Origin of the sequence: Rhodococcus sp. 14-2483-1-1 (assembly GCF_002259335.1) — a bacterium.
Classification (GTDB): Bacteria; Actinomycetota; Actinomycetes; order Mycobacteriales; family Mycobacteriaceae; genus Rhodococcoides.
On sequence record NZ_NPFX01000012.1, the window covers coordinates 1 to 57,671 of the forward strand.

A 57,671-nucleotide genomic window follows, 5' to 3' on the forward strand; every position below is an offset into this window, starting at 1 on the left:
GGATTGGGGCGCTGCTGGTCGGGCGGCTGCCGGCGGGGTGGCTGCTGCGGGGGTTGCCCCTCGGCGCGACGAGGCTGAGCTGCTGGACCGGGCTGCGGTGGGCTGGGCCTAGCTGCTGGACCGGGCTGGGGCGCTGGATCGGGTCGGCCGTGACGACTCGGCATCGATCGGTCGGGCGGCGTGCGCCTCGGCGGGGTCTGACCTGGAGGGGGTGCCTGACCTGGAGGCGGCGTGCGACCGGGAGGAGGCGTGCGACCGGGAGGCGGCGTGCGCCGGTCCGGCGCGCCGTGCCGTCCGTAGCGATCGTCGTCGTTCACGAATCGACTGTAGCTGTCGGCGCGGAAACAACATGGTTCCTCGCACACGCATTCAGGGGAGCCACGACAGATGTTCACGCAGGAGGGCATAGCCGACGAAGGCGACGATATCGATCAGAGCATGCGCGATCAGCAGCGGCCAGAGCCTGCCGGTGCGCTGCCAGTAGCGGCCGAAGACCAGCCCCATCAGGAAGTTTCCGACGCCTCCGCCCACCCCCTGATAGAGGTGGTAGCTCCCGCGCAGCAGCGCCGAACACAGCAGTGACTTGTTTTCACCGAGCCCGAGTCTGCGTAGCCGGGAGATCAGGTAGGCCACGACGATGATCTCCTCGGCACCGGAGTTGGCCAGCGCGTACAGGATCAGGGCCGGCACGCGCCACCAGTGGTCGTCGAGGGCGCTGGGAACGACGTTCAGATTGAAGCCGAGAGCGTTGCCGACGAGATACAGCGCCAGCCCGGGCAGCCCGATCAACGCCGCCAGTCCGACGCCGTGACCGAGGTCGATCTTCAGGCGCGGTCTGGCCAGTCCGATTGCCCGCGGTGCCAGGTCGGCTCGCCACAGCAGGTACAAACCCAGGCCGCCCCAGGCGCACAACCGCAGAATGCTGAGCAGTTGGAACAACAGATCGATCAGGCTGAAGCTCGACCGCGACGAGTTCAGTGCCACGGTCTGATCGGACAGTGCCGCGGTCTGTAGGGCGTCCTCGACGAGAGAGAGGATGCTGCTCATTCCGCTGAGGCCGAACGTCACCAGCAGCACGATCGCGATCTCGACCTTGATGGTCGTGCGCTCGCGAGCGTCGGGCAGGGGAGCCGTGCGCTCCGGCGGCGGTGGCGTCAACCAGCTCTTGAAGTCGATCACCGCACGAGTCTGCCTTGTTTGTCGAAACGTGCGTCAGCCGCGAGCGCGTAGGCCGTTCAGAAACGGGCAACCGGCGAGAACCCGCAGGGCCCGACTGAGCGAGAGGACGTCGTCGACGGGCTCGGCGAATCCCAGGCGGACGTCGTTGTCACCGCAGTCGCTCTCGATGCGCAGCCGAATTCCGTAGCGATCGATACCCAGCGGACGGATTCGACCCTGCCGCAGGGACGGCGGGAGGCGTCGGGACAGTTGGGCGAGCAGATCGGGATGGTCGGAATCGAGGTGCTCGAGCCAGCTCGTCTCCATCTCCCAGAACGGATCGGGTTCGGCCGCCAGCAGCGATTCGACGTCGACGGGTTCTGCGCCGGTGCTGTCCGCGACCACTGCGGAGCTCACGATCAGCCGCATCAGCGAGGTGGTGTGACCGACGTCGAGCAGGGCCGCGTGCGGGTGTTCTGCGGCCACGGCTCCGGCCATGGGACGCATCAGCGATTCCGGGACCGGACGCAGATCGCCGCGCAGCCACACCAGCGAACGCACCGGTTCGCGCAGTGCCAGTGGTGCGTGATCGGTGAGTTCGAGGACGGCTGGAATGCCCGCCCGCGAGGATTGCCAGGTGTTGGCGTCGTCGAGAGAGTCGGTGGGGACGGCCAGAATCATCTCGCCGTTCGGTCGCAGATGATGAAGGGACGTGACCACCGGGTCGCTGCCGTCGATGGCCAGGGCGGCACCCTCGGCGCGCATGCAGGCACTGCGCACGCGTTCGGCAGTGGACGGTCCGGTGGTGGTGGTTGCGCCGAGCATGGGCTCCTCCGATGCGATCGGGCCGGGCAAGAAGGTGAGGCATACCTAAGTAATGTGTCCCTAAGTTATACCGGTGTGGCGAGGATCGCAAGAGCATCCCGGGACTACGGTGAGGGCGTGCCGATTCCGTTGACCCTCGGTGTGCCACACCGACCCGACCCGAACGCACTCGTGCACGGGTTGCTGCTGCCGATCTGCTCCGATTCCGTCGAGCTCAACGCCGCACCGCGAGGGGCCGAGTACGGCCCGCCCGTGGTCCGAGCGTCGACTCTGCTCGCGATGACGGACACGGCCGATCTCGGGCGCATCGTGGTCCACCTCGACATCGACCCGGACGAACTCCGCGCGAGTTGGACCGGCGGCTACGAGGTGGTCCGATTCGACGTGGACGCCCCCGCGGAACATCTCGCCGATGCGCTCGCGCTGCGGTTGCCCTCGCCGCTGGTCGTCTTCCCGGTGTTCGACGCCATCGACGTGGCCGAGACCGCGGAGGCCGTCGTCTTCGCGCACCGGACTCCGGGCATCAGCGTCGCCGATACCCCGAGACGCATCGCCGACGTGCTCGCCGTGGTCTCCCATGCAGACGTGGGCCTGGTCGCCCGCGCCGACACCGGCGACGACGTCCTGGCGATCCTCGCTGCGACGGTGGCATCGCTGCGCGGAGACGACATCAGCGCTGCTCTGGCCGCCCCGAATGTCGCCGCGCTGCGGGCCTTGATTCCCGAGGCCGCCGAGGCGGTGCGTGAGGTGCTGCTCGGAATCGAGATCGCCGACGCCGTCGCTGCCCGCGAACGGCTCGTCGAGGTCGGTTTGATCGCTTCGTGGACGTCGACAACGTAACCTCGAGGCGTGCCTCGCATCGCTTATTTCGGCCCATCCGGAACGTTCACGGAGATGGCGCTGGCGCAGTTCGAAAAGCTCGGAACCATCGCCGCCGTCGGCCTGGACGGTGCCGTCGAGCGCGTGACGGCAGCGAGCCCGCCCGCGGCACTCGAGGCCGTGCGTTCGGGTAACGCCGACGCGGCAGTCGTTCCCATCGAGAGCTCGATCGAGGGCGCGGTACCGCCGACCCTCGACGCGTTGTCCGAGGGTCGCCGGTTGCAGATCGTCGCCGAGACCGAGATCGAGGTGGCCTTCACCATTCTCGGGGGCCCCGGCGTCACCCTGGATTCGGCCCGCACGATCAGCGCCTACCCCATCGCGCTCAATCAGGTGCGTCAGTGGTTGCAGGCCACCATGCCCGGCGCGGCAGTGCAGTCGGCCTCGTCGAATGCCGGTGCGGCAGAAGATGTTGCCGCCGGAATGGTCGACGCGGCGGTGTCGACACGGTTGGCCGGTGAGCGCCTGTCGCTGCCGACGTTGGCCGACGGCATCATCGACGTCGAGGGTGCGCGAACCCGCTTCGTACTGGTGACACCACCTCGGCCCGTTGCTCCCCGCACCGGTGCAGACCGCACCGCCGTGGTGTTGGAGCCGCCCAACGACCCGGGCACCCTGCCTGCGGCGTTGGCCGAGTTCGGGATTCGCAACATCGACCTGACGTTCATCGAATCACGCCCTACACGTTCGCAATTCGGCACGTACCGATTCTTCGTCGACTGCGCGGGCCATGTGGAGGATCCGCTCGTCGCCGAAGCACTGACGGCATTCCATCGCAAGATGCCGCTGCGGTTCCTCGGATCGTGGCCCATCGCAACGGGAACGGGTGGATCGGTGCCGCCGCCGATCGACGAGCACGTGCAGTGGCTCGACGATATTCGCGCCGGACGCGGTGATCTGTGATGGGCAAGCTGATTCTGGTGCGGCACGGTCAGACGAAAGCCAATGTTGCGAAGATGCTCGATACCGCGCCGCCCGGAGCCGAGTTGACCGAACTGGGTCACCAGCAAGCCGAAAGCTATGCCAGGACCTGGGTGGGGCACCCACCTGCCGTCCTCGTGTCTTCGATTGCGTTGCGCGCGAAGCAAACTGCCGGCTACATAGAGCGGGCAACCGGGGTTCCCCTCGTGGTGACCGAAGGAATTCAGGAGACCTACGCCGGAGATCTCGAAGACCGAGACGACCCCGCTGCGCACAAGGAGTTCACCGAGGTCTTCCATCGCTGGCACACCGGCGATCTGGCGGCGACAGTGCCGGGCGGAGACAGCGGGCATTCGGTGCTGGAGCGTTATGTGCCGGTGCTCGATGCGCTGCGCGCGCAGTACCTCGGCGACGACACTGCCGGCGATGTCGTCGTCGTAAGCCACGGTGCCGCCATCAGATTGGTCGCGGCCGTACTGGCCGGCGTCGACGGCACGTTCGCAGCCGACAACCATCTCGACAACACTCAGACGGTGGAACTGTTGCCGCTGCCCGGCGGGGGTTGGGCCTGCGGTAAGTGGGGCACATTCCTGCCGCCGTTCGAGGGCCAGGGCAGCGAGAAGGCCGACAACCCGATCAGCTGAGCCTGTCAGACCCTGTCTTCGTCACACCCTGTCTTCGTCAGACCCGGTGTTCCCGAGCCGACTCGATCAACTCGGTCAGCGCCGCCGTCACCTTGCGGTCCGTTGCCCCGGTCAATGAGCTCCAGGACGTGCCGTCGGCGGCCAGGGTGGAGGTGGCGACGATGCGTCCGGCTCGGGTATCGAACAGGGCGACGGGTCTACCGGCCACGTGCCGGGTGCCGTGTCTGGGCGCCACAGCCGTGATCTCGGTTCTGCCGGCGCACGTGGCCAAGACCGATGCCAGGGCCGACGCGCGGTCGTCGGCTATCCCGATGCGGCTGAGGCGGGAAGCGGTTGCTCCGACATCGCTCGGTGCGGCATCGAGGGCCTGCGCCAGCAATGCGGTGGGAGCGTTGACGATGCCGGGGTCGAACGGCGTAGCGGGACCGATCGTGACAGCGAGATCTCGGGCCGGGTCGCTGTGGATGACGCGGATGGTGACGACGTTCTCTCGCCGGACCGCAGAGACCGTGATCCGGTCGTCGGACGCAACGCAGATCCGGGTGGTGGGAGCCGGCTCGTCGCTCTCGACGTCGAACACTCGCGCCGAGACGTACCAGTGCGGTTGTTCGAGAACCCGCATCCACTGCTGCAGATCCTCGTGAACTCGGCCGCCGGTGATCAGGCCGACGTTGTCCAGTGCGTCTCGGCCACGACCGAGGGCGCGATCTCGGGCAGTGGCGTCGTCGAAGCGCGGAAATACGTCGAGGACGACGGGTAGTTCGGCGATGGACAGCTCGTCGACCAGGAAGTCCATCTCGTCCACACCGAGCGCGGCGTTCGGCAGTGTGTGGCCCACCGGCACGGTTCCCAAGTCGATCAACGGCCGTTTCCGCTGGTATCGGGTACAGGCAGGGCTGGATCCGCACCGATGACGGACGGTGCGACGGTACGGCCGTCGGCGAAGTGCTCGAACTGCTTGAGGTAGTCCGGGGTCTCGTGTTCGTCGTCCTCGGCCTGCCCGCGTGCGCCCGATGCGGGCGCACCCGCCGTGCCGGTTCCACGCTGTGCGAGGCCCCCGTCGGCGGCGGTGGGTGCGCCGAACGCGTTGGCAGGGCCGCTCTGGCCTGGACCGAAGAGCGTCGAACCGCCACCGGGAGGACTCGGCGCAGACCCGGGCATTCCGACACCGCCGAAGCCCCCGAGGCCGGCACCTCCTGCCCCGAACGAGACCGGACGCGTGGAGGCCGGGCCGACCGCGAGAGACGCCGAACCGTTGGACGCGAATCCGTGACCGCCGCCGACCCCGGATCCGCCGGACAGTGCCGTCGACCCGATGTTCGACGCGGCAGTGGCCACGGTGGACACGCCGGTACTGGCGATGGAGGTGGCAGCGCTACCGATCTGTCCGGCGGCTGCGGCCACTCCGGGATTCTGTGTTGCCGCCATCAGGCCGCCGATCGCAGCCTGAACGGGCGAGGTCATCACGGCGTTGGCGAACTTTCCGAGGCCGCTCCCGGAATCGGACACGATCGCAGGCGGATGATCGAAGGTGGTCTTGACGATGCGGTGCGAGTTGACCAGCTCGAATCCCTCCATCACCAGGGCTGCCCGTATGTCGAGCAACCGGTCTGCCACCTCGGCTGCCTCGTAGCTGCCGTTCAGCGCGCCGCCCGTGGAGGCAGCGGTGACCTTGGCGGCCTGCACGACGCCGATTTCCACCAGTGACGGCATGGTCGCGAGCGCCACGCCATAGGTGGTCCCGGCGGCCGGAGCCTCGACCGACAGCGCGGCCGCTTTCAATGCCGTTGCCCCGGTCCACGTTGCGAAACGTGCGAGCGCGGCCTGAGCGAGGAGGGCCGAATCGCCCTCCCACCCGGCGGTCAACGCCGCAGTGACCGCGGCGATACTCGCCGACGCCTCCGTGAACGCCGCAGCAACCGAACCCCACGCGCCGCCGGCGACGTGCAACGGCACCGGACCCGGCCCGAGCAGTCGGGTCGAATTTCCCGTTGCCGTGCGCGGCAGCCACACCACACCTGTCACTCCGAGCGTCATCCTCTAGCCCCCATGATGTTCGAGCCCTGCGTTTCTTGTGATGCTGTCGTTTCCTGTGGTGCGGTCGAGTTGTGGTGCAGTCGCGTTCGGTGCGAGCGTCAGATGCCGGGTAAACCGGGTAGGCCGCCCGCCGTGTCGTCGTCGGTGGCCACGTAGTCCGCGGCCTGCTTCCGTAGTTCCTCGGCGGCGCGGTGTAGCTCTGAAATGCCCTGTGCTGCAGCAGGTCCGAAGGTATCGGCCGCGGTGCCGAAGAATCGTTCGGTGAGTAGAGAGACCTCGTCGGTGCCGGGCGGTAGTGGCCGCACGGGAATCGCCGTCGCGGTGACGGCGGCCTGCAACCTGGCGGCGACCGCATCGAGCTCCGAAGCAGCGAGCTGCAGAGCCACCGGATCCACCTTGATGACGGTCATGAGCCATGCCCCCGATCGAAGAACTTCCACTGTCGGTAGGTAGGACGCCACCGTGCACGGTTTGGTTCCATCGATGCGAGAAATACTCAGATCGACTTCTCGGCCACCGAACCGATCGTCCACGCGCCGCCACGACGACTGACGGAAGTGCGGCTGAGCGGCGACACGTCGACCCGCCAGAACGACCGAACCGGAGCCGCCAACACCAGCACCACCACGGCCCGAATCACAGCGGGGGAGGTCACCGCCAGCGTGCGACCGGGAGTCGAACCGACATCTTCGAGCCACTTCTGCACGCGAGATAACAACGCGACCAGAGACTCGCCGCCCGGCGGCACGAACGCCGGATCGCTCAGCCACGCCATCGCGTCGGCGTCGGGCAGATCGGTCATCTCGAGACCGGACCACCGGCCGTAGGCGATGTCGGCCAACGCGGGCTCGACCGAGATGTCGGTGCCGAAGATCTGCGCCGTGGCCATCGATCGAGATTCCGGGCCGGACAGGACGCGGTCGGCTCGGGGAATGTCGGTCACCGCAGCAAGGTCTCGCATTCCCGAGTCGTCCAGCGGCTCGTCGCCCGGGAATCGGCCGGTGCGCATTGCGGCGGTTCTGGCGTGGCTCACCAATATCAGTCGGGTCACGGACGCAGGCACCGTGTCATTGTGGCGCAGCCAGGTGTCATTGTGGCGCAGGTGTTGTTCAAGCACCGAGCTGCGGTCGGTCAGGACAGCGATTGACACAACGTCGCGTTCGGTGCCACAGTTCGCAGGTTAGACGCGATGTACGCAGGTAATCCGGTGAAAATCCGGAACGGTTGCGCCACTGTGATCGACGTCGGGCATATGTCCGAATTCGAGAGCCAGAAAACTCGTACATCGCATGGCCGTCTCTTCTTTTCGGAAGGGACTACGGGACGCATATCCCAGGAGGACATCATGGCAATCACTCATTCCCCCAGTAATACGACGGAGTCGGCGGCCCTCGCCGTCATCGTCGCCGCGACGATCCTGCTCGCTTTCGTCGTGCTCTACCTGGTCGGCTTCGATCAGGGCGCAATCTCCCGCAGTGGCATGTACATGCACGAACTGATGCACGACGGCCGCCACCTGCTGGGTCTGCCATGCCACTGACCGACACCGCCCATCGCCCGACGCTGCAGGGAACGTTCGTTCAGTTGCTGCTACGAGGGCTGCTCGCCGGACTCGTCGCGGGTCTGCTCGCCGGAGCCGTCGCCTTCGTCGTGGGCGAACCGCACATCGACTCGGCCATCTCCATCGAGGAGGCAGCAGGCGAGGCACATCACGCCGACTCCGACACGACGGCGGCGCACTCGCACGGCGACGAGGATCCGCTCGTCAGTCGGGACGGACAACGCGTCGGACTGTTCCTCGCCACCGGACTCGCCGGCCTGGCACTCGGCGCGATCTTCGCGTCGGCACTGCACTATGCCCGACGCTTCAGCTCCCTCCCGGGCTCGATCCTCGCGCTCGTCGGAGCCGGTGCCGGGTGGTTGGCCATCGAAGCGGTGCCGTTCTTCAAGTACCCGGCCAATCCGCCGGCCGTCGGAGATCCGGAGACCATCACCCAGCGCACGTGGCTGTGGCTGGCATCGGTGATTCTCGGTCTGTTGGCCGTCGGAGTCGGAATCTATGTCGCGAAGGTCGTGGCATCGCAGCATTCGGTGGCAGTCCGCGTGGGCGCACCGATCGTGGCGTTCCTGGTGATCGTCGGCATCGGGTACGCACTGTTGCCCGAAATCAACGAGGTGGGCGCGGACTTCCCGGCAACCCTGCTGTGGGAATTCCGCCTGTCGTCACTGGCCACGCAGGCAACCCTGTGGCTGGCCCTGGGATTGGGCTTCGCGTTCCTCACCGATCGCGCAGTTCGACCTGTTCGCCGAGAGGCAGTTGCGGCGTAGCCCCAGCGCCGCGTCAATGGACCGTTGCATCGCCGAGACGTGTGCACAGTGCCATCGACGCTGTGCGGGTGGCCCGGTCGGTCCGGGTGAATGGACCATTGCACTGCTCAGACGCATGCAATGGTCCATTCACGCGTTGCGGGGGTGTGCGGGCGGGTGAGCGCGGGCGGGTGAGCGCGGGCGGGTGATCGAGTGCGCTCAGCCGAATCCCAGTTGATGCAGTCGCTCGTCGTCGATGCCGAAGTGATGTCCGATTTCGTGGGCCACGGTGATGGCGATTTCGCGTCGAGCCTCGGTTTCGTCGTCGACCATCTCGAGGATCGGCTTGCGGTAGATCGTGATGACGTCCGGTAGGTGTCCGCTGTACTCGTAACGCTCGGTGAGCGCGATGCCCTCGTACAACCCCAGGATGTCCTCGGTGGGGTGTTCCTCTTCGACGAGAACGACCACGTTGTTCATGAAGTCGGTGAGCTCGCGCGGCAGGGTGTCGAGGGCGTCGGACACGGCTTCCTCGAAGTCGACGCGGGTCATCTGGGTGGGGATGTCAGCCTCCGGTGGTGATCGGAGCAGCACCGGGCAGCGGAGTGGGCAGCGCGCGGCCGTCGGGAGCCGATGGCGGTGGGACAGGCGCAGCACCGTTGATGAGGATGTCGCCCTTCGCACTGCCGACGATGGTCGCGAATCCGCCGGAATCGAGTTCCTTGCCCACCGAACACGTCACCTGACGGCTACCGGCGAGCCAGCTCGCGACGTCGATGGTGTCCCAGAACAGGGTCAGCGTCTTGTCGCGCAGTGCCGTGTCCGAGCCGAGATAGCCGTTGACGGCGTCGGTGCAGGTGCCTTCCAGGTACGCGTCCTGATCGCCCTCCGACGGGTGGCCGCCGGGGAATTGCTGCGTCAGGTTGATCACCGAGGCGACCTCGAAGGCGTGCGGTGCCGAGCAGTCCACCGGATCCGCGGGCACGTTCTGATTGATACCGATGCACGTGCCCGTCGGCCAGACCTTGGACTGATCCTGCTCGAGGATCGAACCGGTCATCTCCAGCAGAGCTCCGGTGTTCGACGGCATCTGCACCCCGCAGCGCAGGGTCCGCTCGCCCTTGGCCCACCCGGCTTGGCTGGGGAACATCAGCCCGACGCCGAAGAGTCCGTTGGGATCGAACTTGGCACCGACGTAGTCGTCGACGGCGGCGGTGCAGTGTTCGTCACGCAGCTGACCGAACCGAATGGACCCGGGATACTGCGAACCGGGACCGAACTCGACGCCGGGGTAGACGCTCATGTCGACGTCGCGAGCGACCTCGAAGCGATGAGGATCGGCGCACGACACTTCGGCGAGATCCTGTCGGTCGGTCTCCGGATCGTCGGTGGGCGTCCACTGCAGGCACGTACCGGGATCGGCTGCGCCGAACGAGGATGCCGATACGGGTCCGTCGGTCACCGGACCACTGGTCGCCGAATGGGTGGTGATCTTCTCGGGTGCCGAGAACCCGTCGGAGAGGAACGCCGTCGCACCCGCGGCCAGCACTGCACCGACCGCAACCATGGCGAGCCCTCGTCGGGCGGTGGTTGCGGAGAGAGTTCGCCGATTCCGGCTCTCTGGGGGGTCTGTTTCGTTCGCGGACATCGCCTCCATCATGCCCGAGTATGTTCGGTCCTCATGAGCGACCCGACAGGTGACGACGACCTCAGCGAGCTGGCCGGCCGACTGTTCAGGATGGCGCGCACCGGCGATGCGGCCGGTTTGGCGAGCTACGTGGACGCGGGCGTTCCGGTGAATCTGCACAACGAGTCCGGGGACACGTTGGTCATGCTGGCCGCGTATCACGGGCATGCCGATGCGGTGCGCGTGCTGTTCGAGCGCGGTGCCGACGTGAACAAGCCCAACGACAAGGGGCAGACCCCACTCGCGGGTGCGGTCTTCAAAGGGGAGGACGACGTGGTGCGAGTTCTCGTCGACGGAGGAGCCGATCCGCACGGGGGTCACCCGTCGGCGATCGATGCCGCCACGATGTTCGGACGCGAGGACTACCTGGGGTTGCTCGGCAAGTAAGGTTCCCTCTCGTGATCGACCTGAAATTCCTTCGCGAAAATCCTGACGCCGTACGCGCCTCGCAGCGCACCAGAGGCGAGGACCCCGCCCTCGTCGACGCGCTTCTCGATGCCGACGCGTCCCGCCGGGCCGCCGTGCTCGCCGGAGATCAGCTGCGCGCCGAGCAGAAGGCATTGGGCAAGAAGGTCGGAAAGGCCTCCGCCGAGGATCGTCCCGCGCTGCTCGCCGGGGCGTCGGAACTGGCCGCCAAGGTCAAGGCCGCGCAGGCCGCCGAGGCCGAGGCCGACGCAGCTCTCGACACGGCACACCGCGCGATCTCCAACATCGTTCAGGACGGCACACCCGCAGGCGGTGAAGACGACTTCGTACTGCTCGAGACGGTCGGCGAGATCCCCGAGTTCGATTTCGAGCCGAAGGACCACCTCGAGCTCGGTGAGTCGCTCAACTTGATCGACATGGAACGCGGAGCAAAGGTCTCGGGCTCACGCTTCTACTTCATGACCGGCTACGGCGCGTTGCTGCAGCAGGGTCTGCTGCAGCTCGCCGCGCAGAAGGCCGTCAAGAACGGGTTCACCATGATGATCCCGCCGGTGCTCGTGCGGCCTGAGATCATGTCGGGAACCGGTTTCCTCGGTGCACACGCAGACGAGATCTACCGCCTCGAAGCCGACGATCTCTACCTCGTCGGAACCTCGGAAGTTGCTCTCGCGGGCTACCACTCGGGCGAGATCATCGACCTCGCCGACGGCCCCAAGCGCTACGCCGGTTGGTCGTCGTGCTTCCGCCGTGAAGCGGGCAGCTACGGCAAGGACACCCGCGGCATCATCCGCGTCCACCAGTTCGACAAGATCGAGATGTTCTCGTACATCAAGCCCGAGGACGCGGCCGCCGAACACCAGAAGCTCCTGGAGTACGAGAAGGAAATGCTCGCCGCGGTCGAGTTGCCGTACCGCGTCATCGACACCGCAGGCGGAGACCTCGGCTCATCGGCCGCGCGCAAATTCGACTGCGAAGCATGGGTTCCCACCCAGAAGGCATACCGCGAGCTGACCTCGACCTCGAACTGCACCACCTTCCAGGCCCGACGCCTCGGCGTTCGATACCGCGACGAGAACGGCAAGCCTCAGATCGCCGCGACCCTCAACGGCACCCTCGCCACCACGCGGTGGATCGTGGCAATCCTGGAGAACCACCAGCAGGCCGACGGCACCGTCCGGGTCCCGGAAGCCCTCGTGCCCTTCGTCGGGACCGACGTACTGCGCTAGTTGGGTCGTTCCGCAGGCTCCACTCCGGCGGTAGTAGTGCAGGCTCAGGCGATGTCGCCGATGCAGTAGCCCTCGCCGCCGACGGTCAGTACGAACGTCCGGTTCTGGTACGCCCCCGAGGCATCGATGATGTCGGCATTGACCTGCGTGTAGATGCCGTTCTGAGCCGTGACGAACACGCTGTCGGGATCGAACGAGGTAATGCTCGGCAGAATCGCCGGGTCCTGTGCCAGAGGTGGGGCAGTAGGTGACCCGGTGCCGTTCGGATCCCATGTGCCGCGACTCTCGCACACGAGTGGGTAGCGCTCCTCCACGTCGTCCCGGTTGACCGGAATGCCGGCGATGCGTCCCAGGTAGCGATCGACGGAATGGGCCGCGTCTGCCGCGTCGAACACGGGGGCGGTGCCGGTGGGGTAGACGGTAGGGCAGGCGTAGCCGGACGTGATCTCGCTGCGCTTGATGGCGACCGTCGCAGTGGGCCCGGTCCACGTCACCGCATACTGACCGTCGACGGCGGGAGCAGCCACAGCAGCGAGGATGGCACCGGTGTCGACATACATAGTCGGGATGTCGGTGGGCGGGACGGTCCAGCACTTTGCCGTCACGACACCTATGCCGCCGCCCGTGAGATCGTTGACGAACGGCCGCAGGGCCGCCGCGGCCGCGGGATTGCCGGGCGCTTCGCCGACGGGTGGACCCGGTGGGATGGGCGGGGGCATCGGGGTGGTGGCTGTGGTCGACGGCGATTCCTGGGTGGTCGACTCGTCGGCTGTGGACTCGACTGTGTTGCTCGGCGAGGCGGCCTGATCGGACGGGATCCCGACCGCGGAATCGCAGGCACCGACCAGTGCGATCGTCGCGATCAGCGGCAGCGCGGTTCGGCCGACTCGGCTGCGCCGCGGTCGTGCCGCTCTGTTCTTCACGTGTTTCTCTCCCCCATAGCTCTTCTACCGAACTGCGCACGACCCGACCGCACTCTGCCGCACCTTTCTCCGGCCCCGTCCACCGACTACGCTAACCGACTGTGGAACCCGTCTACCGATCAGTCATCGGCATCGCTCGCACCGTGTTCGCGTTCGAGGGCCTGAAGTTCGAGGTCGAGGGCGAGGAACACATCCCTGCTACCGGTGGCGCGGTCATCGCCGTCAACCACACCGGATACATGGACTTCACCTACGCCGGACTGCCACCGCGGCGAGTGAAGCGCTACATCCGCTTCATGGCCAAGAAGGAAGTCTTCGACAACAAGATCTCCGGCCCCATCATGCGTGCGCTGCGGCACATCCCCGTCGATCGTGGGGCAGGTGCCGAGTCCTACAAGTCGGCGGTGGAAAGTCTGCGCAACGGCGAACTCGTGGGCGTGTATCCCGAAGCCACCATCAGCCGAAGCTTCGAGATCAAGGAATTCAAGTCCGGTGCAGCGCGCATGGCCATCGAAGCCGGAGTCCCCATCATCCCGACGGTCATCTGGGGCGCGCAGCGCGTGTGGACCAAGGGCTACCCGAAGCGATTGGGCCGCACCAACACTCCGATCTCCATTGCCGTCGGTGAGCCGATTGCGCCGGTCGGACCGCCGAACGAGCTGACCGACAAGCTGCGCGCGTTGATGCAGAAGATGCTCCTCGAACTGCAGGAGAACTATCACCACGAGCCCGGTGCCTACTGGGTGCCGGCCCGACTCGGCGGTAGTGCGCCAACCCTGGAGGAAGCCGACAAGCTCGACGCCCAGGACCTGGCGGCACGTGCGGCCAAGCGCGCCGAGTAGCACTGTGCGATGAACCTCCGCGGTGAACGGGTCGTGCTACGGCCCGTCGCCGCCGAGGATGTGCCGGAGCTGCGCCGAATTCTGCACACCCCCGAGGTGTACATGCGGTGGGGCGACGAGGATGCCGACGAGAACTGGCCGTTCGACAACCCTGAAGAGAACCGCATGGTTGTCGAATTGGATGGTGCGCCAGTCGGATTGATTCAGTACGGCGAGGAGACCGACCTGATGTACCGGCATGCGTCGATCGACATCTTCTTGGATCCGGCGGTGCACGGCCGCGGGGCCGGAAAGGATGCTGTGGGGACGCTCGTGCGTTACCTGACGGTCGATCTGGGACACCACCGCCTGGTGATCGATCCGGCTGCCGACAACGAGGTGGCGATTGCGTGTTACAGGGCAGTCGGTTTCGAGCCGGTCGGGATCATGCGCAAATACGAGAAGGGTCCCGACGGCTGGCACGACAGTCTGCTGATGGACCTGATCGTCGAGTAGCTATCGGCCGTTTGCCGGAGTGGAGCCCGCGGAACGACCCGTGAGGCCAGGAAGTGACAGGCGAAATCTCGCGCCCGTAGGCCCTGCGGCACAGACCAGTTCACCGTTGTGTGCGCGAGCGAGCGTCCGTGCGATCGAGAGCCCGAGCCCGACGCCGCCGGAGGAGCGATCGCGTGCGGAGTTCAGCCTGACGAGCCGCTCGAAGATGCGCTCACGGTCTGCTTCTGGGACACCGGGCCCTTCGTCGTCGACGGTGACGACAGCCTCGTTGCCCACTGAATTCACGGCGACAGTGATACTGCCGCCTCTGGGCGTGAAACGACTGGCGTTGTCGAGCACGTTGGACAGAATCTGCTCGATGCGGCCTACGTCCACCCGAACCGGAACCGGTTGTGCCGCATCGATATCGAACTGAATGTGCGGAGTGAGCAGAGCTGCTCTCTCCACCGTGCGGCGGGTGAGGTCTGCGAGGTCGGAATCTGTCAGCTCGAGGTCCGAAGTATTCTCTGCGCGAACGGAATCGAGCATGTCGGATACAAGACGCGATGCTCTGGCGGATTCGCCGACCAGCAACTCGCTCCAGCGTGCGACTCGATCGGGGCGTTGCTCGGCATCGCGCTGCAGCGACTGCGCCAACGCCGAGATACCGGCGACCGGTGTGCGCAGCTCGTGTGCGGCATCGGCCAAGAACCGGCGCATGTCCTCCTCGGCGAGCTTGGCTGTGCGTGCGGCCGAGGCCTCGCGTCGTTCAGCGTCCTCGAGGGCGTCGAGCATCTCGTCCACGGCCGATGCCGTACGGCCGAGGTCGGTGTTCGGTTTGGTGGGGAGCAGGCGTCTACCCCTGTCGCCGTTGGTGATTCGGCGTGCCACCGAGGTCATGGAGTCCAGTGGAGACAGTGCGCGCCGCACGGCAACCGTCAAAGCAGCGGCGGCCAGTAGCAGTGTGACGGCTCCCGCCCCCAGCATCAGGATCCGGAGTTGACGCCGAACGTCGGCGATCGCGGTGGTATCACCGAGGAGCGACAGTGTCGAACCGTCGGGCAGGGGTTTCGTGATCTCCAGCGAATCCGAAGGTGGGGCAGGCGGATCGGGCGGTCCCGGGGGAGTGGGAGCATTCGACGGGCCGGACGGAGGGTTGGGTCCCGCGGGCCGATCGTCCTGCGCGGGCGGCTCGCTACCGGGTGCCCCGTACACCGTGCCGTCCGCAGCGGTGACGCGAACTCTGATGGCGTCACCCTGAAGGGCCTGCACCAGATCCTCGGATCCGACGCCGCTCTCCACGAGCTCGACGGCACGGGTTGACCGGTCCGACAACCGTGCTTCCAAGTCTCGCCGAAGCTGTTGACCGAGAACCACATCCACCGAAGAGCCGACGATCACCAGCAACACCGCGAACAACACGATGACGGTGGCGACCACCCGCATTCGCAGCGAGGGGGTCGGCGTGCGTTTCACTGCGGAGCCCGCAATGCATAACCGAGGCCCCGGACGGTATGGATCAACCGCGGCCCATGGGCTTCCATCTTGCGACGCAACGCGCTGATGTGAACTTCCACCAGGTTGCCGTCGTACGCGCCGTAGCCCCAAACCGATTCGAGGATGGACGTTTTGGAGACCGTGCGTCCGCGCTGCGCGACCAAGAACGTGGCCAAGCGAAGTTCCGTCGCCGTCAGATCGAGAACCTGACCCGCCCGAGTCACAACTCCGGCAGGCTCGTCGACCAGTAGATCGCCGACCTGGACTGCGTCGGACGACCGACCGCGGCGGCGCAACACGGATTTTGCGCGGGCTACCACCTCGTCGAGCTGAAATGGCTTGACCACATAGTCGTCGGCACCGTCACTCAGTCCGCGCAGTCGGTCGGCCAGCTGATCCTTTGCGGTGACCATGATGATGCCCGCGTCGGTGCTCTGCCGGACCACGTCGATGAGAGCGAAACCGTCTCGCGCACCGGGCAGCATGACGTCGAGAATTACCACATCGGGCCGGAAGCCTGCCATCGTGGTCTCGAAATCGTCCCCGTCGGGCAGAGACGCAGCGGTGAAGCCCGCGTCCTCGAACGCGGCCACCAGCGCTTCCCGGATGGGCAACGAGTCCTCCACCACCATCACCCGGGGAGCGGAACTGTATGTCATGCCTCGATTGTCACCCACGAGCTGAAGTGATCCTGAAGATGCGCCCGGCTTCAGGGTGACTTCAGCTAGCGACGGCAATGTCGGTGACAGAACGAAACGAACGAGACAGTCCGAAACAAGGAGTGAACGTGAACGATCAGACTCAGCCGATTCCCGCCGCATCGAACCCCGAGCCCGCACCGAGTGCCGAGACCGACCCGACTCGGGCGAACAAGCCGAAGCGTTGGAAGGGACGGGTACCGCTGGCAGCGACCGCAGCAGCGGGTCTGGCCGTCGGAGCCCTGGTGACGGCGGCAGTGTTCGCAGCCACCGGCCCCGACGTTTCGCCTGGCGTGTCCACGGTGGCGTCGTCGTCCGCCCTCGGACAGCGAACCGATGGTGGTGGCGGATCGGACGCATCCACCACACCGGCAGCCCCGGAGTCCACCGACGGTTCGACGGCCCCCGCACCGGCCGACGGTGCAACACCGCCGGCCCCGGGTGACGGCGCAACTCCTCCTGCTCCGCCCGCTGGCGGTCCGGGCAAGGGTGGCCCAGCTGAGGGCGGTCCGGGTAAGGGTGGACCGGGCGCAGGTGGCCCGGGTGGTGCTGTGTGTGCACCGGAAGACGGCGCCACGCCACCTGCTCCGCCCGCCGAAGGTGATGGTGCGACTCCGCCCGCACCGCCGGCAGCTCCCGCTGATGGCGCGACACCTCCGGCTCCCGCTGATGGTGCGACCCCTCCGGCTCCCGCTGATGGTGCGACCCCTCCGGCTCCCGCTGATGGTGCGACTCCGCCTGCACCGCCGGCAGCTCCCTCGGGTTCCTGAGCTCAACCTCCTCCAGCCCCGCACCGTGTTCTCGGTGCGGGGCTGGTTCCGTGTGTGGGTGGTTATGTGATGTGGGGGCCGGCTCGGGCGTGGGATTGTCTGGGTTGTCGGTACGGGTCGACGGTGGCTGGTGGGATGAACCACGGGTGGTTGTCGGTGCCGATGAACACTTCCCAGTCACTGCGGTGGATCAGTCGGTGGTGGAATCCGCACAGTAGGACGAGGTTGTTCATGTCGGTGGGTCCGCCGTCGGTCCAGTGCCAGATGTGGTGGCCTTCGGTCCAGGCTGCGGGTTTTCCGCAGCCAGGGAAGGCGCACCCGTGGTCGCGGGCGGTGAGGGCGCGTTTCTGTTTGGCGGTGACGGTGCGGGCGGTGCGGGCGAGGTTGATCGGGGAGCCGTTCTCGTCCATGACGATGGCGGTGAGAAGACAGTCGCAGGCCAGTTGGCGGGACGTCTCGCGGGAGAGTGGTCCCATCCACGGCAGCCACCCGACGGTGGTGCCGTCGCCGAACAGGTCCCGATACGCGCCACGATCGGCGGTAGCTGGCCGGCTGTTGTTGTCGGATTCGGTTGCGGTGCTGCCATTCTCAGAGTCAGAGTCGCTGTCGGCGTTCATGGTGCTGCGGAGGTCGGTGAGATCGCGGAGGCTGATGTGCAGGTTGACGTGCGGCTTCTCCCCGCCTTCGGTGGGTCGGTTGCTGGAGGCGAGGTAGCGGTCGAGGATGTGTCCGAACGCCTCGGCGCGGCGTAGGGCGGGGCTGCGGTCGTCTTGGGTGCCGTCGGCGGCGGGGCGGGGTTCGGTCAACGGCGAGAGCGCGGCGAGGAGTTTTTCTCCGGTGACAGCATCGAAGTCGGCTTTGAGCACCAATCGCCCGTTCAAGGTTTTCGAGGCGAAGAGTTCGTTGCGGTCGGTGTCCTCGGGGGGTGGTTTCTTGCTGCCGAAGGTGTCCTCGAGTTTGGTGATCGCTTCGCGGATGCGGCCGGCGCGCGCTTGTGGTCCGGTCGCAGCCTTGATCATGGCGGCGCGGGCGATGTCCTGGCCTTCTTGGGGGAGGTGCTTCGGTGGTGTTTCGGCGAAGGCGAGGATCAGAGCGGCATGGTCGACGGACATGACGCCTGTGTTCACGGCGTCGGCGATGTCGGGGAAGTTCTTCAGTCCGCGTGCGAGGGCGACGATTTTGGTGGCTTTGCTGGGGCTGAGCAGGGTGGTGGAGGTGAGCCAGCCGGCAGGGCCGGGGAAGCCGAGCTTTTCGCGGGAGACGCGGGTGTCGATCTCGCCTACGAGGGCGATACGTCGGGCTTCCATCAACTGGATTCGGTGGGAGACATCAGCAGCGTCGGCGAGGAGTTCTGCCTCGCTCAGTTGCCAGATCTCCGTGGTCATGGGTTAAGTGTATCGAACGTGCGTTCGGCTGGCAATGATAGTCGAATCGAAAACTATTGCCCTGCACAAGGATTCGTGAGATCAAACTTGTCGGTGGCCCGTGGTATCGACCCGCCACGCAGTCGTACACGTGCGATCTATCGCCCTTGCGGCTTACCCACACGCTTTCGGCGGTCGATCGCTGAAGCTTGCGTCATCGAACGGTCTGCTCCAGATCTCGGACTCTGCTGCATCACAAACCGCCAATCCGTAGCCGGGGAGTCGTCGGCAAAAGATGTCCGGATAGATTCTTCGGTACGACTGGAATCCATGGGAGTCTCCGTCTCGAACGAACTCGTAGGTCAATCCGTCATATCGTCGGAAGAGCTTGGATCAGCTGCTCGCGCAACTGTTTCCAGCTCGGATCGGTATTGCGCCCACCACGCTGCATCGCCGTCGGTCATGTTCTCGTTGCCGAGGCGCAGTCCAACGGAGTTGTCGATCAATTCGCGCAGTATGTCTGCGTGTCCGGCATGTCGATTCGTTTCGATACACATATGCACCAGCACGCGATGCAACGTGACTTCTTGCTTCTCCAACGGCCAGTGCAGGACGCGTCCGACTGTGTCCAGGTCGTGTGAATCGATGGTCTTGTCGGCATACGTCCAGGCCTCGCGGTACAAGGCGATTATGGATTCGGATGACTCATCGGCCGTGGCCCACATGTCTGCATTGAGGCGGGCCGTGGCCGATGCCTCCAGCTCCGCGAAACGAGGTGGGAACTCGCGGCCGAACGTGAGTCCGAAGTAGCCGTACTCGACGATCGCCAGGTGTTTGACGAGACCCAAGAGATTCGTTCCGGTCGCCGTCATCGGCCGACGCTTCTGGTATTCGGTCAGGCCGTCGAGTTTCCACACCATGTTCTGGCGTGCGATGCGAAGGTACTGGTGCAGATCGTCTTTCATCGGTATCAGTTCATCGATGCGTGCCACACGAGGGCGGCAGCCAATGCGCCGAGTCCGTTCAACGACCAGTGCAGGGCAATGGGTGCGATGAGACTTCCGCTGCGGCTGCGCAGCCACGTGAAGACCACGCCCGCCGCGGCCGTTGCAATGACAGCCAGTCCGATGCCGACGATCTGCCCGAACAGGCCACCGCCGAGGAACCCACTGAGGCCGACGTTGCCCGCCGTCAGGCCCAGCGAGGACGCGATATGCCACAGTCCGAACAGCAGCGATCCTGCCGCGAACACGCCCCGTGCGCCGTAGATCCGGCCCAGCGTTCCGTGCAGAACCCCGCGGAACGCGAGCTCTTCCGGGATTACGGTCTGCAGTGGAATGACGATCATCGACGCGACCACCGCGGCCGAGACGGTCGCATACCGATCGGCCATGAAGAACGGGCGGGTCAACGGCAGCAACGCGCCGATCGCGACGACCGTGAGGACGATTCCGACGGCTCCCAGCGCGTACAGCGAACCCGTCTTCCACTGTTTCGGTGACAGGCCCAATTCGGCCCAGCCCAGGCCACGTCGGTTCGAGAGAACGACCAACAGAACTGCGGCGATAGGAACCGTCGCGATACTGGCCCACGCCGTGGTGAAGTGCGCGATGAGGTTGGTGCCCACGAGTACGAGCACAACGATGGCGACGTCGAGGTAAGCGTGGAAGGCACGTCTTGGTGCCACGCTTCCGGCCGGGTCAACAGCAAGCATTGGATCGAGTGTACCGGCGTCAGCTGATAACGCCCGGAGAATCGAGGCTTCTGTCGAGGCCCTTGCGGTCGTAGAGAAGGGTGAACAGCAGGCCGAACACGAGCCCGATGAGCAGCCCGAGAGACGTCATACCCACCGAGTGCAGCAGGCCGGCGTCAGGCGAGGCGTTGAAGTACAGGATCGAGCGGGTGCCGAGGAAGATTTGATGCATCGGCTCGAACTGTGCCAGCCACGTGAAGATCGGCGGGCTCGCCTCGAGGGGAATCGTGCCGCCCGAGGACGGCAGTGCCAGGATGATGAAAACGACCAAGTTGATCAGCAACCCTGCTGTGCCGAATGCCGACATCACCGCTAGCGCCGTGAATCCGACGGCGGTGATCGCGAACGCGCCGTACATCCACAGGGTCCATGCATGGGTGATGGGCATGCCCAGCAGATGGCTGATCAGCAAGTACAGGCCCGATACGAGCATGGCGAGAACGAACATCACCAGCCACTTGACCAGCAGGGTCTGGAACCGGCTGATCTGGGTGGGTCCGCGGTGAATGTACTTCGGGCCGATCTCGGTGGGGGTGAACCCCAGCAGTCCGTCGACGAGGGTGCTGACAATGGTGGCACCGGTGAACCCCGCCAAGACGAGCAGCAGCGCGTAGTAGAACGCCGACAGGCCACCGCCGGTACCGTCGGGCAGTGGATCATGCTGGGCAACAATCACATTGATCGGCTGCGCCAACGTCAGTGCGCTCGCGCCCGCCAGCGGAGTGTCGCCGAGTTGCTGGCGAACCTGATCGGATATCTGTTGGCCCACGGTCTGATTCACCGACTCGAATGCAGGAGTGGCCACTCCGGTCACGAGCGACATCCCGAAGCTGCCCGCCCGCGGATTGGTGTACACCGTGATGACCGGCTTCTCGACATCGCCGGGAATCACACTCGCCTGCGCCAGGATTCCCATTCTCTTGGTGAAATCACTGGGGATGACGATGGAGCCGTAGACCTCCGCAGTGGACAGCAGCGATTCGGCCTGTGCCGGGCCGACCTCGCGGAAAGCGACCTTCTCGGAGTCGACGTTCTGGATCAAGCCGTCGACGATGTCGTTGCCGATACTGCGTTGCTCGCCCGCGAGGGTGTCGCCCTCGTCCTGGTTGACGATCGCGATGGGCAGGTCGTGCAAGTTGCCTCGGGGATCGAGAACGCCGCCCAGATACAGGGCCGCGAGGAACGACATCAGTGCCGATACCACCAGAATGGGCGCGAGCCAGAAACGCGGCGAACGCAGGACGTCGGCCATCGACCGAGGGGTTCTGTCGGAGGTCACCGGATCAGTGTCGCAAGTTCGGCTCCCCCGTGCGCGCTAGTTCGACCGATGCTTCACCCACCCGGGGATCGACAGAACGCCCGCCGGACGGTGGCGGCAAGGGCGGCCCGTCGTCGGTCGTGGTCGGCGACGGGCTCGTTGCTGTCGGCGGTGTGGATGATCGCCGCCTGGGCCCACGTGCCGGCCAAGGCGATCAGCATCGACCAGATGTCTGCGGCGTCCACGTCGTCCACCAGCAGTCCGTCTCGTTGGGCGTCGGCGATCATGGCGAATTTCTCGTCGTCGTGTCCGGGTCTGCGGTCGAACAGCGGCCCGGCCGGGGTTCGCTCCAGCCGGGCCCACGTCAGCAGGCGTACCAGCGTGGGGTCGCCGAGGTACATGTCGTAGAGCTTCACCGCGTACCCGGGCAGGTCTTCGGGAGTGAAGGCGATGTTCTCGATATCGGTGTCGACTCGCGTGTCGAAGACGACGTCGAACAGGGTGTCCTTGTTGCCGAAATAGCTGTAGATCAACGATTTGTTCGACGCGGCCGCCGCCGCGATTCGGTCCACCCGTGCTCCGGCGATGCCGTGCGTCGCAAATTCCTCGGTGGCGGCGGCCAGCAGCCGAGCGCGAGTAGCAGCCGAATTGCCCATGCGTAAAACCATACATTTCCAACTGGTTGGTTGAAAACTATCTCGCCGGACGCTACTGTTTCCAACCAGTTGGTTACTTTTGAAGGGATGCGAACATGCGAACAGCTACCGGATGCCGAGCTGTCGACGAGACTGCGCCACTCGAGCGGTGGACGTTCGACCGGCGGGATCTTCGCGACGACGACGTTGCCGTTCGGGTGACATACTGCGGGGTGTGCCACACCGATCTGCACTCGACGCGGAATCCCGGTGACTTTCCGGTGGTGCCCGGGCACGAGTTCGTCGGGGAGGTGACCGAGATCGGCTCCGGAGTCACGGACTTTGCCGTCGGCGATGCGGTGGCCGTCGGCAACATCGTCGACTCGTGCGGTCGGTGCGATATGTGCACGGTGGGTCAGGAAAATTTCTGTCGAGAGTTCCCGACACTGACCTACGGTGGGCGCGACCGACACGACGGAACTACCACTCGCGGTGCGTATTCCAACGAGTACGTGGTTCGCGATCGGTTCGTCTACCACCGCCCGGACAACCTCGACCCGGCGGCGGTGGCACCCCTGATGTGTGCCGGCATCACCGTGTGGGAGCCGTTGCGTCGCTGGAACGTCGGCCCTGGCGTCAGGTTGGGGATAGCTGGGATCGGGGGCCTCGGCCATCTCGCGGTCAAGCTGGGTCGCGCACTCGGGGCGGAGGTCACCGTATTGACCACCAGCGCAAACAAAGTCGCCGATGCGCAGAAGTTGGGGGCTCATCACACTGTCGTCTCGACCGACGATGCCGCGATGAACGCACTGGCAGGTGGTCTCGATCTGATCATCGACTGCGTGCCCGTCGAGCACGATCTCGCACCGTACCTGCGCTGCCTCGCACTCGACGGAACACTGTGCACCGTCGGCTATCTCGGCTCTACGACGGTCGATTTCCTGGATTTACTGATCGGCCGAAAGAGTCTGGCGTCGGCGGGCAGTGGTGGACGCCGATACACCCAAGATCTACTCGACTTTTGCGGCGAACACGGCATCGTCGCCGACGTGGAGACGATGCCGTCCGCTCAGGTGAACAACGCTTTCGACCGGTTGGCTGCCAACGACGTTCGGTACAGATTCGTACTCGATATGTCGGATCTACGCGGCCAACCTATGTGAGCGGAACTTCGTAGCAGGGGTCGAAGTTCCACTCACATGCGGCGCAGCCGCTCCTAGGCGGTTGCCCGACGCGGCAGCTTCCAGTCCGGACGTACCCAGTGGCAGGTGTATCCCTCGGGGTACTTCTGCAGGTAGTCCTGGTGCTCGGGCTCGGCCTCCCAGAAGTCTCCTGCCGGAGTCACCTCGGTGACGACCTTGCCCGGCCACAGTCCCGACGCGTCGACGTCGGCGATCGTGTCTTCGGCGACGCGCTTCTGCTCGTCGTTCAGGTAGAAGATCGCCGATCGGTAGCTGGCACCGATGTCGTTGCCCTGACGGTTCTTGGTGGACGGATCGTGGATCTGGAAGAAGAACTCCAGCAGATCGCGGTAGGACGTCTGGGTGGGGTCGTAGACGACCTCGAGGCCCTCGGCATGGTTGCCGTGGTTGCGGTAGGTGGCGTTGGGAACCTCGCCGCCGGTGTATCCGACGCGGGTGGAGACGACTCCCGGAAGCTTGCGGACGAGCTCCTCGGCTCCCCAGAAGCACCCTCCGGCGAGGATGGCGGTTTCGGTGGCTGCAGACATCGTTACTCCTTGTGCTCTATCGGTCGATACATGGTGTCCAACGAACGAGCGGCCGTCATAATTCCGAGTCGTGGGGGCGTTCGCCGACCTCGAGAACCAGTTTGCCGGTGTTTGCACCGTCGAACAACAGGTTCAGTGTCGATCCGAAGGCGGCGACGCCGCCGATCTCGATCTGCTCCCGTGCGGTCATCTTGCCGCTGGTGAGCAGTTCGGACAGGGCCTCGATGCCTTCCTGGTACCGATCGAGGTAGTCGAAGATGATGAAGCCGGTCATCGATGCGCGATTGATCAGCAGGGACAGGTAGTGCGCAGGCCCGGGCTGCGGATCGGTGGCGTTGTAACCGGAGATGGCTCCGCACAACACCACTCGCGCGCCCTTGCGTAGACGCGACAGAGCCGCGTCCAGGATCTCGCCGCCGACGTTGTCGAAGTACACGTCGATGCCCTTCGGTGCGGCGGCCTTCAGGCCCTTGTACACCGACTCGTTCTTGTAATCGATCGCCGCGTCGAAACCCAGTTCTTCGGTGAGCCATGCGCACTTCTCGGGACCGCCGGCGATGCCGATCACGGTGGCTCCCTTGGCTTTCGCGATCTGACCCGCGATGCTGCCGACGGCTCCCGCGGCTCCCGAGATGACGACGGTATCGCCCTCGGTCAGCTTGCCGACGTCCATCAGGCCGAAGTATGCCGTCAATCCCGGGAAGCCGAGGGCTCCGAGCCACGTGGGTGCCGGTGCGACGGATTCGTCGACCTTCTGCACTCCTGTGCCGTCCGACAGTGCATGCTCGGTGACGCCGAACGAGCCCGAAACGATCTCTCCCACAGCAAAATCGGGGTGATGCGATTCCAACACCCGTCCCACGGCATGCGCGCGCATCACCTCGCCGATACCGACGGGCGGCACGTACGAGCGTGCATCGTTGAGCCAGCCGCGCATGGCCGGGTCGAGAGAGACGTAGTCGACGGTGACGACGAACTCGCCGTCGCCCGGGGTAGGAATCGGCTCCTCGGTCAGATCCCACGTCGAGTCGTCGGGACGTCCCACCGGGCGCTGAGCCAATCGGATCTGACGGTTCACAGATGTCATCTACCGTTCCTTCCACATCGAAGACGTGCATGTCGAAAACAGGGCACTTCGACACTAGGGCAGAATGACGTCACGATGACCAACGCGCCGAACACCACCCGCCTCGCCCCCCGACTCGTTGCCAGCGATGTCGACGGCACCTTGCTCGACCAGCATGAACGCGTCACCGAACGCACCAAGCGTGCCGTCTCGGCCGTAGTGGCCGACGGAGTCCCGTTCGTGCTGTCCACCGGCAGGCCGCCGCGATGGATTCAACCCGTCGTCGACCAGTTGGGTTACGCACCGATGTCGGTGTGCGCCAACGGTGCGGTGATCTACGACGCGGCGACCGATCGGGTGCTCAGCGCCGAGACGTTGTCGGTCGAGACGCTGCAGTGGTTGGCCGACGTCGCCTACCGCGCGTTGCCCGGCTGCGGTCTGGCCGCCGAGCGAGTGGGGCAGACCGCACACGACTCGGCCACACCGCAGTTCGTCAGTTCGCCCGGCTACGAGCATGCGTGGCTCAACCCCGACAACGTCGAGATGACCGAGGACGACGTCGTCGACGTCCCCGCGGTGAAGCTACTGATCCGGCTCTCGGGATCCACCAGCGGCCACATGGCCGACATTCTCTCGCCGCTGATCTCCGGTCGCGCCGACCTGACGTTCTCCACCGACAACGGACTCATCGAGCTGTCGGCCCCGGGGATCACCAAGGCGTCGGGCCTGGCCAAGGTGGCCGAGACGCTGTCGGTCGACGTATCGGACATCGTCGCCTTCGGTGACATGCCGAACGATGTGCCGATGCTGTCGATGGTCGGACTCGGCGTTGCGATGGGTAACGCACACCCCGCTGCCGTCGCGGCGGCGAACGAACAGACCGTCACCAACGCAGAAGACGGAGTGGCGCAGGTTCTCGAACGCTGGTGGTGACGCGTCGCCGCCGGATCAGGGGCGGATGACGCGTCGACCCGGCCACATCCGTCCGCGGACGTCGTCGAACACGATGCGCACCGCCCGTCCGTCCCGTTGGGCGTGAATGTGCAGGTGCGGCTCGGTCGAGTTGCCCGAATTCCCGACGACTCCCAGCAGTTGGCCGGCCTGCACGCGCTGCCCCGCGGTGACAGCGACGCTTCCTTTCTTCAGGTGCGCGATCAGAATCTCCTCCGACCCGGCTCCCAGCACCACGTGATTTCCCGCCGGTTTCGCCGGGTTGAGCTCGCCGTCGTTCAGGCCGTCGCCGCACCTGAGCACCTCGGCGTCGACGGGGGAGTGCACGGGTGAACCGAAGGCGTAGTAGTCCTCGTCGCATCCGGCGAGAACCCCGCGATGCGAGGAACCACGACGATCGACCTCGACGAGATCCAGTGCCGCGCGCTGGAGTGGTGCCTCCCAGTGATGATTGAACAGTCTGCCCTCGCCTGCGGCCACCTCCCACCGCCCACCGGCGACCGGAAAGTGCAACCGGAGAGTCGTCGAATCACGCACGGCACGTTGGCGACTCGCAACCGTAGCCGCGACGGCACAGGCGGTGAGCACCGCTTCGAACGAGAAGGAGCCGGTGTCGAAACCGGCGGTCCAGTCGTCGATTCGCACGGCCGACACCGCGCACACCACCAACAGCATCGCGCTGATCGGAACGTACGGAATGCCGAACGTCGTCGACGACGGTACCGAGAAGAAGTACGCCAACAGGAACGTCGCGAACATCAGCAGTAGAGATCCGGCCCACCGGCCGCCGTTCTCGGCCGTCCAGCACCCGACGGCGGCTACGGTGACGAGCACGAGCCACACCAGCTGGGGGATCGAGGACAACAACACGAAGCGCGTCCGCGTAGACATCACGTCACGGTACCCATCCCAACGCGAAAGGGCCGAGTCACCACAGTGACTCGGCCCTTTCGCGGGAATGTCAGCCCGCGGGTGCAGGCTCCGGTGCGGGTGCCGGTTCCACCGGTGCCGCAGCGGGGTTCTGCATTTCCGCGTTGTAGGTGTCGTTGTACGTCTTGATCACCGTGGTGACGATTCCGGTGAGCTCGTTGAAGATCAACGAACCGTTCTCGAAGTCCGTCCGGAAGCCCTCCGGCACCTTGAACTCGTCGGTGATCGGCAGACCGAGGACGCCGTCGACGCCACCCTGCTGCAGGTACTGCTGGAAGATCTTGCCGATGACGGCCACAGCCTGACCGGCCATGTTGGTGATGATCTCGCCGTTCTGGAACTGCGCCTTCTCACGGCCGCCGCTCACCTGCACCAGGCCGCTCACCGGCACACCGAGTGAGCCGGTCTCGCCGCCCGAGGCCAACCACTTCTGCGCGACGGGGCTGGTCGCAGCCAGACGCTGCAGCTCGGCGACCAGCGCCGGGATGTTCTCGCCGAGAGTCGAACTGACGTCGGTGCCCGGGCGTGACGGAGCCGGGTCGGTCACCGCGGTGTCGGGAGCGGTGTCGGTCGTATCGGGTGACGCCGGTGTGGCATCCCCGCCGCCGAGGTTGGCAGCCGCGATGTCGCGGATCTCGCCGAGCCGGGCGTACCCGGCGTCACCGGGGCATTCGGTGTTGCCGACGTCGCGGTGCCCGAAGATCACCGGCAGGTCGACGGTCTTGCCCTTGCCGATGAACGTGAAATCCGTTCCCTCGGAGGTCATCGTCGTGGTTCCCTTCGGATCCAGACCGGCCTTGCCGAGTCTCCAGCCGAGGAACTTGCCGACCGAGTCGACGGTCTCCTGCGAGGGATCCTCGGTGGAGTAGTCGCCCATCATGGCGACACCAACGGTGTTCTCGTTGAACCCGCCCGCATGGGCACCCTGAACCGGCTTGTCCAGGCCACCGGCGCGGCCCTCGAAGATCTGACCGTACTTGTCGACGAGAGCGTTGTAGCCGATGTCGCACCAGCCGAGCGTCTGCGCGTGGTACGCGTAGATGGCTCGGACGATCTCGGCCGATTCGGACTTGGAGTAGTCGTTGCTGCCCGCGGTGTGGTGCACGGTGGCACCGCCGATGAAGTCGTCGATCGTCGGTGTGGCGCAACGGATCGACTCGTCGGCACCCCACTGGGCGCGGGTGATGACCTTGGGGCCCGCGTCGCCCGCCACCGGAGTGGCGAGGTCGCTGAGTGCGGAGTCGGCCGGGGACGTGCCGGGAGTGATGAGTACGGCACTGATGTCGTTCACTGCCGAGGCCAACTGCTCGGCCGAGCTCTCCGGTGCAGCCTCGGGCTGAGCAGGCTCGATCGGGGCCGCGGGGTCCACGGGAGCCGGATCCTGCTGGCGCAGTGGCTTGCTCGACGACGCCGGGGTGTAGCCGAGGGGCTGTTCCGCGGCGGCGGGAGCGGGAGCCTCGGCGGCAGGCGCATCTGCAGCAGGAGCTTCGGCAGGCGCGTCAGCAGCGGGCAGCTCGACGACCGGAACCTCGGGAACAGGTGCAGCCGCAAAGCTTTCGGGAGCGGCACTGCTCGTCAGAGGCGTCAGCAGCACCTGCACGGCCTTGGTCAGTCCGACGAAGATCGGTTCGGTACCTTGCTTTCCCGCAGCGGGAACGGAGTCGTCGGCAGTGCTGTCGACCGGTGCGGTCTGCAGCCACGGTCCCCAGGATCCGTCCTCGAGCTGCCGGCGAACCTGTGCAGACGCGCCGTTCAGCTCCTCGGAGGTCAACGCCACCATGCTGAACGGGGTGTCCTGCGAGATTTCCTTGACTGCCGCACCGAGCGGCGGCCCGGTGGGGTCGGCAGCTTCGGGGTTGACCGGTGCCGATGCGTCCACCCGGGGAATCGGTGCCTGCGCGGTCGCGTTCCCCGGCGCCGGCGTGGTCAGGCCCGGAATGTCGGGGATCTGGATCGGCGGGATCACGATGGAATCCGGCAGCGGCAGATACTTCAGATCGGAGAGCCGCAGATCGGGCAGCGGCAGGCCGGTGAGCTCCTGCAGCGGAATCACGATGTCCGGTGCTGCGCTGAGTGCGGTCTCGACGATCGTGGTCGGCACGGTGACCGGGGTTGTCTCGTTGGCCGGTCGAACTCCGGTTGTCGTGCTGTCGGTGAGGCCGGCGACCGCAAAGGGGGTCGCGACGGCGAGTAGTGCGACAGCACCGAGAACGATCGACGGCTTCGTTCGACGGTTCGGCAAGGCGGTACTCCCTGGTTGTTGGTAGGTACGCGTCGTAGGATCTCGATTGCTGAACATCACGAATCACATCAGCAACATGAGTCCCATCAGACACAAGGCTAAACCTTAGCTTGACAGTTAGCCACAGCCGGGAAGTTCCAGTGGCGCGGCGCGTCGGACATGTCACCTACGCTTTCCAGCTGTGACTGTGCACTTCATCGGAGCCGGACCAGGCGCTGCGGACCTACTCACGCTGCGGGCCGTCGAGTTTCTGCGCTCCAGCCCGGTCTGCGTCTACGCCGGTACCTACATCGACAACGCGATTCTCGAACACTGCCCGGCCGGTACGCGCCTGGTCGACACGGCGAAGCTGGACCTCGACGCCATCACCGCCGAACTCGTCGCTGCGCACGAGCGCGGGGAGGACGTCGCCCGCCTGTGTTCGGGGGACCCGTCCCTTTACTCCGCGCTGGCGGAGATGTCCGCCCGACTCGACTCCGCAGGCGTGCCCTGGGACGTCACCCCCGGCGTGCCTGCCTACGCCGCTGCTGCCGCGTCACTGGGCGTCGAGCTGACGGTCCCCGAGGTGACGCAATCGGTGGTGCTCACCCGCGCGCAGGCTCGCTCGACGGCGATGCCCGACACCGAGGCGCTGAAGAACTTCGCCGCCACCCGCGCGACGCTCGCATTGCACCTGGCGATCACCCGCACCCGACTCATCGCCGACGAGCTCACCGAGTTCTACGGGCCGGATTGCCCCGCCGTGGTCGTCTTCCGCGCCAGCAAGCCGGACGAGCTGATCCTGCGCGGCACCCTGGGTGATATCGCCGATCAGGTCGAGGCCGCGGGCCTGCGTCAGGCCGCAGTCATCCTGGTGGGGCCCGCCCTGGCTCGACGCGTCGTCGCCGAATCGCATCTGTACGACGCATGCCGGGACCGCTCGTGAAGATTCATCTGATCGGCATCGGCGGCGGACATCCGGACCAGGTGACGGTGCAGGCCGTCGAGAAGCTCCGGGCCGTGGACGTGTTCATCGTGGCCGACAAGGGTGCGTCCGTCGGCGATCTTGCAGCAGCCAGGCAGGAGATCCTCGAGCGCCACCACGGTGGCAGCTACCAGGTCATCGAGGTGCCCGATCCACCGCGCGATCGGTCTCCCCGGGAGTACGAGACCGCCGTCCTCGACTGGCACGACGCCCGCGCCCGCGCGTACGCCGACGTGCTCGACGGTCTCGCGGAGGGCACCGTCGTCGGGTTTCTCGTTTGGGGAGACCCCGCGCTCTACGACTCCACTATTCGGGTCGTCGAGCGGCTGGCTGCCATGCGCGGCGACATCGAGTTCGATGTCACACCGGGCATCTCCAGTGTGTCGATGCTGGCTGCGAGTCACCGGCTCGTACTCAATCGCATCGGCGGACCGATCGTCATCACCACCGGCAGGAACCTGGCGGGCGACGTCGCTACCGGGTTGGACAACCTGGTGGTCATGCTCGACGGCAACCTGGCCTGCAGCGCGCTGACCGGCGCGGGGTGGGGCATTCATTGGGGTGCCAACCTGGGCACGGTCGACGAGAAGCTGGTGGCGGGGCCACTCGACGACGTGTTGGCAGACATCCGCCGCGCCCGCGACGAGGTCAAAGCGGCACACGGCTGGGTGATGGACACGTACCTGCTCCGACGCCTGACCCCGTGACACCCGACCGGCCGACCGATGCCTGGTGGGGTAGAGCGGTCACGATCGTCGGATACCCTGGTTGCCCGTGACTGCTGTGAGCTCCGAGACCACCTCTTCCGACGCCTCCGCGACCGGCCGATACGACTTGATCGTCGTCGGATCCGGGTTCTTCGGACTGACCGTGGCCGAACGGGCGGCGTCCCAGCTGGGCAAGCGTGTTCTTGTGCTCGATCGTCGGCATCACCTGGGTGGCAACGCGTACTCCGAGGCCGAGCCCGAGACGGGCATCGAGATCCACAAGTACGGCGCGCATCTGTTCCACACCTCGAACAAGCGGGTCTGGGAGTACGTCAACCAGTTCACCGACTTCACGAGCTACCAGCACCGCGTCTTCGCTCTCCACAAGGGCCAGTCGTATCAGTTCCCGATGGGCCTCGGCCTCATCTCGCAGTTCTTCGGCAAGTACTTCTCGCCGGCCGAGGCGCGGGCTCTCATCGAAGAGCAGTCCAACGAATTCGACTCCAAGGACGCGCAGAACTTCGAGGAGAAGGCGATCTCGTTGATCGGGCGTCCGTTGTACGAGGCGTTCATCCGGGACTACACCGCCAAGCAGTGGCAGACCGATCCGAAGAATCTGCCCGCGGGCAACATCACCCGGTTGCCGGTGCGCTACACATTCGACAACCGCTACTTCAACGACACCTACGAGGGACTGCCCGTCGACGGCTACACCGCGTGGCTCGAGAAGATGGCCGCCGACGAGAAGATCGAGGTCCGGCTGAACACGGACTGGTTCGACGTGCGGGAGCAGATCGTGGCCGAGAGCCCGAACGCCCCGATCGTGTACACCGGCCCATTGGATCGCTACTTCGACTACTCCGAGGGTGAACTCGGTTGGCGCACAATCGACTTCGAGACCGAGGTGCTGCCGACGGGTGACTTCCAGGGCACGCCGGTGATGAACTACAACGACGGCGACGTGCCGTTCATTCGTATTCACGAGTTCCGTCACTTCCACCCCGAGCGCGAGTACCCGACCGACAAGACGGTCATCATGCGCGAGTTCTCCCGCTTCGCGAAGAGCGGCGACGAGCCGTACTACCCGATCAACACTCCCGACGACCGGAGCAAGCTCGAGGCATACCGCGATCGCGCCAAGGCCGAAGCAGCCTCCAGCGGCGTGCTCTTCGGTGGGCGTCTCGGGACGTACCAGTACCTGGACATGCACATGGCAATCGCCAGCGCACTGAACATGTACGACAACACTCTGGCCCCGCACTTCGAGACCGGCGCACCCCTGGCAGGCGACAAGTGACCGCCAAACATCTCCTCGCCGACGGTGTTGCCGACGTGGCCCCGGTGCTCGGCAAGTCACTGCTGCAACGAGTACTGCTGCCCCGCTCGGGCGAGCCGCTCGACGTGCGCACGCTGTACCTCGAAGAAGCGCTCACCAATGCCAAACGGGCACACTCGCTCTCGCGGACCTCGGTCACGATCGGCTCCGAGTCCGAGGTGTCGTTCTGTACCTATTTCAATGCTTTCCCGGCGAGCTACTGGCGGCGCTACAGCATCCTGAAGTCCGTGGTGCTGCGCGTCGAGGTCTCCGGACACTGCCGAATCGACGTCTACCGGTCCAAGGCCGACGCGTCGCGCATCCACGTCGAGGGCCGTGAAGCCGTGGACGGCGATGCGGCGCAGGAGTTTCTGATCGACCTCGGTCCGTTCGAGGACGGCGGCTGGATCTGGTTCGACATCACCTCCGATTCCGAGGTGGTGCTCGAGAGCGCGGGCTGGTACGCCCCGATCGAGGCACCGGGCGAGGCCACGGTTGCCGTCGGCATCCCCACGTTCAACCGTCCGACCGACGCCGTCAAAGCGCTTGTGGCCCTTGGCTCGGATCCGTTGGTTCTCGACGTGATCCAGGCCGTCATCATGCCGGATCAGGGCACCCGCAAGGCCAAGGACGAGCCCGGGTTCGACGAGGCCGCAGCAGCCCTCGGCGGGCGACTCGCCATCCACGACCAAGCCAACCTCGGCGGCTCCGGTGGCTACAGCCGCATCATGTACGAGGCACTGAACAACACTGCCTGCCAACACATTCTGTTCATGGACGACGACATCGAGATCGAGCCCGATTCGATTCTGCGGGCGTTGGCGATGTCACGGTTCGCCAAGGTGCCCACGCTCGTCGGCGGCCAGATGCTGAACCTGCAGGCGCGCAGTCACCTGCACGTCATGGGTGAAGTGATCGATCGCAGCAACTTCATGTGGACCGGCGCGCAGAACGTCGAATACGACCACGACTTCTCCGAGGATCCGCTGCGCACCAGCAAACTGCTGCACCGCCGCATCGACGTCGATTACAACGGCTGGTGGATGTGCATGATTCCGCGCGTCGTCGCCGAGGAACTCGGGCAGCCGTTGCCCCTGTTCATCAAGTGGGACGACGCCGAATACGGCTTGCGCGCACGCGATGCCGGCTACCCGACGGTGACCCTGCCGGGTGCGGCGATCTGGCACATGGCGTGGAGCGACAAGGACGACGCCATCGACTGGCAGGCGTACTTCCACCTGCGCAACCGCCTCGTGGTCGCGTCCCTGCACATGCCGGGCGACGGCAAAGGCCTGGTGCTCGACACCATCAAGGCCACCGTCAAGCACCTGCTGTGCCTCGAGTACTCGACGGTCGCCATTCAGAACCTCGCGATCCGTGACTTCCTGGCCGGTCCCGAGCACATCCTCGAGATCCTGCCCACGGCGCTGCCGACGGTGCACGCACTGCGCAAGGAATTCCCGGACGCCGTCGTCGTCGGCAGTTCCACGGAGTTGCCGCTCGCATCCGGTGAGGAAGTCGGAGCCGTCGGCCTGCCGAGCAACCCGATCTCCAAGGTCCGTCGTCTGGCAAAGGGCTTGCTCCACAACGTCAAGCCTGCGCACGAGCAGCATCACGAGCGTCCGCAGCTCAACGTTCCGACTCTCGACGCGCGCTGGTTCCTGCTCTCCCAGGTCGACGGCGTCACCGTCACCACCGCCGACGGCCGGGGCGTCGTCTACCGCAAGCGCGACCGCGCGCAGGCCGCCGCGTTGCTCAAGGAAGCACTGTCGTTGCGCAAGCAGTTGGCAGCCGAATTCCCCGCACTCAAAGCTCGATACCGTGATGCCGTGCCGCACCTGACCAGTAAGGAAACGTGGGAACGTGTCTTTCGTTACCAGGCGTAAAGGCCAGACCGAGGTGCCGACGGAAGTCCGAATCCTCGAGAAGGTGCAGAGCACCGTCGGCAGCGCACCCGGCGCGATCACCGTCGCGCGTGGCATGTCGCACTTCGGCGAACACGCACTCGGCTGGGTTGCGATCGCCGGAATCGGTGCTGCACTGGACGCGCCGCGTCGGCGTCAGTGGGCATCGGTGGCCGTCGGGGCCGTCGGCTCGCATGCCGCGTCGATCGTCATCAAGCGCATCGTGCGGCGGCCGCGTCCCCACGACCCGGCCGTACGCATCAACGTCTCGACGCCCAGCAAGCTGAGCTTCCCGTCGTCGCATGCGACATCCACCACAGCGGCCGCGGTTCTCCTCGGCCGGGTGACCGGGCTACCGTTACCGGCGGTCCTCGTCCCACCCATGCTGCTCTCGCGCTTGGTGCTCGGAGTCCATTACCCCACCGATGTGCTGGCCGGATCGGCACTCGGCGCGTTGACGGCTGCGGCCGTCGTGAAGTTCGAAGGAGACAAATGAGCGAGGATGCCGCACCCGTAGGCGCACCGCCGAAGAATCTGGCGGACGGCATCGTCAAGGCGCTTCGTCCGCGTCAGTGGGTCAAGAACGTCCTGGTACTGGCTGCGCCGCTGGCGGCAGGCTCGGTCACCGATCGCGACGTGCTGCTGTCCGTCGCGCTCGCGTTCATCGTGTTCTGCTTCGCCGCCTCGGGCATTTACCTCGTCAACGATGCGCTCGACGTCGAGGCCGACCGCGCACACCCCACCAAGCGGTTCCGTCCGATCGCTGCTGGTGTCCTTCCGGTCAACGTCGCCTACGGAATGGCCGTCGTGTCCCTCGGCCTGGCCATCGGACTGTCGTTCATCGCCAACTGGAAGCTCGCCCTGGTCATCGGCGTGTACATCGCGGTCCAGCTGGCGTACTGCTTCGGCCTCAAGCACCAGGCCGTGCTCGACATCTGCATCGTCTCGTCCGGCTTCCTGCTCCGCGCCATCGCCGGTGGCGTCGCTGCCTCGATCCCGCTCTCGCAGTGGTTCCTGCTGATCATGGCGTTCGGATCGCTGTTCATGGCGGCCGGTAAGCGGTACGCCGAGCTGCAGCTCGCCGAGCGAACCGGGGCGAAGATCCGCAAATCGCTCGAGAACTACACCACGACCTACCTGCGATTCGTCTGGACGCTGTCGGCGACGGCCGTCGTCATCTGTTACGGCCTCTGGGCCTTCCAGGAGGATGCGGGCACGGGAGCCAACTGGTTCGCCATCTCGATGATTCCGTTTACCATCGCAATCCTGCGATACGCAGTGGATGTCGATGGCGGCGAGGCAGGCGAACCCGAAGAGATCGCGTTGGGAGACAGGGTTCTGCAGCTACTCGCCATAGCGTGGATCGGAGTGGTTGGTGTCGCTGTCTACCTCGCCTGACCAGCGAGATACGCGGGAGGAGGACTCCGCTCGGGGATCGATCACCAGGCCCGTCTTCTGGGTCGGGGCCGTGGTCACCGGAGCGTTGTTCCTCTGGGGTGCGTGGGAGCGCCGCTGGATCGCCGACGACGGCTTGATCGTGCTGCGCACCGTCCGCAACCTGCTGGCCGGCAACGGCCCGGTGTTCAACGCGGGCGAGCGCGTCGAGACCAACACCAGCACCATCTGGACCTACCTCGTGTACGCGGGCAGTTGGCTGAGCGACGGACGCCTCGAGTACGTGGTTCTGACGATCGCACTCGTCCTGTCCACCGCTGCCGTCGTCATCGCGATGATCGGCACGTTCGCCCTTCGGGGTCGTACCGCGACGCGGACTCTGTTCCTCCCCGCAGGAGTCCTGGTCTACATCGCGGTTCCCCCCGCCCGCGACTTCGCAACGTCCGGGCTCGAGACCTGCTTGGTCATCTTCTGGCTGGCGACGCTGTGGTTGCTGATGGTCCGCTGGGGCCAGCGCCGCGGCGGTGGCGTCGAACTGCTCGGGCTGGCTTTCTTCGCCGGTCTCGGCCCGCTGGTGCGTCCGGAACTGTCCATCGTGGCCGTGTTCGCGCTGGCGATGATCTTCCTGGCTCCGCAGAGCTGGCTGTCCAGGATCCGGGTGTTCGCCGTCGCCGGAGCGGTTCCGGTGCTCTACCAGATCTGGCGTATGGGGTACTACGGCCTGCCGTACCCCAACACCGCGGTATCGAAGGATGCGGGCGGAGCCAAGTGGTCGCAGGGATTCGCGTACCTGTCCAACCTGGTGGGGCCGTACCTGCTGTGGTTGCCTCTCGCGCTTCTTGTGGTCGGAGCGGCGCTGTCGGTGTCGCGAATTCGGCTGTCTTTGCCACGGTCGCTCCACGATTGGCTTGCGGCGCTGAGGACGCCCACTGCCGTCGTCGTGTTCGCATTGATCAGTGGTTTCGTCCTCGCCGTGTACGCCATTCGTGTCGGCGGCGATTTCATGCACGGGCGCACGTTGTTACCGGCATTGTTCACGCTGTTGTTGCCGATTTCGGTGTTGCCCGTTGCCCTACCGAAACGCTGGTCTGCAGACCGGGCGACTGCGGTATTCGTCGCCGATGTTCTCGTGTGGGTCGGCATCGTCGTCTGGGCCGTCGCGGCCGCGAATACGACGGGGATGCCGCAGGGCTCGATCGTCGGCCGAAGCGGCATCGTCGACGAACGTGCCTTCTACTCGCTCAACACCGGGCACGCGCATCCGATTCTCGCCTCGGACTATCTCGACTACCCGCGGATGCGCGCGATGGTCGAGGCGATCGAGGACACCCCGGACGGTGGCCTGCTGCTGCCGTCGGCGCAGTTCACCTACTGGGACGTCGTCCCGCCGCCGCTGCCCATTCCCGACGGTGGGTTCGGTCACACCGTCTACTTCCTCAACCTGGGAATGACCAGCATGAACGTCGGCCTCGACGTGCGGGTCATCGATCAGATGGGACTGGCGTACCCGTTGGCGTCGCACACCGAGCGGCTCGAGAACGGCCGGATCGGGCACGACAAGAACCTGTACCCGGATTGGGTGGTGGCCGACCTCGGACTCGTCGGGATCCACCCGTACCTCCCCTGGTACATGGACGAGGACTGGGTCACCGAAGCTCAGGTGGCACTGACCTGCCCCGATACCGAGGAATTGATGGCGTCGTATCGAGCGCCGTTGACGAAGCAATTGTTCGTCCGGAATCTCAAACGCTCGTTCTTCTACGCGGGATATCGATTCGACCGAGTGCCCAAGTACGAAATACAGCGATGTGATCTTCCGGCTCCGATATTGAAAGCCGATAATTAGATGTCAGGACACGAAAGAGTCACCGGGTTGCGCCGAATAGATCTCGACGCCAAGATGAGCTATCTCAATCGTGTAACGGCGGTCGTACTTCGCGCGATATGTGCGAAGGATGTGTATGCGAACGACCTGTACGGCCGATCGACAGACATGATGAACTTGCGAGATCAAGCGTTGATTGCGTAACCGATGTGACGACGAAGCAGCTGAGAGGTCGAGTGCATGCTGGGTAGATGGAAGAGCCGGTCCGTGGATGAGCGTGGGGCGGACAAGCGAGCGGGGTCATGGGGACGCCGCGCCGCCACGTCCATGCTGATGGCGGTGGTCCTCCCACTGGGATTGGCTGTAGCGGGCGGTGGCGCAACTGCCAACGCGGCCTTCGACGGCAATGCCATCGACGTCTGGACCGACTCGAGCATGGGCCCGATCAAGAGCCGGGTGTGGCGGGCAGCGGACGGTAACACCAACCGCGTCGTCTACCTGCTCGACGGTCTGCGCGCCACGACGGACATCTCGGGCTGGGAGCACGAGACCGACGCCGGAGCAGTTCTCGCCTCGTGGAACATCAACGTCGTCGAGCCGGTCGGTGGACAGTCGAGCTTCTACTCCGACTGGTACGCACCGTCGAACTTCAACGGTCAGCAGACCACCTACAAGTGGGAAACCTTCCTGACGCAGAACCTGCGTGAGAACCTGCGCGCCAACTGGGGCTTCAACCCCAACCGCAACGGTGTCATCGGTATCTCGATGGGTGGCTCGGCCGCTCTGACGCTCGCCGCGTACCACCCCGACCAGTTCAGCTACGCGGGCTCGCTGTCCGGCTACCTGAACATCTCGGCACCGGGCATGCGCGAAGCGATGCGTCTGGCGCTGCTGGACTCCGGTCGCTACAACATCGACGCGATGTGGGGACCGCCGTGGGATCCGGCGTGGCTGCGCAACGATCCGTTCGTCTTCGCACCTCGTCTGCGCGACAACGGAACGCGTGTCTGGGTATTCGCAGGTAGCGGTCTGCCCGGCGGACTCGATCGCCCGCAGAGCTTCATCGACTACTACAACACCGCCAACGGCATGGGCCTCGAGGCCATCGCTCTGGCGAACAGCCGCGCCTTCCAGATCCGCATGGCGAGTATCGGTGCCAACAACGTCACCTACGCGTTCCCGGCCGTCGGTACCCACCAGTGGGGCTACTGGGGCGAGCAGATTCGTGTCATGGCTCCGGACCTCAGCGCCAACATCGGTAACTGACCGGCCGCACAACGTTTCGGTCGTTTCGCCCGCTTTTCGGCCCCTAGTGACAACTCACGACTTTTCAGGGCTGTTCAGCGGGGACGACGCAGGATAGTCTCCTGTTTCGGGGAAACGGCGAGATGAAACTGCGACGCTGATCACAGTTTTGCCTTGGAACCGCTCGATGGAATAACCTCCATCGAGCGGTTCTCCTGTTCTCAGCAGAACCTCAGCTTCTCGAGGCTTCGGTCTTGTCAGCATCCCCAGCTCCACCTCGGCCTCACGGGGCCACCAGTTCGCCCTGTTCGATTGCCGGGGGCCGCTACGACAGCGGAGACCGCGTAGATGAGAGAGAGCACCATTCCATGCGATTTGCCGGCCTCAGCAGTACACCGAAGGCCTCCTCACGCTGGCGTCAGCGCCTGCTCGGCGTCAGCGCAGCAGCGCTCGTTCTGCCCATCGCAGCCGGTGTGGTCGGCGGAGCCGTCGCTGTTGCAGCACCGGCGTCCGTCGTGCACCAGACTCCGGCCGGTGGCCGCGAGGATCTGATCGTTCCGTCCGAGATGGGCCCCATCAAGGTTCAGGTTCAGTGGGCCGCTCGTGGCGGAAATGCTGCTCTCTACTTGCTCGACGGCCTGCGCGCCCGCGACGACCGCAACGCGTGGACGTTCGAGACCAACGCGCAGGACCAGTTCGCCAACGACGACGTGACCCTGGTCATGCCCGTCGGTGGTCAGTCCAGCTTCTACAGCGACTGGTACACCTCGTCGAACTTCAACGGCCAGGAAGTCACCTACAAGTGGGAGACGTTCCTGACGCAGGAGCTCCCGGCGTTCCTCGAGAACTACGGTGTCTCGCGCAGCAACAACGGTGTCCTCGGACTGTCCATGGGTGGTTCCGCGGCTCTGACGCTCGCGGCGTACCACCGGGATCAGTTCAAGTTCGCCGGCTCGCTCTCGGGCTACCTGAACATCTCCGCGCCCGGTATGCGCGAGGCCATCCGCGTTGCGATGCTCGACGCAGGTCGCTTCAACGTCGACTCCATGTGGGGACCGCCGTGGAACCCGGCGTGGCTGCGTAACGACCCGTTCGTCTTCGCACCGCGTCTGCAGGGCCTGTCGCTGTACATCTCGGCAGCCAGCGGTCTGCCCGGCGAGTTCGACCATCCTGCCGCGCCGATCGATTTCTACAACACGGCGAACGGCATGGCTCTCGAGGCGCTCTCGCTCGCCAACACCCGTGCATTCCAGATCCGGATGAACACTCTCGGCATCCCGGCCACGTACAGCTTCCCGTCGAACGGAATCCATGCCTGGCCGTACTGGGGAGCCGAGCTGTGGAAGGCTCGCACCCAGATCCTGGACGCGCTCAACGCCTGATCTCGACAGGTAATCGATGCTCGGAGAATGCCGCCCTGCGCACCAACGCAGGGCGGCATTCTTCGGTTTCGGCGGGATCGAATCCATCACCTCTGTTCACAATCGCACCATCAGTCACAGCGCGTCTGCTGTCCGTCGCCATCCGGCACGTGTAGAAAGACATACGAAGCATGTCTCCTAACGAGACCTTCGAGAGTTCACGTCGAAAGAGAGTCACCATCATGCGCACTGGGCTTGTTCGGTTCGGTCGAATCCCATCGGCCGGCACACGGGCCGGGCGAGCGGCAGCAGCACTGGCCGTCGCCTCCGCGCTGATGATCCCCTTCGCGACGACAACGGTTGCGGCCGCAGCTCCGATTGCACACGCCGGACCCGCCTACACCCAGACCTCCGGTGCCACGGTGACGTCCGTGGACTGGCTGTCCGATCGCCGCGTCGCGCTGTGGATCCAGTCGCCCTCGATGGGTACGCCGATCCAGGTTCAGCTGCTGCTCGCCCGTGACTGGAACATCAACCCGCAGGCGACGTTCCCGCAGGTATACATGCTCGACGGCCTGCGCGCGACCGATCAGGAGAACGGCTGGACGGCCGAGACCGACGCCGAGTCGTACTTCGCCGACAAGAACGTCAACGTCGTCCTCCCCATCGGTGGCCAGTCCAGCTTCTACTCCGACTGGGTCGACCAGGACAACGGCAAGAACTACCAGTGGGAGACGTTCCTGACCAAGGAGCTCCCGCCGATCCTGGCCAAGGACTGGCGCAGCACCGACACCCGCGGCGTCGTGGGTCTGTCGATGGGTGGCACCTCGGCGATGTTCCTTGCAGCGCGTAACCCCGGTTTCTTCAAGTTCGCCGGCTCGCTCTCGGGCATCCTGACCACCACCTCGCTCGGCATGCCGCAGGCCATCCAGTACGCAATGACCGACGCCGGCGGCTACAGCTCCAGCGCCATGTGGGGATCGCCGTCCAATTCCCTGTGGGCACAACATGATCCGTACCTGCTCGCCGACAAGCTGAAGGGCGTCAGCCTCTACATCTCCAGTGGCAACGGCTCCACCGGACCGTACGATCAGCCGTCGCCCATCCCGGGTGTCAGCACCAACTACGCCGGCATGGGCCTCGAGATCCTGTCGCGGTTGACCTCGCAGACCTTCGCCACCAAGCTCAATCAGCTCGGTATCCCGGCTCAGGTGAACTACCGGCCGTCGGGCACGCACTCGTGGCCGTACTGGCAGTTCGAGCTGCACCAGCTGTGGCCGCAGCTCGCCACCGCGCTCGGTGTCGAGGTGGACAAGCCCGCGTGCAGTGCTGCCGGAATGATCGGCAACGCCAGCGGAGCCAACTCGTGGCTCGGACCGTGCCTGACCGAGGAATACAACGTCGCAGGTGGACGCGCTCAGGACTTCACGTTCGGCCGAGTTTTCTTCACCCCCGACACCGGCGCGCAGGTCGTCGCCGGAGCGATCGGTGGCATCTACCAGGGCAACAAGGGCCCCGAGGGAGCACTCGGGTTCCCGAAGACCGGCGAGATCGGTACCCCGGACGGTCGTGGACGGTTCAACGCCTTCCAGAACGGCATGGTCTACTTCACGCCGCAGACCGGAGCGCACGTGGTCAAGGGAGCCGTGCTCGACGAGTGGGCAGCCCAGGGCTACGAGGGTGGGCCCCTGGGCTACCCGGTGCTCGACGAGGTCGTGACTCCGAACAAGCCCGGGTCGGTTCAGGGATTCGAGATCGGTGCGATCTACACCTCGCCCGATGCGGGAGTCCATTCTGTGCAGGGCATGATTCTCGGTAAGTACGGTGAATTGGGTTGGGAGAGTGGACCTCTCGGGTTCCCCAAGTCCAACGAGCTCGGCCCGATCCGAGACGGCGGACGGTTCAACCAGTTCGAGACCGGCAACATCTACTGGAGCCCGCTCAGCGGTGCCTGGTCCACCCCGTACGGTCCGATCTTCGATGCCTGGGGATCGGTCGGCTACGAGGGCGGCCGCCTCGGCTACCCCACCAGCGATCAGTTCGATATCGACGGTGGCGGTAAGCAGCAGAACTTCCAGTTCGGCATCATCACTGTCAAGGACGGCGTGGCGACGATCGCGCCGTGACCTCTCGAGAGTGCTTCGGAGTCGGTCACGGCTTCAGAGTTCTCTCAGAGCGTGGCTGTACGCTCGCCTGCGACCCGACGACCGAAGGATTTTCGATCGATGACGCGTAACTCTCTGGCCAGAACTCTGTCTCTCGGCGTACTCGCCGTGGCAGCGAGCTCGATGCTGGTGGCCTGCGGAAGTGACGACTCGACGGCCACCGGGGCCCCGACGAGCACCACCACAGCAGCCGCGACGACAACCGAGACGAGTTCGACGACGTCGGCGGCGGAGAGCACCACTGCCGCCCCGACCACGAGCCCGGGCGAGGCGGCCACCGCGCCGCCGGAGCAGCCGCAGCCCGTTCCGGACGACTTCCCGGGCCCGACCGAGAGTCAGATCGACGATCGCGGTCAGAGCTTCCTCGACGAGCTGAAGAAGCAGGGCATCACGCCGGCAGGCAACGGCGACATCGCGGTCTCGACGGCCAACTACATCTGCGCCGCACAGGCCCAGGGTGTGGCGGCGGACGAGATCTCGACCTACGTCACCGCGAACGTCGGCGTCGAAGCCAGTGCGGCCGGAACGCAGATGAGCGAGACACAGGCCCAGCAGGCTGCCCAGACCTACATCGCCGCCGCGCAGGCGACGTACTGCAGGCCATAGATCCACGCTGATGGAGATGCACGCCGATGGCCAAGCGTAAGCGCAGAATCCTTCCGGTGATCGCCGTTGCGGTGATCATCGGATTGATCATCGTCGCCCTCTGGTACCTACTCGCCGGACGGTTGCCGAAGGGCCCGGATACTCCGGTGCCGCCGCCGGGGCCGGAAGAGCCGACGTCGCAGCCGGCGGATTGCCCCGACGTGCAGGTCATCGCCATTCCCGGCACCTGGGAGTCCTCGTCCACCGACGATCCGTACAACCCGACGGCCAACCCGGTGTCGCTGATGCTCAACGTCACGCGTCCGTTGCAGGAGCAGTTCCCCGGATCGCGCGCCGACGTCTACACCGTGCCGTACGTGGCTCAGTTCTCGAATCCCATCGCTCTACCGCCGGACGGTCAGCAGTCCTACAACAACAGCCGCACCGAGGGTAAAGCTGTTGCCGTACAGAAGATGACCGATGTGAGCGCACGGTGCCCGCTCACCAACTTCGTGCTCGCGGGCTTCTCCCAGGGCGCGGTCATCTCCGGCGACATCGCGTCCGACATCGGCGCGGGTAACGGCCCCATCTCCGCCGATCGAGTACTCGGGGTGACCCTCATCGCCGACGGTCGACGCGACGGAGTCTCGGGAACCGACGTCCCCGGCCCGCTCGACGGCGTCGGTGCCGAGGTGGCACTCGGGGGACTCGACCTGCCCGGCATCACCATGACGGGGCGTCGGGACGGTGGGTTCGGTGCGCTCGACGACCGGACCAACCAGATCTGCGCACCCGGGGACTTGATCTGTGCCTCGCCGTCGGATGGATTGTCGCTGCGCAACATTCCGCAGAGCATCCAGATTCTGATCGGTGCTGCAGGCAATCCCGTGCACGCGTCCTACAACAGTTTTGTTGTCGACGGCTCCGGCACGACGGCGACGCAGTGGACGGCGGCATGGGCTGCCGGGTTGATCGAGAATGCCCCGACACCCGCTCATTCGTGAGAACGTGCCGTTTATAACGGACACATCACAACGCGGCGTGTCGCTAGCTATTGCCGCCCACAAACCTGGGCCCGGCAACCCCCAGCCGGTGTGATCCAATCCGGCGAGCGGCTAGAGTGACGCCTTGGACCTGCGCAGATCGGCTCCGGCCGGCTGCTTCCAGCGCCCTACCGACCAGCTGCTTTCAGACCGCTACAACTTCGAAGACCCCCGAGGAGAGCATTAGATGAGTTCCGCCGAGGCCGCGACCGCCGGGCCGCGCAAATTCCGATTCGCTGCAGGCGGAGAGGGAAACGCCGAGGAGGGCGGGGCTCGGAAATTCATCAAGCTGGCGCAACAGGCCGAGGAACTGGGCTACGACAGCTTCATGATTCCCGATCATCTGGGTAATCAGGTCGGTCCCATCGCAGCGCTCGGCGCACTTGCCGTCGCCACCGACAAGATCCGGCTCGGCACGGCAGTGTTGGCGAACGGTTTTCGGCATCCCGCGGTGCTGGCCAAGGACGCGGCGACCATCGATGTGCTCTCGGGTGGTCGACTCGAACTCGGTCTCGGTGCGGGGTGGATGCGCGAGGAGTACGACAAGGCGGGCATCACCTACGACCGTCCGGGAGTGCGAATCGAGAAGCTCGAGGAGACCCTCGAAATTCTCGACGTGCTGTTGCGTGGTCAGGAATGCAATTTCGAGGGCAAGCACTACACGATCTCCGGACTGAAGGGCAGCCCTCGGCCTCGGCAGGGGCCGCGTCCGCCGATCTGCATCGGTGGCGGTGGTCCGAAGATGCTCGCGTTGGCGGCCAAGCATGCAGACATCATCTCCGTGGTGCCGAGCACCTCGAAGGAAGGCAAGCTGCTGCTGTCGGGCATGACCATCGAGAAGACCCTCGAGCGTGTCGAGCTGATTCGTGCGGCCGCCGGGGACCGGTTCGACGACATCGAACTGAACTGGGCGATCACGACCATCGTCGTGACCGACGATCGAGAGCAGATGGCCGAGATGGCGTTGGCCGCGCTCGACAACGGCTACCCGCCGAACGTGGACGTCGACGTCAAGCTGACCGTCGAGGACATCCTGTCGTCTCCGTACCTCGCATTCGGGACGTACGAGGAGATCGCCGATCAGATCCGTAACGTTCGCGCGCGAACGACGATGTCCTATGTCGGGGTTTTCCCTACTCAAATGGAAGCATTCGCACCGGTTGTCGACTTGCTGAAAGGCGAGTGACGAAGGCGCGTGTCGGTACCATGTACCTGGCCTCGAAGCCAGGTGCCAAACCGACACCGGTAGAGCTACTAGTCAGTAACATACAAAGCTGTTCGGTGTCTGCGCTCGTGCAGTCCGGCGTGCGGGTCCACTTCGCGCAGGCTGTACGGCAGCGGATTCGTGTCGGAGGAGATTGAAGTAATGAGCCACAATTTCGATGATTTCATCGATGAGAACGGCCACATCACCATCGGTGAAGGGCAAACGCTCGTCCGTCACGTCGAGGTGAACGTTCAAGAGAATTCCGACACGCTGGCGTACCGCTTCGTCGACTACTCCCGTGAGCGTGACGGCGAGGCGCACGAGCTGACCTGGGCCGAGTTCGGAACCCGACTCAAGGCGGTTGCGGCCCGTCTGCAGCAGGTCACCCAGCCCGGTGACCGTGTCGCGATTCTGGCTCCGCAGGGCCTCGAGTACGTGGTCGCCTTCTTCGGCGCGATCTACGCGGGAACCATTGCAGTGCCGCTGTTCGACCCGGACGAGCCCGGCCACACCGACCGTTTGCATGCCGTCCTCGGTGACTGCAAGCCCAGCGCCATCCTTACCGCAGGCAACTCGGCCGCGGGTGTGCGCGCGTTCTTCCGTGCGCTGCCCGCCGCAGAGCGTCCCCGCATCATCGCAGTGGATGCCGTCCCGGACAGCGTGGGCGAGACGTGGGTCGAGCCGACGGCAACGCTAGACGACATCGCCTACCTGCAGTACACGTCCGGCTCGACGCGAACCCCGGCCGGCGTGGAGATCACCCACCGTGCAGTCGGCGTCAACGCGCTGCAGATGGTCGACAGCATGGAGATCAACCACGATTCGCGTGGCGTCACCTGGCTGCCGATGTTCCACGACATGGGTCTGCTCACCGTCATCCTCCCGGCGCTCGGTGGCAAATACATCACCATCATGAGCCCGCGCGCGTTCGTCCAGCGCCCGTGGCGCTGGATCAAGGAACTCGCGGCGGTCTCCGACGGCGCAGGCACGTTCGCCGCGGCACCGAACTTCGCGTTCGAGCACGCCGCCCAGCGCGGACTGCCGAAGAACGGCGAGAGCCTGGATCTCTCGAACGTCATCGGTCTGATCAACGGCAGCGAGCCCGTCACGACGTCGTCGATGAAGAAGTTCAACGACGCGTTCGGCCCCTACGGCCTGCCGAAGTCCGCCATCAAGCCGTCCTACGGCATGGCCGAGGCCACGCTGTTCGTCTCGACCAGCAAGCACGCCGACGAGGCCAAGGTCGTCTACGTCGACCGCACCGAGCTCAATGCGGGCAACTTCGTGGTCGTCGCCCCCGATGCACCGGGTGCCATCCCGCAGGTGTCCACCGGAACGGTCGCCCGCAGCCAGTGGGCCGCCATCGTCGATTCCGAGACCGCCACCGAGGTTGCCGACGAGCACGTCGGCGAGATCTGGTTGCACGGCGAGAACATCGGTCAGGGCTACTGGGGTCGCGAGACCGAGACCACCGAGACCTTCCACAACAAGCTCGTCCACCGCAACGCCGAAGGCTCGCACGCAGACGGCGCTCCCGAGGGTGGCAACTGGATGCGTACCGGCGACTTCGGTGTCTATCACGACGGCGAGCTCTACATCACCGGTCGCGTCAAGGACCTCGTCATCGTCGACGGCCGCAATCACTACCCGCAGGACCTCGAATTCTCGGCCCAGGAAGCCAGCAAGGCTCTGCGGCCGGGCTTCGTCGCGGCGTTCGCCGTCCCGCTCAATCAGCTCCCCGACATCGTGTTCGAGTTCAGTGGCGCAGCCCTGACGAAGGACTCGGACGACAGCTCCGAACAGCTCGTCATCGTCGCCGAGCGCGCCCCGGGCTCCGGCAAGGCCGACCCGCAGCCGATTGCCGACGAGGTGCGTACCGCGGTGTCCGCGCGTCACGGCGTCACGGTGCGCGACGTCCTCCTCGTGCCTGCCGGTTCCATTCCGCGTACCTCCAGCGGCAAGATCGCCCGGCGGGCCTGCAAGGCCGCCTACATCGAGGGCACGCTCCGCGGCGGATATCAGCAGACGGCGTTCCCGGACGCCGAACTGCCCGACTGATCTCTGGGCCTCCCGTTCCTTCGATACATAGCTTGGTGAGTGATGGCTGAACAAGAGACAGACAAGATTCAGAGTGCGGACGGGACGGACCTCACGGTCGCCCAACTGCGGGATTGGCTACGCAACTGGGTTGCGGACGCGACCGGGCAACCGGCGTCGGCCATCTCCGACGACCGTCCGATGGAGGAATTCGGTCTGTCCTCTCGCGATGCCGTCGCACTGAGCGGGGAGATCGAAGAGCTCGTGGGGGTCACGCTCACCGCCACCGTCGTCTACCAGCACCCCACCATCGCCTCGCTGGCCAAGATCATCATCGAGGGCGAACCCGACGAGCCGGTCGGCACAGTCGACGATGCGTTCTACACCGGCGGCGGACAGTCGGGCGACGCACACGACGTCGCGATCGTCGGCCTGTCGTCTCGCTTCCCCGGCACCGGGCACACTCCCGAGGAGATGTGGTCACTGCTGATCGAGGGCCGCGACGGCATCACCGATCTGCCCGACGGCCGCTGGCAGGAATTCACCTCTGATCCCGTCATCGCTGCGGCGGTGGCCGCGACGGTGACCAAGGGCGGTTACCTCGACGACGTCAAGACCTTCGACGCCGAGTTCTTCGCGATGTCGCCCAACGAGGTCGTCAACGTCGATCCGCAGCAGCGGCTCGCGCTGGAACTGACGTGGGAAGCGCTCGAGCACGCACACATTCCGGCCAGCTCGATCAAGGGCAGCCAGGTGGGCGTCTTCATCGGCAGCTCGTCCAACGACTACCAGCTCATCGCCGTCAGCGACCCGGCCGTGCACCCCTATGCGCTCACCGGCACGTCCACGGCCATCGTGGCCAACCGGGTGTCGTACTTCTACGACTTCCGCGGGCCGTCGATCGCCGTCGACACCGCCTGCTCGTCCTCCCTGGTTGCCGTGCACCAGGCGGTGCGCAGCTTGCGTACCGGCGAATCCGATCTGGCTGTGGCGGGTGGCGTCAACATGCTGCTCGCGCCGCCGATCACCGTGGGCTTCGGCCAGACGGGTGTGCTGGCGCCCGACGGCAAGATCAAGGCGTTCTCGTCCGACGCGAACGGCATGATCCGCTCCGAGGGTGGTGGACTCGTCGTCCTCAAGCGACTCGAAGACGCCGAGCGCGACGGTGATCAGGTACTCGCCGTCATCGCTGGATCTGCGATCAACCAGGACGGCCGCTCGAACGGACTGCTCGCACCGAGCCCGGACGCGCAGGCCGACGCACTGCGGTTCGCGTACCGCGACGCCGGCATCAACCCGTCGGGCGTGGACTACATCGAAGCGCACGGCACCGGAACCATCCTGGGCGATCCCATCGAGGCCGATGCTCTCGGTCGTGTGGTGGGCCGAGGCCGCGACGCCGACAAGCCGGCCCTGCTGGGATCGGCGAAGACCAACTTCGGGCACCTCGAATCTGCCGCGGGCGCAGCAGGATTGATCAAGGTCGTCCTCGCGATGCAGGCGAACAAGCTGCCTGCGTCGCTGAACTACGTGGGCCCCAACCCGTACATCGACTTCGACAAGGCACACCTGAAGGTCATCCCGGAGGCCACCGACTGGCCGCGCTACACCGGCAAGGCCGTCGCAGGCGTCTCCGGCTTCGGCTTCGGTGGCACCAACGCGCACGTTGTCGTGCGCGAGTACGTCCCGGGTGAGACCGACGGCGCGTTCGACGCCTCGGCCGTCGACCCGGAGGCGGCTCTCGTCGAGGGCCTCACCGATGTGGCCGGTGAGGAACTGCCGATCGTTGCCGATCCGGAGCCTGTCGTGTCGGAGCCCATCGTGTCCGCGGTCGAGACGACCGATTCGGTAGCCGAGGCCGAGACCATTCTGGCCGAAACCACTGTGTCCGATACCGAAACCGGCTCGGAGACAGTGATTCTCGCTGTGTCTGCTGCTTTGCCGTCACGCCGTAAGCGGGCCGCATCGGAGCTGGCCGACTGGCTCGAGACCGAAGAGGGCAGCACGACGCCTCTCGTCGACGTGGGCCGCACGTTGGCTCGCCGTAACCACGGGCGTTCGCGCGCAGTGGTTCTCGCATCCACCACGGCCGAGGCCATCGCCGGATTGCGCGCCATCGCCGCCGGCAAGCCGGGCCCCGGCGTGTTCTCCGCGGATTCACCCGCGTCCAACGGCGCGGTGTGGGTGTTCTCCGGCTTCGGCTCGCAACACCGCAAGATGGCATCGCGGCTGTACCGAACCAACGCCGTGTTCGCCGCCGAGGTGGACAAGGTGGACGAGCTGCTCGTCGACGAAGCCGGCTATTCCATCCGCGAGATCATCCTCGACGACTCGCAGACCTACGAGTTCGAGAACTCCCAGGTCGCCATCTTCGTCATCCAGATCGCCTTGGCCGCAACACTTCGCGCGCACGGTGCCGAGCCGTCCGCCGTCATCGGACACTCGATGGGCGAGGTCGCGGCCGCCTACGTCGCCGGAGGTCTCAACCTCGAAGACGCCGTCCGCATCATCTACGCCCGCTCACGGCTGCTGGCCGAGGGTCAAGACGGCCTCGGTGCCGCCTCGCAGGGTGCCATGGCGCTGGTCGAGTACACCCCCGACGAGGTCAAGACCCTCACCGATCAGTTCCCGCATGTGGAGCCCTGTGTCTACGCCGCACCGACGCACACCACGGTCGGTGGGCCGCGCGCCGAGGTCGAGGCTCTCGTCGAGATGGCCGAGGCCGCAGGCAAAATGGCTCGACTGCTCGACGTCAAGGGAGCCGGCCACACCGCGGCAGTCGATGTGCTGCTCGGCGAGCTGGCTGCCGAACTGGCCGGAATCGAACCGGGCAAGCTCACCGCCGGGGTCTACTCGTCGGTCGATCGTGAGGCGCACTATCGCGTCGGACATGCGGCGATCCATGGCGTCGACTACTGGACCAAGGGCATGCGCCATCCGGTCTGGTTCACCCAGGCCGTGAATGTCGCTGTCGGAGATGGACATACGACGTTCATCGAGCTCGCGCCCAACCCGGTGGCGTTGATGTCCGTGGCCGCGACCGCATGGGCTGCAGGCGTCGCGGACTCGACGCTGATCCCGACGCTCAAGCGCAAAGAAGACGAGGCCGAGACGTTCCTGGCCGCGCTGGCGCAGCTGTACGTTCACGGGCACGCGCTGGAGTTGTCCACACTGTTCGAGTCCGGCCCGTACGCCGCCATCCCGCGAACTGCCTACCTGCGCAAGGAGTTCTGGCTCAACTCGCAGGTCAGCTCGAGCGGTAACACCCGGGTGCCCGGCGCACGCGTTGCGCTGCCCGACGGCCGCCACGTCTGGGAGGTTCAGGCCTCGGCCGTCACCGGTTTCGATGCACTCGTCACGGCGGCTGCGTCGCAGGTGTTCTCCGATGTGGCCCTTGGTGTTTCGGTCTCCCATGCTGCAGTGCCGAAGGTGGGCACGGTCGTCACCACACTGACCTCACACCTCGGTGGCGCGTCGGTCCAGGTGCACGCACACGAGGGCTCGACGTTCACCCTGCTGCACGAGGCCGTCGTCACCTCCGGTGACGTGCGTCCGGAACCTGTTGTCGCCGTCGAGCAGCAGAGCTCGTCGCCCATGGAGGAGTTGCCGGAGGTCGTCGAGACGTTCGGTGACCGTTGGGATCCGAACGGCAATCAGAAGCTCGAAGACCGATTGGCCATCATCGTGGCGGAGTCCATGGGCTACGCGCCCGAGGATCTGCCGCCCGAGGTTCCGCTGATCGAACTCGGTCTCGACTCGCTCAGTGCGGTCCGCATCAAGAACCGCGTGGAGTACGAATTCGACATCCCCACAGTGCAATTGCAGGCCGTGCGCGACGCGAACCTGCGTGAGGTGGAGAAGTACCTGCGCTACGCGATCGAGAACCGCGACGAGGTGCAGGCACTGGCCGACCAGCAGGCAGCAGAGAAGGCGGCCGAGCAGGCTGCTGTTGCACCGGCTTCGGTCGAGACCGCCCCCGTCGAGACTGCCCCCGTGGGGGACGATGCTCCCGCCGTCGACGCTCCCGCCGCCCCCGTCGAGAAGGCTGCCCCGGCTGTTGCTGCCGCGGCGCAGACCGACCTCGGCGGCAAGGAAGCGTTCGCCGAAGCCGCCGGTTCCGACGTCCCGCCGCGCGACAATGCCGAGCGGATGACGTTCGCAACGTGGGCAGTCGTGACGAAGGAATCGGCCAAGGGAATCTTCAACACCCTGCCGATCCTCGACGACGAGACGGCCGAGAAGTTGGCTGCTCGTCTGACCGAGCGGGCAGGCGGCGAGATCACTTTCGACGACGTCCTCGACTCGGAAACCATCGAGCAGCTCGCAGACAAGGTCCGCCCGCACCTCGAAGACGGTGAGATCGACGGTGTTGTGCGCAATCTGCGCGCCCGCCCCGAAGGTTCCACCGCGACACCTGTGTTCGCGTTCCACTCGGCGGGTAGCTCTACCGTCGCCTACGAGCCGTTGCTGCGGAAGTTGCCGGCAGGCACGCCGATGTACGGGCTCGAGCGGGTCGAGGGGCCCATCGCCACGCGTGCTGCGGAGTACGTGCCGCTGATCAAGGCGATCCAGCCCGAGGGACCGTACGTGTTCGTCGGTTGGTCGCTCGGCGGCATCCTCGCCTACGAGGTGGCGCGTCAGATGGAGGAAGAGGGTATCGAGGTCGCCTACGTGGGGCTGCTCGATACCGTCATGCCCGGTACCAAGATTCCGGACACCAAGGACGAGGTGCGCAAGCGCTGGGAGCGGTACGCGGAGTTCGCCAAGAAGACGTACAACGTCGACTACCCGATCCCGTACGACAAGTTGGTCGACTCCGACGACGAGGGCCAGATTCGGATCATCACCGATCTGGTGAAGCTCAGTGGCGCAAAGATTCCCGGCGGAATCATCGAGCACCAGCGCACCTCGTGGCTCGACAATCGCGCGATCCAGACGGCCGAGCTCAAGGAGTACGGCGGGCACGTGACGTTGTACTTGGCCGACAAGTACCACGACGACGCGATCGCGCTCGAGCCTGCGTACGCCACCCGCGAAGAACACGGTGGTTGGGGACCGGTGGTCAAGGACCTGGAGATCGTCTACGTCGGAGGCGATCACCTCGCGGTCGTCGACGAGCCGTACATTGGAAAAATTGCGGCCCACCTGTCGAAGACGCTCGAGAACATCGAGTCTGCAAGAACCGGAGCGTAGATTTTGAGTGCCACCACTGCCGAGAAGCTGGCCGAACTACGGGCGAGGCTCGAACTGGCCAAGGAACCGGCCGGCGAGATCGGGGTCGCAAAGCGCGCGAAAAAGGGCATCCCCAGCGCTCGCGATCGCGTCAACTCGTTGCTCGATCCCGGCAGCTTCGTCGAGATCGGTGCACTGGTGAAGGCACCCAACGATCCGGGTGCCCTGTACAGCGACGGTGTCGTCACCGGTCACGGAACCGTCGACGGCCGCCCGATCGCGGTGTTCTCGCACGATCAGACGGTGTTCGGCGGAACCGTCGGCGAGATGTTCGGCCGCAAGGTCGCCGGGATCATGGACTTCGCGATCAAGATGGGCTGCCCGGTCGTCGGTATCAACGACTCCGGCGGCGCTCGCGTGCAGGACGCTGTCACCTCGCTCGCGTGGTACGCCGAACTGGGTCGACGCCACGAAGCGCTGTCCGGCCTGTGCCCGCAGATCTCGTTGATCCTCGGTAAGTGTGCCGGTGGTGCGGTGTACGCGCCGATCAACACCGACATCGTTGTCGCCACCGAAGAGGCGTACATGTTCGTCACCGGTCCGGACGTCATCAAGTCCGTCACCGGCGAGGACGTCAGCCTCGACGACCTCGGTAGTGCCCGCGTCCAGGCCATCAACGGCAACGTCCATCACGTGGCAGCCGACGAGAAGGCTGCGTTCGAGTGGATCCGCAACTACCTGAGCTACATGCCGTCGAGCTGCCAGGAAGAGTCGCCGGTGATCAATCCGGGACTCGAGCCGGAGATCACCGATTCCGATCGCAAGCTCGACTCGTTCATGCCCGACGCCGACAATGCCGGGTACGACATGCACGACATCATTCTGCGCATCTTCGACGACGGCGAATTCCACGAACTGTCCGGCCAGACTGCACCGAACGTCATCACCGGATTCGCGCGCGTCGACGGTCGGCCGGTGGGGATCGTCGGCAATCAGCCGATGCACCTGTCCGGGGCGCTCGACGCCAAGGCAGCGGACAAAGCCGCCCGGTTCATCCGCCTCAGCGATGCCTACAACATTCCGATCATCTTCCTCGTCGACACACCCGGCTTCCTGCCCGGCGTAGACCAGGAAACTCTCGGCGTCATCCATCGCGGTGGCCGCTTCATCTTCTCGTTCGTCGAAGCGACAGTACCGAAACTGACTGTGGTGATTCGTAAGTCGTACGGCGGCGGATACGCGGTGATGGGCTCGAAGCAGCTCGGATCCGACATCAACCTCGCCTGGCCGACCGCCCGCATCGCAGTCATGGGCGCCGAGGGTGCCATCAACATCATGAGTCGTAAGCAACTCGCCGAAGCAGGCGAGAATGCACCGGCGCTGCGCAAGCAGCTGATCAACTTCTACAACGAGCATGTCGCAACCCCGTGGATCGCCGCGGAGCGTGGCTACATCGACGCCGTCATCGAGCCGTCGCAGACGCGCCTCGAAATCCGCAAGGCCCTGCACATCCTGAAAGACAAGGAAGTGCACAAGAGTCCGCGCAAGCACTCGTTGCTCCCGATCTAGTCTCGGTCGCTTCGCTCCCTTTGGGATCAATGTGGGTTTCAGTCACTCAGACTGCAACGAAGTCGCATTCATTCATCTGTCTCCAGCAGTCAGAAGCGAATGAATGCGACTTTCTTGCAATTGAACTGAGTGCAAGGGACATTCATCCCACGGGCATCGGGTTCTGGCGAACAATAAGGTTCGGGCGGGGCCGGGCCAGGGCCTGGTTATAGCCGGCCCGGAGGTCCGCAAGCACGCGCTGTGGGTCATCGCGGATGTCCTGCGGCAGATGTGACACAACGATTGCACCGTGGCGTTGCATGAGCGCCCGACGAGTCATCGTCTTCGCGTGGTCGATCGGTGACAGGTGATGGGCGAGTGAGTCGATCTCCCACCCGAAACAGACCTCGTCGAGGAAGCCGTCGGGACTGCCGAGGAATGTGCCGTCGGCGGCGAACAGGCGGGCGTTGTGAATCATCGGCGGGAGCCCGCTCGATCGGTAGAGACGTTGAGCATCGGCCTCGGCGACGGAGTGGGCATTGCCGAGCAAGTCCCCTATGGCCAGCCGGGTCGACGCGCTGTATCGCCTCGGCCCCTCCGCCAACTCGATTGCCAGCTCTTCCAGTGATACCGCACCCCGTCTGATGATCTCGGCAATCAAAGCTGTGCACTGAGATCGACCGCGGAGCGCGCGGGTCGCGTCGACGACACTCCGGGCTACCGGAGCACAGCGCAGACCGTGCTCGAACGCTGCTTCGGGCATGCGCCAGGTGCGTTCGGATCGCACGAACTTGACGGATGCCCGTTGCATCTCGTTCGGCACCAGAATGTGAACCTCATTCGAGGGTGGATTCGGCCCCAAACCATGGACGCTCAATGCCGCGTTCCCAGTGAGAATGCTGTGTGGCCCGCCATACGCCAATGCCGCAGCTATCCGCTGTTGGTGAGAGGGGTAGCCGTTATACAGCAGCACCACCCCCGGCAGCAAATGCTGCCAGGGTCCGCCGGCAGCGCATCTGCCGGCCACCGTCCCGTCCGCAACACCTGCTGCGCGCAGCTGCGCCCTTGTCACGACGCCGTGATCGGCGACATCCCCGATTGTCGATAAGTCTGTGGCCCAAGCTCCCCGTTTCATGCATCGACTGTCGAACGCGACACCGACACTCCGACGCCGTAAACCATCGTTCGCTGTTTCCCTGTGGATGGCTGCCGGAGTTGTGCACAAGTGCGTCGAATCGTGGCTTACGCACCGGAAATAGTCAGGGGTGAGTGGTAGGCCCCCGCTCGGCCGACAGCGCACCCACCCCCTTCTGGATGAATGCGGGATTCAGTCAGTCTGAGTGCAACAAAGGGACATTGATCCCAAAAGGGGGGCAAGGGTCCATTGACGAGGAGCGGGGGCGAGCGATCAGTCCTCGAATACCCGCAGTTGTCCGTCTTTGTACCAACCCGATCGGGTGACGTTGGCCGTGTCGAGTTCAGCGGGCACGGCGCTGGGGTAGTACTGCTCGTAGCGCTCCAACGATCCCCAGTCCCTGGCCCAGTCGTTTTTCAGGTAGGTGGGAACGGTGACGGGCTTGGCGAGCAGTTCGGACCAGCCCAGTGGACCGCCGTTCTCGCCCGATTGCCATGTGTCGGTGGAGCTGACGGCGAGTGGGCGGTCGGGGAGGATGCGGTATCCGGGCACTTCGGCGACGCCGTAGCGGTGGTCGAAGGGACGTTGGCACGGGAACTGAAGTCCGACGGCCCAGTCGAGCAGAACGGGCTGCTCACTGCCGATCATGGTGTTCAGGTTTTCCATCACCGGAACTCGCGGCGGGGTGAACGCGAGCCATTGGTCGCCGGTGAGGTTGGGGTCGTTGGCGACGATACGGACCGCGTCGGCGTCAGGTGCGATGTCCGCCAGCGGGATTCGGAGGTTGCGCCACGAGGGTGCGGGTCCGATGTCGCGGGGGAGATAGGTGCCCTCGGCCTGGACGGTTCCGTCGGGCTGACGCTTGCCGTATTCGAGCAGCAGTGACTGTCCGTAGGTGAGTGCTCCGGTGTCGTCGTACGACCAGATGCGTCCGGCTGCCGAGAAGACGACCAGGGGTGCGTCGTCGCTACGGGCGGGCAGTTGGTACCAGCTCGACGTGGCCGACGCGGGTTCCTGGATGCCCTCCTGGTACGAGCCGAGTACCGGGGTGGTGGCGGGGTCGAGGCCGAAGGGCAGAGCTGCGTTCGAGCCGTTGACGCCCACGGCTCCGGTACCGCCTGCGGTGCCGGAACTCTGGCCTTCCTCGAAAGCGGGTCCGACGGCCTGTTGGTCGGTATTGCCCTGTCCTGGTTTGACTTCCACAGCATCGGCGCTGAGGTCACTGGGAATACCGTTGGCGGTGAAGTTGCGCAGGGTGGAGCTCGATCCGCCGAGCGGGCCTGCGGTGGCATCGAACTCGCCCGGCAACGGGCTTAGGATGCCGGCGTTGGGGTTGGACTCGACGAGGACATCGTTGGCGAGGCCGCACGAATTGCCGAGGACCGATTGCACATTCGAGCGTGCGAGCGAGTAGGCGGGGTACTGCGAGACGGCACCCTTGACGAGCGAGAGCACCTCGAACAGCACCATGATTCCGGCAATGACGGTCAGCGGTGCGGCAGCGAACTTTCGGATGCGTTTACCGCGCGCAGACGTCGGCTTCGGCTGTGGCGGAGCGTATCCCTCACGCAGGTACTGGAAGGCGGCGACGGCGAGGACCAGTCCGAAGAGGATGAGGAACAGGGTGCCCGATTCGTTGCCACCCAGCGACACCGTCTTGTCGAACCACGGCACGCCGTAGCTCGAGACGTACCAGTAGCCGTTGATGCCCGAGAACGACAGTGCGAGAACGAACATCAGCCCGGCTGCGAACAGTGAGCGGTTACGCCGCGAACGCAGGGCGCTGGCGGAGACGGCCACCGCTGTCAGGGCGGCGAGCCCACCGGCGATTCCGGCGTAGGAACCGAAGTGGTGAGTCCACTTGGTGGGGTTGAACATCATGAAGAAGATGGTGCCGAGCACGACGCCCAGCAGACGCCAGGCCGGGCCGTTCGCGATGCCGGGGATGCGGCGACGACGCAGCAGCACGAACAGCGTCGTGAAGAGGCACAGGAGCATCGTCAGGAACGCGAAGCGGCGTGCGACGGAGCCGTCGACGGTCTGGACGAAGAGGTAGTAGTACCGCAGGAAGTCTTGGTACCAGGCCTCGTTGGGGCCGATGATGGTCCGAACTCGGGTGGACTCGATGACCGTTGCGTACGTCTGGTCGGCGAAGACCACGACGAGGACGAGCACACCGGCGGCGGCCAACGGTGCCAGCAGGGCTAGGGTGCCGACCTGACGGTGGCGTCGGACGACGATCCGCGCGATGGGTCGCGCGCCGGCGAGAAGTGCTGCCACACACATCAATCCGGTGGGAGCGGCGGCGAGGGTGAAGGCTCCGATGAGACAGGCCGCGGCGGCGGGGAGCAGCCTGCCGGTGGCGATGGAACGCTCCACCGAGCACCAGGTGAGCAGTGCGCCGAGGGCGACGATCGGTTCGGGGCGCAGTCCGTTGTTGTACGGGAGCCAGAAGGCGAGGAACACCAATCCGCCGGTCCAGAGCGCGACGTTGGACTTGCGTACTGCGCGTCCGAGGCGCGGAACCACCTCGCGGCTGATCACCATCCAGCACAGGACTCCGGCGATGAGGGCGGGCAATCGCATCCACGGGCTTGCGGTCGAGATCTTGGCGAAGACGGCGAGCACGTCGTAGTACCAGCCGAACGGTGCTTCGGGTACGCCGAACCAGCGGAAGTAGTTGGCCATGTAGCCGGAGTGGTCGGCGGCGCGGGCCATCGTGAGCAGGTAGCCGTCGTCGGAGGTGTTGGCTCCGACGAAATGCCACCCCACCAGAACACCGAGGACGGTGACGTCGACACCGGTGAACTTCCACCAGTGG

50 protein-coding genes and 1 riboswitch (1 of these 51 running past the window's edge) are annotated in these 57,671 nt (G+C 65.4%); of the genes, 28 read left to right on the top strand and 22 right to left on the bottom strand.

Translation table 11 applies throughout. The annotated features are described in order from the left end of the window. Positions 1–369 precede the first annotated feature (369 nt). Both CH294_RS10560 and CH294_RS10565 read right to left on the bottom strand, forming a co-directional pair. Positions 370–1,176 (bottom strand): type II CAAX endopeptidase family protein, encoded by an 807-nt coding sequence (locus CH294_RS10560; protein ID WP_170944682.1) that lies wholly within the window; start codon positions 1,174–1,176, stop codon positions 370–372. Between the two features lie 36 nt (positions 1,177–1,212). Next, positions 1,213–1,983 (bottom strand): DUF2470 domain-containing protein, encoded by a 771-nt coding sequence (locus CH294_RS10565; protein WP_032381051.1) that lies wholly within the window; start codon positions 1,981–1,983, stop codon positions 1,213–1,215. Positions 1,984–2,100: 117 nt separating this feature from the next. Here CH294_RS10565 and CH294_RS10570 point away from each other — a divergent pair, with 117 nt between their 5' ends. Genes CH294_RS10570 through CH294_RS10580 form a run of 3 tightly spaced genes read left to right on the top strand, consistent with a single transcriptional unit; the run spans position 2,101 to position 4,427 of the window. Further along, positions 2,101–2,823 carry a hypothetical protein gene (locus CH294_RS10570; RefSeq protein ID WP_094737894.1) on the top strand — a complete coding sequence of 241 codons (723 nt, stop codon included), beginning with the start codon at positions 2,101–2,103 and terminating at the stop codon, positions 2,821–2,823. 9 nt (positions 2,824–2,832) lie between these two features. Further along, a complete protein-coding gene (gene pheA / locus CH294_RS10575; protein WP_032401436.1) occupies positions 2,833–3,765 on the top strand; it encodes a prephenate dehydratase in 933 nt (310 codons plus the stop codon). After that, a complete protein-coding gene (locus CH294_RS10580; protein WP_032401435.1) occupies positions 3,762–4,427 on the top strand; it encodes a histidine phosphatase family protein in 666 nt (221 codons plus the stop codon). The genes pheA and CH294_RS10580 overlap by 4 nt, the downstream gene beginning before the upstream one ends. A gap of 37 nt (positions 4,428–4,464) precedes the next feature. Here CH294_RS10580 and CH294_RS10585 read toward each other — a convergent pair whose 3' ends face one another. The 4 genes from CH294_RS10585 to CH294_RS10600 all read right to left on the bottom strand — a co-directional run bounded on the left by CH294_RS10585 (position 4,465) and on the right by CH294_RS10600 (position 7,527). Beyond that, a complete protein-coding gene (locus CH294_RS10585; RefSeq protein WP_094737895.1) occupies positions 4,465–5,289 on the bottom strand; it encodes an ESX secretion-associated protein EspG in 825 nt (274 codons plus the stop codon). Then, positions 5,286–6,464, bottom strand: a complete 1,179-nt coding sequence (locus CH294_RS10590) for a PPE domain-containing protein (protein WP_249305220.1) — start codon at positions 6,462–6,464, stop codon at positions 5,286–5,288. The genes CH294_RS10585 and CH294_RS10590 overlap by 4 nt, the downstream gene beginning before the upstream one ends. Positions 6,465–6,562: 98 nt before the next feature. After that, on the bottom strand, positions 6,563–6,874 hold the full coding sequence (locus CH294_RS10595; protein WP_032381057.1) for a PE family protein: 312 nt from the start codon (positions 6,872–6,874) through the stop codon (positions 6,563–6,565). Between the two features lie 86 nt (positions 6,875–6,960). After that, the gene (locus tag CH294_RS10600; RefSeq protein ID WP_249305221.1) at positions 6,961–7,527 is read right to left on the bottom strand and encodes a histidine phosphatase family protein; all 567 of its coding nucleotides are present in this window, start codon (positions 7,525–7,527) and stop codon (positions 6,961–6,963) included. An 80-nt stretch (positions 7,528–7,607) separates the two neighbouring features. Next, positions 7,608–7,763: riboswitch (cobalamin riboswitch) on the top strand. A gap of 46 nt (positions 7,764–7,809) precedes the next feature. On the opposite strand from CH294_RS10600, the gene CH294_RS10605 reads away from it, so the two are divergent. Both CH294_RS10605 and CH294_RS10610 read left to right on the top strand, forming a co-directional pair. Continuing rightward, on the top strand, positions 7,810–8,004 hold the full coding sequence (locus CH294_RS10605) for a CbtB domain-containing protein (protein WP_032381168.1): 195 nt from the start codon (positions 7,810–7,812) through the stop codon (positions 8,002–8,004). Next, the gene (locus tag CH294_RS10610; RefSeq protein ID WP_032401430.1) at positions 7,995–8,792 is read left to right on the top strand and encodes a CbtA family protein; all 798 of its coding nucleotides are present in this window, start codon (positions 7,995–7,997) and stop codon (positions 8,790–8,792) included. The genes CH294_RS10605 and CH294_RS10610 overlap by 10 nt, the downstream gene beginning before the upstream one ends. A 198-nt stretch (positions 8,793–8,990) precedes the next feature. Here CH294_RS10610 and CH294_RS10615 read toward each other — a convergent pair whose 3' ends face one another. Then, positions 8,991–9,323 carry a metallopeptidase family protein gene (locus CH294_RS10615; RefSeq protein ID WP_080734486.1) on the bottom strand — a complete coding sequence of 111 codons (333 nt, stop codon included), beginning with the start codon at positions 9,321–9,323 and terminating at the stop codon, positions 8,991–8,993. A 13-nt stretch (positions 9,324–9,336) separates the two neighbouring features. Then, a complete protein-coding gene (locus CH294_RS10620; RefSeq protein WP_094737896.1) occupies positions 9,337–10,428 on the bottom strand; it encodes a septum formation family protein in 1,092 nt (363 codons plus the stop codon). Positions 10,429–10,452: 24 nt separating this feature from the next. Between CH294_RS10620 and CH294_RS10625 the strand changes: the two genes are divergently transcribed. Together CH294_RS10625 and serS are read left to right on the top strand one after the other, a co-directional pair. Further along, complete coding sequence (locus CH294_RS10625; protein WP_094737897.1) at positions 10,453–10,845, top strand: ankyrin repeat domain-containing protein; 393 nt, start codon at positions 10,453–10,455, stop codon at positions 10,843–10,845. A gap of 11 nt (positions 10,846–10,856) precedes the next feature. Continuing rightward, a complete protein-coding gene (serS, locus tag CH294_RS10630; RefSeq protein ID WP_094737898.1) occupies positions 10,857–12,110 on the top strand; it encodes a serine--tRNA ligase in 1,254 nt (417 codons plus the stop codon). Positions 12,111–12,154: 44 nt separating this feature from the next. Here the strand turns inward: serS and CH294_RS10635 are convergent, their stop codons facing one another. Continuing rightward, positions 12,155–13,033, bottom strand: coding sequence for a hypothetical protein (locus CH294_RS10635; protein WP_094737899.1), 879 nt, complete (start codon positions 13,031–13,033; stop codon positions 12,155–12,157). Positions 13,034–13,134: 101 nt separating this feature from the next. On the opposite strand from CH294_RS10635, the gene CH294_RS10640 reads away from it, so the two are divergent. Together CH294_RS10640 and CH294_RS10645 are read left to right on the top strand one after the other, a co-directional pair. After that, positions 13,135–13,875 (top strand): lysophospholipid acyltransferase family protein, encoded by a 741-nt coding sequence (locus CH294_RS10640; RefSeq protein ID WP_094737900.1) that lies wholly within the window; start codon positions 13,135–13,137, stop codon positions 13,873–13,875. A 9-nt stretch (positions 13,876–13,884) separates the two neighbouring features. After that, on the top strand, positions 13,885–14,370 hold the full coding sequence (locus tag CH294_RS10645; protein ID WP_094737901.1) for a GNAT family protein: 486 nt from the start codon (positions 13,885–13,887) through the stop codon (positions 14,368–14,370). Here the strand turns inward: CH294_RS10645 and CH294_RS10650 are convergent, their stop codons facing one another. Together CH294_RS10650 and CH294_RS10655 are read right to left on the bottom strand one after the other, a co-directional pair. Further along, a complete protein-coding gene (locus tag CH294_RS10650) occupies positions 14,371–15,825 on the bottom strand; it encodes a HAMP domain-containing sensor histidine kinase (RefSeq protein ID WP_249305223.1) in 1,455 nt (484 codons plus the stop codon). Continuing rightward, a complete protein-coding gene (locus CH294_RS10655) occupies positions 15,822–16,505 on the bottom strand; it encodes a response regulator transcription factor (protein WP_052058601.1) in 684 nt (227 codons plus the stop codon). The genes CH294_RS10650 and CH294_RS10655 overlap by 4 nt, the downstream gene beginning before the upstream one ends. Before the next feature lie 128 nt (positions 16,506–16,633). Here CH294_RS10655 and CH294_RS27215 point away from each other — a divergent pair, with 128 nt between their 5' ends. Next, entirely contained in the window at positions 16,634–17,314 is a 681-nt protein-coding gene (locus CH294_RS27215) for a hypothetical protein (RefSeq protein ID WP_141216484.1), read from the top strand. A 62-nt stretch (positions 17,315–17,376) separates the two neighbouring features. Here CH294_RS27215 and CH294_RS10670 read toward each other — a convergent pair whose 3' ends face one another. The 5 genes from CH294_RS10670 to CH294_RS10690 all read right to left on the bottom strand — a co-directional run bounded on the left by CH294_RS10670 (position 17,377) and on the right by CH294_RS10690 (position 22,345). Continuing rightward, positions 17,377–18,699, bottom strand: a complete 1,323-nt coding sequence (locus CH294_RS10670; RefSeq protein ID WP_094737904.1) for an HNH endonuclease signature motif containing protein — start codon at positions 18,697–18,699, stop codon at positions 17,377–17,379. A gap of 341 nt (positions 18,700–19,040) precedes the next feature. Next, on the bottom strand, positions 19,041–19,643 hold the full coding sequence (locus tag CH294_RS10675; RefSeq protein ID WP_094703522.1) for a DinB family protein: 603 nt from the start codon (positions 19,641–19,643) through the stop codon (positions 19,041–19,043). Positions 19,644–19,648: 5 nt separating this feature from the next. Then, positions 19,649–20,392, bottom strand: coding sequence for a type II CAAX endopeptidase family protein (locus CH294_RS10680; RefSeq protein WP_037152802.1), 744 nt, complete (start codon positions 20,390–20,392; stop codon positions 19,649–19,651). A 19-nt stretch (positions 20,393–20,411) separates the two neighbouring features. After that, positions 20,412–21,683 (bottom strand): DUF3533 domain-containing protein, encoded by a 1,272-nt coding sequence (locus CH294_RS10685; protein WP_094737905.1) that lies wholly within the window; start codon positions 21,681–21,683, stop codon positions 20,412–20,414. Positions 21,684–21,763: 80 nt separating this feature from the next. Then, positions 21,764–22,345 (bottom strand): TetR family transcriptional regulator, encoded by a 582-nt coding sequence (locus CH294_RS10690; protein WP_094737906.1) that lies wholly within the window; start codon positions 22,343–22,345, stop codon positions 21,764–21,766. A gap of 95 nt (positions 22,346–22,440) precedes the next feature. Here CH294_RS10690 and CH294_RS10695 point away from each other — a divergent pair, with 95 nt between their 5' ends. Then, positions 22,441–23,487, top strand: a complete 1,047-nt coding sequence (locus CH294_RS10695; RefSeq protein ID WP_094737907.1) for an NAD(P)-dependent alcohol dehydrogenase — start codon at positions 22,441–22,443, stop codon at positions 23,485–23,487. A gap of 53 nt (positions 23,488–23,540) precedes the next feature. On the opposite strand, the gene msrA is transcribed toward CH294_RS10695, so the two are convergent. Continuing rightward, the gene (gene msrA, locus CH294_RS10700) at positions 23,541–24,053 is read right to left on the bottom strand and encodes a peptide-methionine (S)-S-oxide reductase MsrA (protein ID WP_032381071.1); all 513 of its coding nucleotides are present in this window, start codon (positions 24,051–24,053) and stop codon (positions 23,541–23,543) included. A gap of 55 nt (positions 24,054–24,108) precedes the next feature. Then, complete coding sequence (locus tag CH294_RS10705; RefSeq protein WP_032405407.1) at positions 24,109–25,140, bottom strand: NADP-dependent oxidoreductase; 1,032 nt, start codon at positions 25,138–25,140, stop codon at positions 24,109–24,111. Between the two features lie 75 nt (positions 25,141–25,215). Here CH294_RS10705 and CH294_RS10710 point away from each other — a divergent pair, with 75 nt between their 5' ends. Continuing rightward, positions 25,216–26,052: a Cof-type HAD-IIB family hydrolase gene (locus CH294_RS10710; RefSeq protein ID WP_032405406.1), complete on the top strand. Its 837-nt coding sequence runs from the start codon at positions 25,216–25,218 to the stop codon at positions 26,050–26,052. Between the two features lie 15 nt (positions 26,053–26,067). Here the strand turns inward: CH294_RS10710 and CH294_RS10715 are convergent, their stop codons facing one another. Next, positions 26,068–26,961, bottom strand: coding sequence for a M23 family metallopeptidase (locus tag CH294_RS10715; RefSeq protein WP_212709787.1), 894 nt, complete (start codon positions 26,959–26,961; stop codon positions 26,068–26,070). Between the two features lie 70 nt (positions 26,962–27,031). After that, positions 27,032–29,242: an N-acetylmuramoyl-L-alanine amidase gene (locus CH294_RS10720; protein ID WP_094737908.1), complete on the bottom strand. Its 2,211-nt coding sequence runs from the start codon at positions 29,240–29,242 to the stop codon at positions 27,032–27,034. A 181-nt stretch (positions 29,243–29,423) separates the two neighbouring features. Between CH294_RS10720 and cobM the strand changes: the two genes are divergently transcribed. The 16 genes from cobM (at position 29,424) to CH294_RS10810 (ending at position 53,736) form a co-directional block, all read left to right on the top strand. After that, on the top strand, positions 29,424–30,167 hold the full coding sequence (cobM, locus tag CH294_RS10725; protein ID WP_037152817.1) for a precorrin-4 C(11)-methyltransferase: 744 nt from the start codon (positions 29,424–29,426) through the stop codon (positions 30,165–30,167). Beyond that, a complete protein-coding gene (cobF, locus tag CH294_RS10730) occupies positions 30,149–30,913 on the top strand; it encodes a precorrin-6A synthase (deacetylating) (protein WP_094737909.1) in 765 nt (254 codons plus the stop codon). Before cobM ends, cobF begins: the two co-directional genes overlap by 19 nt. Positions 30,914–30,980: 67 nt before the next feature. Further along, complete coding sequence (glf, locus tag CH294_RS10735) at positions 30,981–32,210, top strand: UDP-galactopyranose mutase (protein WP_052058605.1); 1,230 nt, start codon at positions 30,981–30,983, stop codon at positions 32,208–32,210. Then, the gene (locus CH294_RS10740) at positions 32,207–34,114 is read left to right on the top strand and encodes a glycosyltransferase (RefSeq protein ID WP_032405402.1); all 1,908 of its coding nucleotides are present in this window, start codon (positions 32,207–32,209) and stop codon (positions 34,112–34,114) included. The genes glf and CH294_RS10740 overlap by 4 nt, the downstream gene beginning before the upstream one ends. Further along, positions 34,092–34,628 carry a phosphatase PAP2 family protein gene (locus tag CH294_RS10745; protein WP_170944675.1) on the top strand — a complete coding sequence of 179 codons (537 nt, stop codon included), beginning with the start codon at positions 34,092–34,094 and terminating at the stop codon, positions 34,626–34,628. Before CH294_RS10740 ends, CH294_RS10745 begins: the two co-directional genes overlap by 23 nt. After that, positions 34,625–35,530, top strand: a complete 906-nt coding sequence (locus CH294_RS10750) for a decaprenyl-phosphate phosphoribosyltransferase (RefSeq protein WP_032405400.1) — start codon at positions 34,625–34,627, stop codon at positions 35,528–35,530. The genes CH294_RS10745 and CH294_RS10750 overlap by 4 nt, the downstream gene beginning before the upstream one ends. Further along, positions 35,508–37,373, top strand: coding sequence for a flagellar motor control protein ZomB (gene zomB / locus CH294_RS10755; RefSeq protein ID WP_094737910.1), 1,866 nt, complete (start codon positions 35,508–35,510; stop codon positions 37,371–37,373). Before CH294_RS10750 ends, zomB begins: the two co-directional genes overlap by 23 nt. Before the next feature lie 306 nt (positions 37,374–37,679). Beyond that, positions 37,680–38,618: an alpha/beta hydrolase family protein gene (locus CH294_RS10765; RefSeq protein ID WP_170944684.1), complete on the top strand. Its 939-nt coding sequence runs from the start codon at positions 37,680–37,682 to the stop codon at positions 38,616–38,618. 347 nt (positions 38,619–38,965) lie between these two features. After that, complete coding sequence (locus CH294_RS10770; RefSeq protein ID WP_052058606.1) at positions 38,966–39,979, top strand: alpha/beta hydrolase family protein; 1,014 nt, start codon at positions 38,966–38,968, stop codon at positions 39,977–39,979. A 314-nt stretch (positions 39,980–40,293) separates the two neighbouring features. After that, a complete protein-coding gene (locus CH294_RS10780; RefSeq protein WP_094737942.1) occupies positions 40,294–42,084 on the top strand; it encodes an alpha/beta hydrolase-fold protein in 1,791 nt (596 codons plus the stop codon). Positions 42,085–42,183: 99 nt separating this feature from the next. Next, positions 42,184–42,729 (top strand): DUF732 domain-containing protein, encoded by a 546-nt coding sequence (locus tag CH294_RS10785; RefSeq protein WP_032405396.1) that lies wholly within the window; start codon positions 42,184–42,186, stop codon positions 42,727–42,729. A gap of 26 nt (positions 42,730–42,755) precedes the next feature. Then, positions 42,756–43,712, top strand: a complete 957-nt coding sequence (locus CH294_RS10790) for a cutinase family protein (protein ID WP_032381082.1) — start codon at positions 42,756–42,758, stop codon at positions 43,710–43,712. Between the two features lie 226 nt (positions 43,713–43,938). Further along, positions 43,939–44,937 carry an LLM class F420-dependent oxidoreductase gene (locus CH294_RS10795; RefSeq protein WP_032381083.1) on the top strand — a complete coding sequence of 333 codons (999 nt, stop codon included), beginning with the start codon at positions 43,939–43,941 and terminating at the stop codon, positions 44,935–44,937. Positions 44,938–45,117: 180 nt separating this feature from the next. Beyond that, on the top strand, positions 45,118–47,016 hold the full coding sequence (gene fadD32, locus CH294_RS10800) for a long-chain-fatty-acid--AMP ligase FadD32 (protein WP_032405394.1): 1,899 nt from the start codon (positions 45,118–45,120) through the stop codon (positions 47,014–47,016). Between the two features lie 42 nt (positions 47,017–47,058). After that, the gene (gene pks13, locus CH294_RS10805; RefSeq protein WP_094737911.1) at positions 47,059–52,188 is read left to right on the top strand and encodes a polyketide synthase Pks13; all 5,130 of its coding nucleotides are present in this window, start codon (positions 47,059–47,061) and stop codon (positions 52,186–52,188) included. A gap of 3 nt (positions 52,189–52,191) precedes the next feature. Continuing rightward, positions 52,192–53,736 (top strand): acyl-CoA carboxylase subunit beta, encoded by a 1,545-nt coding sequence (locus CH294_RS10810; protein WP_032405392.1) that lies wholly within the window; start codon positions 52,192–52,194, stop codon positions 53,734–53,736. A 142-nt stretch (positions 53,737–53,878) separates the two neighbouring features. Here CH294_RS10810 and CH294_RS10815 read toward each other — a convergent pair whose 3' ends face one another. Both CH294_RS10815 and CH294_RS10820 read right to left on the bottom strand, forming a co-directional pair. Continuing rightward, positions 53,879–54,538 carry a hypothetical protein gene (locus tag CH294_RS10815; RefSeq protein ID WP_249305224.1) on the bottom strand — a complete coding sequence of 220 codons (660 nt, stop codon included), beginning with the start codon at positions 54,536–54,538 and terminating at the stop codon, positions 53,879–53,881. Positions 54,539–55,123: 585 nt separating this feature from the next. Beyond that, a protein-coding gene (locus CH294_RS10820; RefSeq protein WP_212709789.1) for an arabinosyltransferase domain-containing protein crosses the window boundary here: on the bottom strand, positions 55,124–57,671 show its 3' portion. 665 nt of this gene lie beyond the right edge of the window; the window shows 2,548 of its 3,213 coding nt (coding positions 666–3,213); its start codon lies off the right edge, out of view — the gene reads right to left on this strand; the stop codon is at positions 55,124–55,126.

Bases quoted from the DNA above. Each gene is read 5' to 3' on its own strand.
- CH294_RS10770 (WP_052058606.1), top strand. From the start codon at position 38,966: ATGCGATTTGCCGGCCTCAGCAGTACACCGAAGGCCTCCTCACGCTGG.
- CH294_RS10705 (WP_032405407.1), bottom strand. From the start codon at position 25,140: ATGACATCTGTGAACCGTCAGATCCGATTGGCTCAGCGCCCGGTGGGA.
- CH294_RS10790 (WP_032381082.1), top strand. From the start codon at position 42,756: ATGGCCAAGCGTAAGCGCAGAATCCTTCCGGTGATCGCCGTTGCGGTG.
- CH294_RS10565 (WP_032381051.1), bottom strand. From the start codon at position 1,983: ATGCTCGGCGCAACCACCACCACCGGACCGTCCACTGCCGAACGCGTG.
- CH294_RS10615 (WP_080734486.1), bottom strand. From the start codon at position 9,323: ATGACCCGCGTCGACTTCGAGGAAGCCGTGTCCGACGCCCTCGACACC.
- CH294_RS10690 (WP_094737906.1), bottom strand. From the start codon at position 22,345: ATGGGCAATTCGGCTGCTACTCGCGCTCGGCTGCTGGCCGCCGCCACC.
- CH294_RS10680 (WP_037152802.1), bottom strand. From the start codon at position 20,392: ATGCTTGCTGTTGACCCGGCCGGAAGCGTGGCACCAAGACGTGCCTTC.
- CH294_RS10685 (WP_094737905.1), bottom strand. From the start codon at position 21,683: ATGGCCGACGTCCTGCGTTCGCCGCGTTTCTGGCTCGCGCCCATTCTG.
- CH294_RS10605 (WP_032381168.1), top strand. From the start codon at position 7,810: ATGGCAATCACTCATTCCCCCAGTAATACGACGGAGTCGGCGGCCCTC.
- CH294_RS10795 (WP_032381083.1), top strand. From the start codon at position 43,939: ATGAGTTCCGCCGAGGCCGCGACCGCCGGGCCGCGCAAATTCCGATTC.
- CH294_RS10645 (WP_094737901.1), top strand. From the start codon at position 13,885: ATGAACCTCCGCGGTGAACGGGTCGTGCTACGGCCCGTCGCCGCCGAG.
- pks13 (WP_094737911.1), top strand. From the start codon at position 47,059: ATGGCTGAACAAGAGACAGACAAGATTCAGAGTGCGGACGGGACGGAC.
- fadD32 (WP_032405394.1), top strand. From the start codon at position 45,118: ATGAGCCACAATTTCGATGATTTCATCGATGAGAACGGCCACATCACC.
- msrA (WP_032381071.1), bottom strand. From the start codon at position 24,053: ATGTCTGCAGCCACCGAAACCGCCATCCTCGCCGGAGGGTGCTTCTGG.
- CH294_RS10675 (WP_094703522.1), bottom strand. From the start codon at position 19,643: ATGAAAGACGATCTGCACCAGTACCTTCGCATCGCACGCCAGAACATG.
- CH294_RS10590 (WP_249305220.1), bottom strand. From the start codon at position 6,464: ATGACGCTCGGAGTGACAGGTGTGGTGTGGCTGCCGCGCACGGCAACG.
- CH294_RS10595 (WP_032381057.1), bottom strand. From the start codon at position 6,874: ATGACCGTCATCAAGGTGGATCCGGTGGCTCTGCAGCTCGCTGCTTCG.
- CH294_RS10785 (WP_032405396.1), top strand. From the start codon at position 42,184: ATGACGCGTAACTCTCTGGCCAGAACTCTGTCTCTCGGCGTACTCGCC.
- CH294_RS10670 (WP_094737904.1), bottom strand. From the start codon at position 18,699: ATGACCACGGAGATCTGGCAACTGAGCGAGGCAGAACTCCTCGCCGAC.
- CH294_RS10625 (WP_094737897.1), top strand. From the start codon at position 10,453: ATGAGCGACCCGACAGGTGACGACGACCTCAGCGAGCTGGCCGGCCGA.
- CH294_RS10620 (WP_094737896.1), bottom strand. From the start codon at position 10,428: ATGGAGGCGATGTCCGCGAACGAAACAGACCCCCCAGAGAGCCGGAAT.
- CH294_RS10750 (WP_032405400.1), top strand. From the start codon at position 34,625: ATGAGCGAGGATGCCGCACCCGTAGGCGCACCGCCGAAGAATCTGGCG.
- CH294_RS10710 (WP_032405406.1), top strand. From the start codon at position 25,216: ATGACCAACGCGCCGAACACCACCCGCCTCGCCCCCCGACTCGTTGCC.
- CH294_RS10655 (WP_052058601.1), bottom strand. From the start codon at position 16,505: ATGACATACAGTTCCGCTCCCCGGGTGATGGTGGTGGAGGACTCGTTG.
- CH294_RS10780 (WP_094737942.1), top strand. From the start codon at position 40,294: ATGATCCCCTTCGCGACGACAACGGTTGCGGCCGCAGCTCCGATTGCA.
- CH294_RS10765 (WP_170944684.1), top strand. From the start codon at position 37,680: ATGCTGATGGCGGTGGTCCTCCCACTGGGATTGGCTGTAGCGGGCGGT.
- CH294_RS10715 (WP_212709787.1), bottom strand. From the start codon at position 26,961: ATGTCTACGCGGACGCGCTTCGTGTTGTTGTCCTCGATCCCCCAGCTG.
- CH294_RS10610 (WP_032401430.1), top strand. From the start codon at position 7,995: ATGCCACTGACCGACACCGCCCATCGCCCGACGCTGCAGGGAACGTTC.
- cobF (WP_094737909.1), top strand. From the start codon at position 30,149: ATGCCGGGACCGCTCGTGAAGATTCATCTGATCGGCATCGGCGGCGGA.
- CH294_RS10695 (WP_094737907.1), top strand. From the start codon at position 22,441: ATGCGAACAGCTACCGGATGCCGAGCTGTCGACGAGACTGCGCCACTC.